Genomic DNA, 57,671 nt, shown 5'->3' on the forward strand with positions numbered 1-57,671 from the left:
TTGATAAATCAAATATACGTATTTAAAATTTCATTTAAAAAGCTGTGCTAAAAAAGTCAAAAAACAAAAAGCTTGCAAACATTAAATTTGCAAGCTTTTGTATGTTTTGATCTTCGATCTGGTAGCCCGTAGGGGAATCGAACCCCTGTTACAAGAATGAAAATCTTGCGTCCTAACCCCTAGACGAACGGGCCGTTTTGTTATTCGGTGTGCAAATATAGGATTATAAATATTAAATACAAAAAAAATAAAAAAAATATGGGACAAATTTTTCAATATTATTTTTACGTTGAAAAATTAAATCTTGATTCAGATGAACGAATTGAAAAAATAAGGAATATCAAGAGATTAAACTGAGCATAATTAGCATCATACACAAAAACAGCTTATCGCGTATGATGCTCTTTGTACTTTTAAAATTTTGAGAATTTTGACGTTTCCATGTCCGTGAAGGAGGCCACCTTTTGATAATGAATGCTGTCTTTGCTGCTTTTAAAGAGGGTAGGGAATACCAATCCATTACCGATATCTTTGTATTCATTAATCAAGTAGCTTGTGCCGTGCAGATCAATTTGTTTAATTAAACCTGATTCTTGATTAACATAAATATTTCCGGAGCTACCAAGAAAACTCCCAAACTCCATTTTCTGGAGTTTTTCGGCATTGATGATTTTACTTTCAGTTTCCGAACTCAATGAAGAGTTTACAATATTAACAGGAAGGGCAAGTAGTTTCAAGTCGATCGCATATTGTTTCGTTAAATCAGTTGCCAAGTGTTGGTATTGATCTATTGGAAGCTCAGAGCCGCTCTCATTGTAAACATGTTGGATCTGCTTGTTCTGCACGTTCATTAAAACAACAAGATTCTCCTGTTCTAAGGCACCCTCAAAGCGAATGTTTCCTGATTGTTTGTCTAATAAAAACTTTCTATCTCCTGTGATTGAAGGAAATTTGCTCTGCCCTGTTACGGTAAACATGATGTAACGGGTATCTTCCCATTTTGGTTTGCCTCCCGCGCTAGCCCATATTTTATCAACTATATCTTTTGATTGAGCCTGTAAGAGGTCTGTTGAAAAAATGGAGGCAGTAAAAATTATATAGAAATAGAAAACTATTTTCTTTTGATATTTCATTTTGCTGAAGTTTAATAGGGGATTAACCTTTTAGGATTAACATGTACCTAATCTATGCCCAAAGTTATGTACTCGGGCAGGAATATTTAATACCGTACGATTTAGTATCACACGATTAAAAGACAATTGTTTCATTGAATCAATCATCGGAAATATTAACAGGTAATGTTTCATAGTCCATGATTATCAAAAACAATACCATTAATGGTACCGTTTTTTAATGGTTCTTTTGGATCAAGGCCATTTGAATTGCTGTAATTGCGGCTTCTTCGCCTTTGTTTCCGTGAATTCCTCCAGATCTGTCTAAGGCCTGTTGTAAGTTATCTGTTGTTAGAACGCCGAAAATTACGGGTTTAGTATATTTTATACCAACTTGCGCCAGACCAGAAGCTACAGCTTGACAAATAAAATCAAAATGACGGGTTTCTCCTTGAATCACACAGCCCAAAGTAATTACTGCGTCTACCGAGTTATCTCGCAAGGCAAGGTCACTTCCGGAGATTAATTCATAGCTACCTGGGACTTCAATAAGTTTGATGTTTTCTTCCAAAGCACCATGATTTATTAAACCCTCGAATGCTCCTTTTAATAAGGAACCGGTCACTTGTGCATTCCATTGCGATACCACGATGGTAAATTTCAAGTTTTCAGCATTTCCTACTTGAATGTGTGAAAAGTCGGAAAGATTCTTTAAACTGCTAGACATACATTATAAAATAAAAATGGGCTATCGAAAAGATAGCCCACAAAGATAACTAATTTTTTCCTGACTAGTTTTTTGCTTGCACTCTAGCGATAAAACTGTCTATTGTTGTTGATTCTGAGCTCTCAGGGTATTCATCTCTGATTCTCTGATAAGCAGATTCAGCGTTTTTAAAGTCTTGAAGTTCTTCATATACCAATCCTAGTTTCTTCAAGAAAAGAGGAGTTGTGAATGCGTTTTTTGACTTGTCAGCGGCTTGTTTATAATAACTCGCTGCTTTATCATAAATTTTTTCTTCTGAATACGCATCACCCAGTAAACCGATGATTAATGGATCTAGGATTTCACTTCCGGTTTCAGTATATTTTTCTAAATATTTAATGGCATCTTTGAAGTTTTTCTCACGTAAATAAAGCCCTCCTAGGTATGCATTGGCAATATTTGCAGATTTGGTATTCGAATACTCATCTGCGATTTCTTTAAATCCAGGGAATGATCCGTCACCATCTATTGCTTTCTTTTGTAAAGAATCGATTGTTGCATAATATTCCGCTTGGAACATTTGTGCACCTGCTTTTTCTGCTCTTGGAGCAAGATATAATTTTTGGTACCCTATATACAGCAGAATCAAAACAATGATACCTGCGATAATAAAGATGATACTCTTTTCATTTTCTTGAAAAAAAGATTTCTTCGATCCGGATTTTACGGTGGAAGAAACGTTTTGTTTATTTTGTGACATTCTTAGTTTTAATAGATTACGGAACGCAAAAATACACTTTTAATGAATATTTGCAATATTTTATGGAAAATTAAGTGGTCTTTGTTTCTTTTGCCATTAGAATTTCTTTGTCCAACTGCTCATAAATTGAGTTTTGACTCAAAAATTCAGGTACCATTACCTTCATCTGCCTTACAATATCTAGGTGGTTAGAGGACTCTAGTCCTTTTGATAAATCTCTTAATTCGTTCTTAACCGATTGAAAATCATTGTTTCTCACTTTTGCGATCATGATTTTTTCATGGTGCGTTTGGATCGTATTTTCCAGGTCATTTAACAATTCTTCGTAAAGTTTTTCTCCAGGCCTTAGTCCAGTGAATTTAATTTCAATATCTTTAAAAGGGATATAACCGGAAAGACGAATCATTTTTTTGGCAAGATCCACGATCTTAACTGATTTTCCCATATCGAAAACAAAAATTTCTCCTCCTTGTCCCATGTTACCAGCCTCAATGACCAGCTCACAAGCCTCCGGTATGGTCATAAAATAGCGTGTTATATCGGGATGGGTGACCGTAACAGGTCCCCCTTTTTCAATCTGATCTCGAAATCGAGGGATAACCGAACCATTGGACCCTAATACATTACCGAAGCGAGTGGTTATGAATCGGGTAAATTTAGTGCCATTTTGTGTAGAAAGGTGATTGTTTAACGATTGTACATATTTTTCGGCGATCCTTTTGGTAGCGCCCATAATATTGGTTGGATTTACGGCTTTATCGGTAGAAACAAATACAAATTTCAGTACATCAAATTCTACGGAAAGATTGGCAAGCAGGTGAGTGCCAAAAACGTTGGTTTTTACGCCTTCACTTGGATGATTCTCCATCATTGGAACATGTTTGTAAGCCGCTGCATGATACACATAATGAGGCTTAAATGTTTCAAAGAGCTCGCGCATGCGTTTCTCGCTTCGAACGTCTGCGATAAATGTGTGGTAGATTTGATTCTTAAATTGATCCTGCAAATCCAGTTGCAGGTTATGTAACGGGGATTCTGCTTGATCACACAGGATGATCATTTGAGGCTCATATTTTCCTAATTGTTTGGAAATTTCACTTCCAATCGAGCCAGCCGCTCCTGTTACTAAAACACGTTTTCCTTGCAGTTGATCTAGGAGTTTTTCATTGGAAATTTGAATAGGGGCCCGCTCCAACAGGTCTTCAATTTTTACTTGTTTAATTTGAGCGGGAGATAAATCTCCATTCATGATTTTATTTACAGGAGGAAGAGTTAACACGGTCACACTATGCTCAAGGGCCATGTCTATAATGTTATTTTTGGTGTCAATGTCGATATTCGATGAGGCTATTATCAACTCATCTACTCCATACTTTTTGATGACTCGTGTGAAATCTTTTGATCCGTAAATCTTCAATCCATCAATGGACTTTCCAATTTTCTCCTCGTTGTCATCAATGTAGGCCACGATACTTTTTTCGGCCCGAAAATCGTGTTCAAATGTCCGTTTTACTGCGATTCCTAAATCGCCAGCACCATATACGATCGCATTTTTTCTCCCATTTTTTGTAGACTTGGTGTATTGAAAAAAGATTTTGATACAAGTTCTATAGGTCGTTAAACCAGTAAATGCAAACAAAGCATAGATAATGATTAGGTTGGTCGGAATGTTTAAGGGGATTGCCAGAGCTATACAAATCAACTTGGCAATAAACATAGTGATCGAGGTAAATACAATTACCGATAGGATTCGTATGGAATCCACTGCGCTGGTATAACGTACAATTCCACTATAGAGTTTAAATATTAAAAAGGATATTGCCGTCAGGGTCATACAGAAAAGGAACTCAATGGAAAAGTCCACTTTGGAGAATGAATCTATTTTAAAGTTGTTAAATAGCGTGTAGGCAAATAAAAACGCACAAGCAGAAATGGCTATGTCAAACATGAAAATAATCCATCTTGGAACAATCTTGATGTGATTCAAAGGCTTTAGTAGTTTCATTGCGACAGGTTAGTATGCAAACGTAACATAAATTAATTTTAATATTCGAATAATTACCAAATATAATCCATTATGACTATTTTGTAGAAATTATATTGCGAATTTTTATCTAGAATTATTTTTTAGTGAAATGATAAATGTTACAAAACTGGCCCAAACAGGAGTCTTGCAGCCTAAAGAATCGTTATTAAGCAAAGGAAATAAAATGGACAGATTAACCATTGGAATTCCAAAAGAATATACTTTTCAGGAAAACAGGATAGCCTTAACTCCCTTGTCGGTTGGCTTACTTGTAGAGCATGGCCATGAAGTTATTTTTGAGAGCGGTGCAGGTTTGGCTTCTAATTTTCTGGATCACCATTATAGTGAGCAAGGCGCACGGATTGTATACGATAAAAAAGAAGTCTATTCGGCTGATATTATTATAAAAATTTCAAGTCCTACCTTGAAAGAGGTTGATTTGATGAAAAACAGACAAGTCTTATTTAGTTCTCAACAACCCTCATTAATGAATTTTGATGTACTCAAAGCATTGATGAAAAAACAAGTTACGGCCTTGTCTTTTGAATATCTTCAAGATGAGGGTGGTCACCTATCCGTGGTCCGGGCGATGAGTGAGATCGTCGGCACCACTTCTGTACTCATTGCTGCAGAATACCTCTCGAATGTTTTTGAAGGGAAGGGATTGATGCTGGGTGGAGTGACGGGAGTTCCTCCGACTGAAATGGTCATCATAGGCGCGGGAACCGTCGGCGAGTTTGCGGCACGTACAGCGATAGCCTTGGGCGCTCAGGTTAAGGTGTTTGATAGCTCGGTATACAGGCTTCGTCGCTTGCAAAGTAATGTTGGTTCACGCGTTTTTACGTCGGTTATTCAACCGCTGGTGTTAAACAAAGCCGTCCGAACTTCGGATGTGGTAATAGGAGCGGTTCGTGCTAAAAATGGACGCACTCCTTGTCTGATTTCAGAAGCTACTGTTTCTAAAATGAAACCCAATTCTGTGTTAATTGATGTTTGCATAGATCAAGGGGGCTGTTTTGAAACCTCTCAGGTCACCAATCATGAACGGCCTGTTTTTAAAAAGTACGACGTGATTCACTACTGTGTTCCAAATATTGCCTCCCGAGTAGCAAGAACCGCTACCTATGCTTTAACCAATATTTTCACGCCCATCCTGTTGGAAATCGCTGAACTCGGAGGAATGAACAATATAATTTGGTCCAATCAGGGTATTCGAAGTGCCGTTTATCTTTACCATGGAAATTTAACCAACAAAGATATGAGCGAAAAGTTTAACCTCCCTTGCAAGGATTTAAACTTAATGGTCATGACAAATCTATAAACAATGAGAAACCTACTTATTTTAATTTTAAGCATGTTAGCAGTTCAAGTTCAGGCGCAAAACCAGGGGGTGAAGAGTTATTTATACGGAGCACAACAAATTCCAGGTTCCAGTAAAACCTTAGATGAACTTGATGAGAAACTAAAACCCAAACTTTATTCCTATGTATTGGAAAACCAGGATAAGAATTTGGTTTTTTTAGTCATTCCAGGGGGCGGTTATAGCGGAGTAGCCATTAACCATGAGGGACACGATGTAGCCAAAAGGCTAAATGAAAACGGTTATTCTGCCTATGTTCTGGATTACAGGCTTCCAAATGAACAAACGATGCTAGACAAGCGCTTTGGGCCTCTTCAGGATGCGCAATATGCGATGCGTACTATTCGTCAAGAAAATAAGGGCAAAAAAGTGGTTGTCATCGGTTTCTCGGCTGGTGGTCATTTAGCGGCTAGCTTATCGACCTTGTACAAGCATCCACAAACCAAAGCCTTAAAAAAGGTGAACCTTAGACCTGATTTTTCTGTATTGTGTTACCCTGTCATATCAATGAACGATTCCATCACGCATAGCGGTTCCAAGAAGAATTTAATTGGTCCGGATTTCGATCAAAAAGATGTGGAATTCTTCTCCACTGAAAAACAGGTTAGCAAAGAGTCTCAACCGACATTTTTGATGAGTGCAAAGGATGATAAATCAGTGCCTATCGAAAACAGTTACCGTTATCAAAGGAGCTTAAACCGTTACGGAATACCCAACACACTTTTCACTTATGAACAAGGGGGACATGGATTTGGTCTGGTTAACAAAACAGACACAAGAGATTGGTTTACCGCTATGCTCGATTGGCTACCTACTGTTAATTGATCAAAATTTTTAGGAATATTTTTCCGATTTGAAAGGATGGAAGTGAGAGATGGAAATCGCCACTCTCGCGTTTTTTTCGAACCTAAGGACAGGATATTGAATCATGTGAAGGGTGAGGAGTTCATGGCCCAGGACCAACTCGTTATAGAACCCTCTAAAACGAATTTCCTTTATCCAAAATTCTGAGTCTTTGTCTGGACTGATCTGGATGTGCTCTTGCTTTATACCAATTGGGCCCTTAATGACTTGGTGGTTAAGGTTAAGCATTTTTGCCTGATCGAGACTTAGGATATTACTTTTTGAGAGAAGTCGGGCGGTATAAGGGTGTTCGGGCGTATGATAAAGATCCTTTGGATTGCCTTGGTCCGTTATTTTTCCATTTTTCATGACAATCAGGTAATCTGACATCGCCAAAACCTCGGTCGGATCATGCGAAACTAAAATTATCGTAAGACCGGTCTGATTAACAATCTGCTGGATATCGTGCTGTAACTCATCACGAAAAGCTGCATCAACCTGGTTGAAAGGTTCGTCCATTAGCAACACTTCAGGCTCATTGATTAATGCCCTTGATATGGCTACCCGTTGTTTTTCTCCGCCACTCAGATCCGCCACTCTTTTTTGGGCCAAATGGTCAATTTTTAGCTTTTCAAGAACTTCTTGTGTCTTGCTCACTTTTAATTCCAGATTGGTATTGGATAGTTGCGAGGCTATATTGTCCCAAACTTTTGCATATAGGTTTAAATCATCAAATCCTTGAGATACCAATTTCATGGCATTATGTCCTGGTATAAGTTTGTCTTTGCGGGTTGGGACTAGCCAACCCTGATAACGTACTTCACCAGTACTGGGTTCTAATAAACCATAGATCAATTTTAATAGACTCGTTTTCCCGCTTCCCGATTCACCAATGATCGCCGTAATTTTTCCTTGTTCGATCGCAAAATTGACCTCATCGACCGCCTTAATAATTCCGGCACCTTCAAACGCACAACTCAGATCTTTTCCCTGAATCAAAGGTAGATTAGGTACTTGAACATCAGAAAAAATAGGTTGACAAGAATTTTGTTGCTGCGCCATAAAAAATGTCGGGCTTTTGGACCCGACACAAAAATACAGTTTTGATTTCGATTTTCTATTAAAAGCCAAGGGTTAGACCAAAGGCAATATTTCGCAAGCCCTTTTGATCTGGACTTTTTTCAAATAAGTCGTTCATGTAATATTTACCGAAAAAACCAAAATTATCGTAGCCTACACGGACAAAAGGCCCATATTGAAAGGTTTGAAAGTTATAGGTGTCCTTAAATTTCTGTTTTCCATTTTCATTAGATTTTAATCTCTGGGTACCTTTTAATAACACACCTGTCATTGCACCTATGGTGAATTTCACCCGGTTACCGTTATTGAGTTTTCCGGATCTGAATTCAAAAGCCAGGGGCAGTCTAAGGTAGGTGGAGGTTAAGACATTCTTTTTGTAATGGGCATCCGCATCCAGAGGCTCATAACTCAGTGGAGTTTTATTCTCTACTAACAGAATATCTTGTTCTAGTCTCCAGTAATTCCATTCAAAACCGGCTGAAAGATATACTTTAAATTTTTCAGAAAATCTTAATCCATATTGCGCAATATCAAATCCAAAATTGGAGGCCTTTTTATAGCTTAAAAACTTGTTTGGTTCTGAAAGAGTGAAACTTCCACCGTCGGATAGTCGCGAGAATCCCCAATCAATCCGCGTGAACGTAATTCCGCCAAAACTTCTGGGGTAAGTTATTTTCTTTTCCTTAGAATTCTCATCATCATCATCATCGTCTTTGCCTAGATTAATGTCAATGCTCATCGATTCTAAAACGGAATCTTTTTTTGTTTTTTCTTCCTGTTGCGCAAAGCTAACAGAACTGATCGTCAGGAGCGCAATCCCTGTTGTGAGTATTTTTTTTACTTTCATATTTCTTGCATTTTTTTCTTTGTTGTGGCTATTGGATTGGTTAAATCAATTGTTATAGTTCCTTCTTCGTCTTGATCAAATCGTATGTCTTTATCCACCAGGTTTATGTTTTCTGAGACTTTATTTAAAAGTTTAATCATTATATTCCGGCTGGTCTTCCCTTTCGATTCAACCCTGGAATAACTTCGGTTTTGCTCATCAAAGTCTGCTTGAATACGTTGGATGGTAAGTTCCCTGGTTGGAATCTCTTGCAAACTAAGGATTTCTGGTTCAGAGAGCTTCTGTGGACTGACCGTTTGGTTTTTAGCTAAGTGGTCGATGCGTAGGCTTCGCGGAAGCTTTTTTTGGCTTTCTGAGGAAGAGGCAAACTGATATTCGTTTTTTCGCACAGCCTTTTTGTCTACATTTTGAGCTTGATTTTCCTGTATTTCTTGCACGCTAGATGTAGGCTCGCTGGGATTCAATTCGATCTGATCAACTGTTCCTTGTGGGCGCGATGCGGTATTATCCGTTCTTTCTTTAATTGATTGCTGGAATTTATTTTTTTCGTTTTCTGTATTCCAAAAAATCTTAAGTGTAAACCCCAAACAAAGTAGCAGAGACGCAGCAAGTCCAATTCTTTTTAAAAGCACTATTTTTCTTATTCCTGCGTTCTCTTTGCGCTCCAATTCCTGCTGGATACCTTGCCATACCGAAGGTGGGGGAGGGAGCTCGTGCTCTCTAATCTTGGCCGCAATCTGTTTATCTAATTCGTTCTCTTTCATTTTGAAAATTCCTCCGTTCTTTTTATTCTTTCTCTCAGCCACGCTCTGGCCCTGAAAAGTTGTGACTTAGAACTACTCTCATTGATGTTTAACATGTCGGAAATTTCTTTGTGATTATAACCTTCAATAGCGTAGAGGTTAAAAACAGTCCGGTATCCGATGGGTAACTGTTGAATGATGTTCAGTAAATCTTTATAGTTTACATGATCCAAAGAATTGGCTTCTTGAATATCAATTTCTGGATGATCAATTATCTTCTCGATTGAAAAAAAGTTTATTTTGTTTTTTCTATAATGCTCAATTGCTGTGTTGATGATTATTCTTCGTATCCATCCCTCCAAGGATCCTGTCCCTTTATAGGAGTTAGTTTTAGTGAATACTTTGATAAACCCATTTTGTAAGATGTCTTGTGCTTCAGCCGCATCAGGAGCGTATCGTAGACACAGACTATACATTTTAGCTGCAAATAAGTTATAAATCTCATTTTGAGCTTGACGATCATTTGATTCGCATTTTTCCCATAAGCGTGTTATTTTCGAAGGTTCCAAATTAGTCTGGTTTATTACAAGACGTCGTATGTGAGGGAAGAGTTGCTTGGGGTTGAAATTATTTTGAAATAATTTCAATTTCCCGGCTAAATTCTGAGAGAATTTTGATCTGCACGATCATTGCATCATCTGGAATTAGACCAGCAATCTTTTCTGGCCATTCTACAAAGCAATAATTTCCTGAATAGAAATATTCCTCATACCCCAAGTCAAGAGCTTCATCTTCATGCTTAAGGCGGTAAAAATCAAAATGATACACGGGCCCTTCAGGAGACTCATATTCATTAACAATAGAAAATGTTGGACTTGAGGTATGCTCTTTGACACCCAAGTGTTCACAGATCGCTTTAATGAATGTGGTTTTACCAGCCCCCATTTCTCCTTTAAATAAAAATACTTTTTGATCGGTGGTATTTTTTAATAACCAGGTTGCGGCTTTGTTTAATTCTGTTCTGTTGGCAACGTGAATTTTCATTTTTGAGCAATTATTTTGGATTGTATGTAATAAAAGGAATGATCATTTCCTCCATTGAGATACCTCCATGTTGGAATGTTCCATTGAAGTAGTTGACAAATTGATTGTAATTGTTTGGGTAGACAAAATAGGTGTCCTCCTTGGCAAATACAAAGGTTGAACTCATGTGAATCCTTGGAAGCCCGGCCTCCAGTGGGTTTTTAATAACAAAAACATCTTTGCCGACATAATTTAGGTTCTTTCCTTGTTTGTATCTTAAATTTGAATTGGTGTTGCGGTCCCCAATGATTTTGCTGGGTTTTTTCACCCGGATTGTTCCATGATCAGTGGTGATAATTACCCGAACCTTTTTTTGGGCTAGCCATTTCAAAGCTTCCAATAGAGGCGAGTGTTCAAACCAAGATAAGGTAAGCGAACGATAAGCGGCCTCATCGTTGGCAAGTTCACGAATCATCGCCATATCCGTACGGGCGTGTGAGAGCATATCGACAAAATTGTAAACCAATACATTTAGGTCATTCTGCATCAGTTTATTGATGTTTTCCAGCACTTCCTTTCCCTGTTCCATGGTAATGATTTTCGTGTAGCTGTGTTTGATCTCTGGACGATAAACTCGTTTTATTTGATCCGCTAAAAACACATCCTCGTAGAGGTTTTTACCTCCTTCTTCTTCATCATTCTGCCATTGGTTTGGAAACCTTTTTTCCATTTCTAAGGGTGTTAGTCCGCTAAAAATAGCGTTTCTGGCGTATTGGGTCGCTGTGGGAAGAATGCTGTAGTAATGATCCTCTTCCTCCATCCGGTAATATTCGGAGATGACCTCATTGATGATTTTCCATTGATCGTATCTCAGGTTATCAATTAAAAAAAAGAAGGTTGGTTTGTCAGCTTCCAATTTTGGAAAAACTTTCTTCTTAAAAAGTTGATGCGAAAAGGTGGGGCCATTTTCTGGATTCTTCATCCATCCGATGTATTCTTTTTCGATAAACTTGGAAAACAAGAGATTGGCTTCAGACTTTTGCATGGTTAAAATCTCATGCATTCCGGCATCATCTAATTTTTCCAAGGCAATTTCCCAATAAAGTAGTTTTTTGTAGGCATCAACCCATTGGCGATCATTCAAATTGTCATTCATCCGCATACCCAGTTCCAGGAATTCTTGTTGGTAGGCCATGGAGGTTCTTTGAGAAACCAATCGCTTATTCTCAGTGAACTTTTTAATGGTCAGTAGAATCTGTTTCGGATTTACAGGTTTAATTAAGTAATCATCTATTTTTGCACCAATGGCCTCTTCCATTAAATGTTCCTCTTCATTTTTAGTTACTAAAACCATGGGAATAGAGGGATTAATTGCCTTTAGTTTGTTTAAGGTTTCCAGTCCAGTAAGCCCGGGCATGTTTTCATCTAAAAAAACCAAATCAAAGGGTTCTTCTCGGAATGCTTCCACTGCATCAGCACCGTTATTTACGGTTTTTACTTTGTAATCTCTTTTTTCTAATAACAAAATATGGGGTTTCAAAAACTCAATTTCGTCATCAGCCCAAAGGATATATATTTTCTGCATGTTTCTAGCTACTTTATGGAGCTAATTTACATTTTTTTATACGATTTTGTGTTAATTATTGCCTGTAAGTGGGGTTCAGATTAATAAGATTGTTTCCAATTTGTGTTTTTTTTATGAAGTAAATATGGTGAAACCGGATGTTTGCTAGTTGATTTTGAATCCTCATCTTCGAAGATTTTACCTGAACAAAACACGTTCTGGTGAATTGCGTTGCGGCTTGGTATCCTTTTTAACATAATACCGCCCACATGGGAAATAATTTGCTTCCGTTTTTAAGACTTTATCTTTTCCCTAAAAAGCCTGTTAGGTTGCGCCAATACCCTGTTTTATGCATTTTGGTTATATAAAACCAAATTTTCTGAGTTATTATTTCAAGTTTTTGTGATTTTTGAACTCATTTTTTTAGCTAGTCCACACTGTTTTCCAGGGTCAGGAAGAAAATTGATTGATTTTGAATTATTTTTAACATTAATTAAGTACCATGTATGTATCTTTGCGCGTAACTTAGTTTTAATCATATTTAAAATTAAATTTGTAAAGAGCTAAGTTTTAATCACTTTAATACATTTGAATAAGAAAAAGATAATAAATGATCCTGTATATGGTTTTGTAACGATTCCCTCAGGTTTTATTTATGACCTCATCCAACATCCTTACTTGCAAAGGCTTCGTTACATAAAGCAAGTTAGTATGACACATCTTGTATATCCGGGAGCTTTACATACTCGATTTCAACATGTTGTTGGCGCGATGTATTTAATGTCTCTGGCTATTGAGACCCTTCGGGGGAAAGATATTTTAATTTCAGCGCAAGAGGAAGAGGCTGCTTTGGTTGCTATTTTACTGCATGATATTGGTCATGGTCCATTTTCGCATTCTTTGGAACATACCTTAGTGGAGGGTGTTTCACATGAATTGATATCATCTTTGTTGATGGATAAATTGAATGCAGAATTTCATGGACGGTTGGATTTGGCTATTACGATATTCAATGACCGTTATCCACGTAAATTCTTACATCAATTAGTCTCGAGCCAATTGGATACGGATCGAATGGATTACTTGAATAGAGATAGTTTTTTTACTGGAGTTTCCGAAGGGGTTATCTCTTTTGATCGACTTATCAAAATGCTCAATGTTCAGCACGATCAACTCGTTGTGGAAATTAAAGGGATATATTCTGTTGAGAAGTTTTTGATTGCCAGAAGATTAATGTATTGGCAGGTATATCTGCATAAAACGGTTATCGCCGCCGAGCAAATGTTAATTAACGCACTTGCTAGAGCAAAAGAATTAAGTGCTCAGGGCGTGCATTTATTTGCCACACCTGCTCTTGCGCATTTTTTGAATAACACCATCAATCTGGATTGTTTTCTAGCTGATGAGTCGCATTTAAACTGGTTTACTCGTTTGGACGATACGGATATTCTCTCAGCGATTAAGATTTGGGCGGATCATGAGGATCAGATTTTAAGTATGTTGTGTTCAAAAATCATTCATCGGGAGTTATTTCGTACCGAGATGAGCAGTGTACCTTTTTCTGAAGATTATATTCTGGAATTAAAGCAAAAAGTGATCGAAAAATTTGGTATCAATGAGCAGGATTTGGGGTATTTTATTTATCAGGGGGTTGTTGGTAATCGTGCATACGATACATCGGTAAGTAAGATTTGTGTTTTGGATAAGGATGGTGATTTAAAGGATATTACGCAAGCTTCAGATTTGTCAAATATAGAAGCATTGGCTAAAAGGGTTGAAAAATATGCAATTTCCTATCCTAAGGAAATTGGATTTATACCAGCTCGCCATCAAACAATAATTAATACTTAAATTTAGTTTTATTTAATGCAATTTACTGCTGAACAAATAGCGACATTATTAAACGGGGAGCTCCAGGGAGACTCTGCGAAGGTGGTGGATCAACTTTCTAAATTGGAAGAGGCTACATCTTCGAGTTTGACATTTTTAGCCAACCCCAAGTATGAACATTATATTTATGAGGTACAAGCCGGCATTATTGTGATTAATGAAGATTTGGTTCTTCAAAGGCCTGTTAGCTCAACTTTAATTCGTGTTAAGAACGCTTATACCGCCTTTACCGAGTTATTAAAATTATACAATGAACTGCGTTTTGATAGGAAAGGGATCGATGAACAAGTATATATTCACGAATCAGCTACCCTAGGAAAGGACCCATATGTGGGTGCCTTCACCTATATAGGAAAAAATGTTAGAATAGGTAATCAGGTAAAAATATATCCCCAGGTTTATATCGGGGACAATGTGGTCATTCAGGATCAGGTCATTATCTTTCCTGGTGTGAAGATTTATGAGGAATGTAAAATTGGTCATCAGGTCATCATCCATGCTGGCTCTGTCATTGGAAGTGATGGATTTGGTTTTGCTCCCAAGGATGATGGATCGTATGAAAAAGTTCCACAAATCGGTAACGTAGTTATCGAGGATAAGGTAGAAATCGGAGCCAATACGGTTATCGACCGCGCTACGCTAGGGTCGACAGTTCTCAAACAAGGGTCTAAACTTGATAATCTTATTCAGATTGCTCATAATGTCGAGGTTGGTTATAATACAGTAATCGCGGCGCAAACCGGGGTTTCCGGGAGTACTAAGATTGGTAATCAAGTTGTTCTGGGAGGTCAGGTCGGGGTAGTGGGGCACATTAACATTGCAGATGGCAGTCAGATTCAAGCACAATCTGGTGTCAATAAAAGCATTAAAGAAGAAAACAAGAAATGGGGAGGAAGCCCTGCTTTTCCCTATCAAAATGAATTGCGATCTCAAGTTTTATACTCAAAGTTACCTGAGTTAGAAAGACGCTTGAGGGAGCTTGAAGAGCAATTAAAAGAGAGAAATAATAGCTAACTTTACCGGAAAATTTTTGCAAAAACACGAATGTTAGATATGAACGTAAAACAAAGAACCATTAAATCTGATGTCCATTTTTCTGGCGTTGGGCTTCATACGGGCAAACAAGTTAACGTCACCTTGAAACCAGCAGCTGAGAATCATTGGTATAAGTTCAAACGCGTAGATTTAGATGGTCAGCCAATTGTTTGTGTGGATGTAGACAATGTGTCTAATACCGCCAGAGGAACAACCATTACACAAAATGGAGCTTCTGTCAGTACAATCGAACATTTGATGGCGGCCTTGGTTGGTTTACAATTGGATAATGTACTGATAGAAATTGATGCACCCGAGGTCCCTATTTTGGATGGAAGTTCGGCTATCTTCATTGAGAAAATTCAAGAAGTTGGATTTTTTGAACAGGATGGCGATCGTGATTTTTTTGAAGTCATTGACAATATACATTATACCGATCCTGAAAACCAGGTTGAAATTGTTGCGATGCCTGTTGATGGTTACCGGATTACCTGTATGATCGATTTCAACTCTCCGGTACTTGGAAGTCAGCATGCATCTATCACAAACATTGAGGAATTTAGTAAGGAAATTGCTGCCTCAAGAACATTCTGCTTCCTGCATGAACTGGAAGCCTTAGTAAGCCAGAATTTAATAAAAGGGGGTGATCTATCGAACGCAATTGTGATTGTAGATCGGGAAGTAGAGGATGGTGAATTGGAAAAACTTCAAGGATTATTTCATAAAAAAGTAGAAGTAGCGCAAGAAGGTATTTTAAATAATATTTCTTTACGCTATCAGAATGAACCAGCCCGACATAAATTGTTGGATATGATTGGTGACTTGGCTTTGGTTGGTAAACCTATTAAAGGACATATCATGGCGGCGCGTCCTGGACATGCTGCAAATGTCGCTTTTGCCAAACGAATCAAAGCCCAGATGAAACGAGAGAAAAACAAAAAGAATGTAAAGGTGTATGATCCCAACACACCTCCGGTTTATGATACCGTGCAAATCATGGAAATTTTACCTCATCGTCAACCCTTTTTGATGATTGATAAAATATTGGAACTATCTGAAACCCATGTTGTAGGTTTGAAAAATGTGACCATGAATGAAAATTTATTCATGGGTCATTTCCCAGGAGCTCCTCTATTTCCAGGTGTTCTGCAGATTGAGGCCATGGCTCAGACAGGTGGAATCTTGGTGCTAAACACCGTGCCTGATCCTGAAAATTGGTTAACGTTGTTTTTGAAAATTGAAAATGCAAGATTCAAAAATCAGGTTGTACCTGGTGATACTGTTATCTTTAGCTGTGAATTATTAGAGCCCATCCGTCGTGGGATTGCACGGATGAAGGGTGTCGGCATGGTTGGAGATAAAGTCGTGAGCGAGGCGGAATTAATGGCTCAAATAGTTAAGGTCAAAGGATAAAAAATTAAGAATGATACAACCATTATCATATATACATCCTGATGCAAAAATTGCCCAGAATGTCGTAATTGAACCTTTTTCAACGATCCATAAAGATGTGGAGATTGGAGAGGGCACTTGGATTGGCTCCAATGTGACCATCATGAATGGTGCACGGATCGGTAAAAATTGCCGAATCTTCCCAGGCGCTGTCATTTCAGGTGAACCTCAGGATTTAAAGTTTGAAGGGGAAACCACAGTCGCAGAGATTGGGGATAATACTACCATACGAGAATGTGTGACTATAAATCGTGGTACCAAAGATCGTTACAAAACCTCGATTGGAAAAAATTGTCTAATTCAGGCCTATAGTCATATTGCGCATGACTGCATCATCGGCGATAATTGTATTTTTTCAAATTCCAGCACGCTCGCTGGACATATCACTGTAGGAAACTATGTCGTGCTTGCGGGAATGGTTGCTGTCCATCAGTTTTGTAATATTGGCTCGCACGCCTTTGTAACCGGGGGTACCTTGGTTCGTAAGGATGTCCCTCCATATATTAAGGCTGCTCGCGAACCGATTTCTTATGCAGGGATTAATTCAGTGGGCCTTAGAAGAAGGGGGTTTACCAATGAGCAAATTACAGAGATTCAAAATATATACCGTGTTTTATTTGTCCAACACAGTAATCTAGGTAAAGCGTTGGATATTGTGGAAACCGGGTTTGAGGCTACTGAACTCAGGGATGAGATTCTTGGATTCGTTCGGGCTTCTAATCGTGGAGTTGTTAAAGGGTTTGGACAAGGAAGATCAGGAATTTAACTATTAATGAATTGATTATTTGAAAATAACGCTACAAAATATTGGTAGGAGGTATAACCGAGAATGGATTTTTAGATCACTTGATTATACCTTTTCTTTTGGCAAAAGTTATGCAATTCTTGGACCTAATGGTTCTGGAAAATCAACCTTGATCAAAGTGCTTAGTGGCTCGTTGAGCCCAAGTGAAGGCGAGTTACTTTACGAGCATCAAGATAAAAAGGTAGATATAGAGCACATCTACCAAAGGATTAGCCTTGCCGCACCTTATGTCGAGCTCATCGAGGAATTTACGTTGGATGAACTGATCACCTTCCATTTTAAATTCAGACCTTTCTTACCTGGATTCGATAAGAACCTATTGAAGGAGCGTTTGGGATTCTCTGATTCTGTTTTTCATAAGGAAATCCGTTTTTTTTCCTCAGGAATGAAACAACGCGTAAAACTTGCCTTGGCCTGCCTGTCGGATAGTCAAATTTTATTGTTGGATGAACCGACCAGTAATTTGGATCGAAACGCAGAACAATGGTATTTAGAGCTGCTCGAGGATTGCAAATCGAATCGTATTTTAATTATAGGCTCCAACCAAGAAATTGAATACGACTTTTGCGAGGAATATCTGCAAATAATGGATTACAAATAAGCTTTTCATCGTGATTTTTGCTATTTTTGTGTATAGCAATAATAAATCATATGTCAAAAGCTTCAGAAGTTAAAAGTGGAAATATACTTCGTTTTAACGGAGAACTCGTTGCGGTAGAAGAATACATTCACCGTACCCCAGGTAATTTACGTGCGTTCTATCAAGCTAGAATGCGTAATATCAAAACTGGAAAATTAGTAGAATATAGATTTAGGACAGACGAAGAGGTAGAAATTGCTCGTGTTGAAACGAATGATTATCAATATCTTTATGATGAAGGTGATTTCTTTGTTGTCATGGATAATAATACCTATGAGCAATTCAACATCCCAAAAAACTTATTTGGCACAACAGCTCGTTTCTTAAAAGAGGGAATGAATGTTATTGTTGCCTTCGAGAGTGATGAGCCTATTATGGCACAAGCACCGGCCAATGTTGAGCTTGAAATAACCTATACGGAACCAGCGGTTAAAGGAGATACTTCAACCAGTGCACTTAAAAATGCTACGGTGGAAACGGGAGTTGAAATTAAAGTTCCTTTGTTCATTAATCAGGGGGACCGGGTGAAAGTGGATACGCGCACGGGGGATTATATTGAACGCGTGAAATAAATTAAAATGAATCCTATTTTTTAGCTAGTCTATACAGCCTTGTTGTCTTTCACGCTTCAAGGCTAATTTTTTTAAATGAAAAAATCAGCGCTCAGAACAGCCTATAAGTTAAAGCGAAATGCATTAAGCGACACCCTTATTGCAGCGATGGACCGGCTCATGTTTTTGAATTTACAAAGCTTGCCTTGGGATGCCATCACTTATTTGCATTGTTATCTGCCAATTGGAAAATTTAAGGAATACAACACACAGCCATTTATTGAGTGGATTTGGCAAAATTATCCACAAATTACAGTTTTGATTTCTAAATCTGATTTCCAGAACCATCAGCTTACTCACTACCGTTACGATGCCCAAACTGAATTACAAATCAATGCTTGGGGGATCGCTGAGCCTATAGGTGGACAACCCGTTGCGGCAACATGTATTGATGCGGTGCTTACGCCATTATTGGTCGTTGACGAGCAGGGCAACCGGGTAGGATATGGAAAGGGTTTTTATGATCGATTTTTTAGTACCTGCAGGGCGGATGTATTGAAGCTGGGACTGTCTTATTTTGAGCCTGTCAACACCATAGAGGATACTCAAATATGGGATATTCCTGTTTCTTTGGTTGTCACTCCAGAAAAAATCTATTATTTCTAAACCCAAGAATGAGGGTACTGTGCTTTTTACAATGGAAAGGCTGGTCTAAAAAGGCTTAGGAGCTCTTTCCACCCCTTTTAGACCTTACTTCCCCTTTTTTATTATTTGTAAAGAATTCTGAATTTTATCGTGTTATCCACTTGTTTTAATTGCTTTAGCATCTTTTTGTCATAAGCAGCATCTATATCGGTTACCGCATAACCGATTTCCGCTCGAGTTAACAAAAATTGAGAGAATATATTGATATTATTCTCTGCATAGATATTGTTTATTTGCGCCATAACACCTGGAACATTGTTGTGAATGTGTAATAACCGATGTGCACTGGCTAGTTTTGGTAAGGTTAAATTGGGAAAATTACGGCTCTGATCTGTATCTCCATTATTAATGAAGTCAGCCATCCGACGCGGGATGAACTCAGCGTTGCGTTTTTTTTCTTTTTTATCATCAAAAATTACAATTCCTTTCTCGTTGCAAATGGATTTTGAAATCTTTGTTTTACTATCGCCCAAATACCCTATGGTTTTAAGTTTATCTGCTCTACTTAGCACGTCCTCAGATAAACTTTCTCCGGGACCCAAAAGCAGCATGCCGACGTCTTTGATGTATTTTTCTTCTAGAGTCTCCTTAATCCGTATGGAGAATCCATCTCTTTTGAGGATATGGCCCGCTATTTCTGGAACCTTACCCACGATGAGACATAGGATGCGATTCTTAGGATAAGAAATGGCGCGGGGTAAATCATTTACATACAAAAATTCATCAAAACTTGGCGCTATATGGTCCGCTTTATCGGTTACCGATTGCCGTGATATGTTCTCGGTAAAGGCATAGAATTTTTCAATCAGACCGGATTCTTTTAATTGGAAATCAGAATAGCCGTCGCCTATTCCAAATATTCTGCCATTTATCTTTAATTCCTTTAGGAGTTTAACCTTCCCACCTTCATCAGAGAGAGGGTTATTTTCATCGTAACCAATGATGTTTCCATCGGTATCAAATATAAATGTATTTGCATAGATGTTTTCTTTCTTAATGTGATATGGGCTCACCACGGGAGTGATAAATTCTTTAAATCCACCTGATACAATCAAAGCGGTGTCTGAATTTTCTTTAAAGAAATTTTTGTTTCGACTAAAAGAGCTAGATACTTTCTTTTTCAAAAAAACGATCAGTTTCTTCAGATGCTCCCGGTTCGCCTGCAGAAGCTTAACTCTGCCTGCTAGACTTTCTCGAAAGGAAATCTTTCCTTCCATTGCCAGATTGGTGAAATTTTCAATCTCTTTGTAGATTTTTTCTTGATCTGGATGGTCTTTTAGGGAGATTCTTGCTAGTTCGTCTAAGGCTTCAACTTGGGTAAATGTACTGTCAAAGTCTATGATGTAATAGTTTTTCACGGTTGTTTGTTTAGGTATTTTTATTTGTAATAGGCTTGATATACTTCTTGAAGGGTTTCCTCTAAAGGTTTGAATTTGAACCCGATGGCTTGTTGGATCTTAGAATTATCGTACATCATTTGCTTGCTCGCGGCTCTGGCCGTGTCGGCTGTGATGGCTGGTTTCTTGCCGGTAAAGATGGATGCGACTTTGGATAGTCTCCACGCTACTGAGAGCAGCAATGGTGTTGCTTTGATGCTCGGTTTGGGTTTTCCCATAAGCTGACTGATCCGATTGAGTAGATCCTGATTGCTGATGTTTTGCGTGTTGAGGATAAACCGTTCCGCTGTAATATCACTATTCATGAGTTGAATCATTGCTTGGGCCACATCGCTCACATCCACAATTCCAATCGAACCTGTTGGGTATATTTTGTTCCCTTTTTTTACCATATTGAAGATTGCACGTGAACTGCCAGGAGCACTTCCAAGGCCGATAATAACCGACGGGTTTACAATGACGGCGTCTAAACCTTCCGCAATTCCTCGCCAGACTTCTATCTCACTTTCATATTTTGCTAAACTGTATTTAGAAATTTTTGAATTAGGTTCCCATTTGTCAGATTCTTTGACGGGCTGACCGAGTTTATTGGTGCCTAAGGCAGCAATGGAGCTCACATGAATTAAGCGGGCCTGATGTAAGGTGCAAAGGTCTACAATATGTCTTGTTCCTTGAATATTTGTCTGCAGCATTTCATCGGTCTCATGGCTTTGATAAGATATTTTTGCTGCACAGTGGTATACGTGTGTTATATTCTGAAACAGATCCTCTAACTGAAAATAATCAGTGATGTCGGCCTCAACCCATTGGATTAATGAGGAAGATTTTAGATGATCCGGTATCAAGGAGCTCGGGCGTTTTACAGCGGTAACGCTTTGACCATCATCAATGAGAAATTGTAAAATTCGGGATCCCAAGAACCCTGTGCCTCCTGTTAATAAAATCACTTCCTAACGTATTGTTGAAAAATTGTTTACATCAAAAGTAAGTTAATAAATGCATATTTGCTAAACACAAAAGCATATTCTCTCTGATATTTTCAGTAATTAGACAATCTATATGACATTAGCAGATTTTTTATCACCGATCTCCTTCAATTCAACAATAACACCTGAGTCTTACTACAATTCACAATTTGGACATACTATCCTAAAATATGTGGATGAATTTCCTACCTGGGACCAAACCAGTAGACCTGGACTGGCCATCATCGGTGTATTGGAGGGACGGTCCTCGGTGAATAACAATGGAACACAAAAGGGGCCGGATGTTGTTCGTAAGCATTTATACGATTTGTATCAGGGAGATTATCAGGTAAAGATTGTCGATTTAGGAAATATCAAAGCGGGTGCAACCGTGAATGACACATATGTTGCTTTAAAGACGGTTTGTGAGGAACTTATCAAAGAGAACATTGTGCCGATTTTAATTGGAGGGGGGCAAGACCTTACCTATGCACAATATAGTGCATATGAAAATTTAGAGCAAAAAGTGGAGGTGGCGATTATCGATGCTAAGTTTGATCTTGACCAGGATAATATCACGGACATGCCTTTGAATTCAAATACCTATTTAAACCACATTATACTTCGCCAACCAGATTATCTTTTTAATCTGAGCAATATTGGTTTTCAAACTTATCTGGTGAGTAAGGAATCCATCTATATGTATGAGAAACTGTTTTTTAATGCATTGCGTCTAGGTTCCTTTTCGGATAAATTGGATCAAGCTGAACCGATAATTCGGGCGGCTGATATGGTAAGTTTCGATATCGGGGCAGTACGCGCCTCTGAGGCCGGTGGGAATGCGAATGCTGGTCCAAATGGTCTTTATGGAGATCAGGCTTGTCAATTGGCTAGATACGCGGGTATGTCTGATAAATGTTCCTCTTTCGGAATTTATGAATTTAACCCCAGCTACGACCCCATGGGACAGACCGGGATGTTGATTGCGCAAATGATTTGGTGCTTTATTGATGGCTATTACAGCCGTAAGAAAGATGCCCCAATGTACCCTAAATCAAACTACATTATTTACCGAACGAGCTTAACTAGCGAAGATTTTGAGCTTGTTTTTGTAAAGAGTAAAAAATCAGATCGTTGGTGGATGCAGGTTCCCTATTTTGGGTCCAAATCCGTTAATGAACGTTTTTATTTGGTTCCTTGTCGTTATGAGGACTATCAACTAGCGGTAACGGGTGAAATGCCTGATTTATGGTGGAAAACGCATCAGAAGCTTCAATAATTCTTTTGAATCTCATGAAATGGAAATAATATATTTAGTTAGTATTCTGATTTTGGCAGGAATATGCGGGATATTGCTTTGGCGAAACGCACAGGCAATGAGTCGCCATGAGTTTGATAAAATTCAAAAGCAGTACAATGAATTGAACGTGGAATTCGGCAAAGTTCAGGAGCGTGAACGTCTTTTTTGTACTCAGAATGAGAAACTTACTGAGGCTTTAAAAATAGAAACTCAAGCAAAACAGGAAATTGAACGTATTTTGGAAGGAAATAGTGCTTATTTGGATGCCCAGCAAGAGAAGTTTGCTGAGCAAAAACTAGAAATAGAATCTATTAAAAGGCAGTTTAATATTGAATTTCAGGTTCTTGCGAGTAAGATATTGGAGGAAAAGTCTGAGAAATTTACCAAGCTTAATCAGGACAACCTTACACAGGTCTTGGACCCATTGAAGGAGAAAATAAAAAGTTTTGAGCAGCAAGTCGAAAAAACGTACCAAATAGAATCAGCTGAGCGTCACGTGCTCAAGGGGGTGGTAGAACAATTGATGATTCAAAGTACACAGATCAAAGACGAGGCAAATAACTTAGCAAAAGCGCTTAAAGGAGATAATAAAAAACAAGGCAACTGGGGGGAGGTTATTCTGGAGAAGGTATTGGAACGTTCTGGATTAATGAAAGACCAGGAATATAAATTACAGGTTAGCAGCATGGATGCTAGTGGGAGGAGATTTCAACCTGATGCAATTATTTATTTACCTGATGATAAACACCTGGTGGTGGATGCTAAACTCTCTTTGGTGGCTTATGAACGGACCGTTAATGCCGATACTCAGGAGGATCGAGCGCTGTTTATGAAACAACACATTCAGTCGCTGGAAAATCATGTGAAAGAACTCTCGGCAAAAGACTACCAATCGCTTTATGGGATACAATCTCCTGATTTTGTCTTGTTATTTATTCCAATAGAATCTTCTTTGAGTTTGGCGGTGAACGCAAAACCTGAACTCTTCAGCGAGGCTTGGGACCGAAAAGTTGTCATCGTAAGTCCTTCCACACTTTTGGCAACCTTACGCACCATTGCCGGCCTTTGGAAGCAAGAAAGGCAGAATAAGAATGTTCTTGAAATTGCCAAGGAAGCAGGCTTACTCTATGACAAGTTTGTTGGTTTTTTAAACGATATGGATCAGCTACAGGATATTTTGAATAAAGCTTCGGCTAAACAGGAGGATGCCATGAAAAAGCTAAGCTCAGGGCCGGGGAATGTTATTCGGAAGGTTGAACAGTTAAAAACCCTGGGTGCAAAAGCAGGTAAGCAAATTGATGCCAAGTTTTTGGATCGATAATGCCTAAATGAGGGGTCAAATCAGGTATAAGAAAGATAAAGGCACCGCAGATTAAATTCTCGGTGCCTTTATCGGATGCTGCATGGTCCTGTTAAAAACCACCAGCATGGTCATCTCCCCTTGGGTCAGCGCCGGTTTGACGTTTACCGTTGGGAAGTATTATAATGTTTTCTACCCGGCCAATAGCTCCTCTTGGATTTATTTTGTAACCATCCTTGGAAAGACTATTTCGGGTCGCCGCGTCAATTGCTTTGCTTTCCACATCGATGTGATCAGGTTGCCATTGGTGGTGGAACCTTGGAGCGCTTACTGATTCCTGAGCGTCCATGTCAAATTCAAGTACATTTAATATGGTTTGAAAGACAGAGGTAATAATGGTGGAACCACCTGGGGTTCCGACAACCATTTTCAAGGCCCCATCTTCTTCGACGATGGTAGGAGTCATTGCACTTAGCATGCGTTTTCCAGGTTGAATGGAATTGGCTTTACCACCTAATAATCCATACATGTTTGGTGAGCCTGGTTTTACAGAGAAATCATCCATTTCGTTGTTTAATAAGAAGCCAGCCCCTTTCACCCAAACATAGGATCCGTAAGATCCATTGATGGTTGTGGTTAGCGAAACGGCATTACCCATGGGGTCAACAATGCTGTAATGCGTGGTTTGCTCAGATTCATAACCGGGAAATATTGCCGCTTTTATTTCATCACTTGGCGTCGCTCTTTGAAGGCTAACTGTGCTCATGCGTTCCTGATTAAATTTTTTGTCCATTAAATTTTCAATAGGAACTTTATAAAAATCAGGGTCACCCAAATGAGTGGCGCGATCCGCATACACTCTTCTTTCTGCCTCAACCATTGCGCGAATGGTACTGTCATGCTGGAAACCCCATTTGGCCAATGGGTATTTTTCTACAGATTGTAATAAGGCCATCAAGGCTACTCCGCCACTCGAAGAAGGAGGCATGGAGATAATTTTGTAATTTTTATAATTTCCCACAATTGGTTCTCTCCAGAGGGCTTGATAATCTTCAAGGTCTTTTAAAGAGATGATTCCGTTACTTTTTTTCATCTCTGCAACAATGTATTCCGCTGTCTCACCTTTGTAAAATCCATCCCGACCTTGGCTAGCTATTCGCTTAATGGTTTGGGCAAGTTCTGCTTGTACAAAAAGATCTCCTGCTTTCCACTGCTCCTGACGAATGATGGCTGCACCGTCTGGGTTGTGTTTTTTGAAGCGTTCTTGATATCGGTTAAATTCACCCGCCTGGCGTTCGGTAATGTTAAATCCTTTGGATGCCAGTTCATAGGCTGGTTCCAATAGTTCATTCCAGGGTAGAGAACCATATTTTTTATAAGCCTGATCCATTCCTGCAACCGCTCCAGGAACGCCTGAGGCCAATTGACCATATAGGCTTAAGTCTTTAATTGGGTTGCCATCCTTATCCAAATACATATCGGTAAATGCTGCTGATGGGGCCTTTTCACGAAAATCTAAGGAGGAGACCTGTCCGTCGTTTCCCCGGTAGACCATGAACCCACCTCCACCAAGGTTTCCTGCATTGGGATATACGACCGCCAGGGCAAACTTAACTGCGATCGCTGCATCAACTGCATTTCCTCCTTTTTTAAGGATGTCCACACCGACTTGCGTGGCCAAGGGATGGGCAGTTACTACAGCTGCCTTCGCATATTCATTGCTTGTTTTTCCAGCTTGCTGATTGACTGAACAGGAGCCTAGGAAAAAAAGAATAAAAAATAAATGGTATAAAGTAGGTCTTTTCATGGCTTAAAGATATCAATTGTTTATTAATTTTCTACTTGTGGATAGACTTCAATCAGTTTAATTTTACTATCTTCAATAACTCATATACAAAATTTAATATTTTAAAACTATGCCTTACCTTTTGTTACTCTTTGCGCTTTTAGTTAGCACTGTTTCATCGGCTCAATCGATCCGTATATTGAGCTATAATATTCACCATGCTAATCCTCCTGGAAAGCCAGGTGTTATCGATATACAGGCAATTGCAGATGTAATTAATGAGGCAAAGGCCGATGTGGTGGGTGTTCAGGAGGTTGATATTCATGTCTCTAGATCCGAGATGGTTAATCAGGCAGAAAAGCTCGCTGAACTTACCGGTATGGAGTATTACTTTTCTAAAGGAATTGATTTAGAGAAAGGCTATTATGGTGTATTGATCCTAAGCAAACACAAGATTGTTGGTAAAAGAAGGTATGATTTACCGATGCCTATCCCAAGTGAAAATCGCTCTCTGGCCATCGTGGATGTGCAATTGCCGAATGGTAAAGTAATCTCGGTTGCAAACACACATCTGGATTTAAAAGAAGAAAATAGGATAGCCCAGGTTGGTTTTATCAACGAGCTTACTGAATTATACACTAGACCTTTAATTCTGCTTGGTGATTTGAATGCAAAACCAGGCTCTGAACCAATTAATATATTGGATAAGCACTTTGTTCGTAATCAAAAAACGAACCAGCCAACTTCCCCTAATCATAACCCCAAAAACGAAATAGATTTCATTATGCTATTGAATAATGTAACCTTTGAATGGAAAAGCTACAAAGTGATTCAAGCCGTTGAGGAATCTGATCATTTACCTGTATTGGCCGAGATACAAATCAACTAGTATTTCCTTAAGGTCTGAGTTTGGGATTGTTTATATGACGCTGGGCATCGCGTATGTTTTTCTTTGCAAGGTTTTTCATTAAAGCTTGCGTCAAATCGATTCCCGTTTGATTGGCCAGGCAAATCAAGACAAACAAGACATCCGCCATTTCATCGCCAAGGTCTACCTGCTTATCGGATTCTTTAAAGGATTGCTCGCCGTATTGTCTGGCCATGATACGGGCAACCTCACCGACTTCTTCCATGAGCATGGCAGTATTGGTGAGTTCGCTGAAATAGCGAACTCCAGTACTCTTTATCCATTCATCGATGGTTTGTTGTGCTTCTTGTATGGTCATGTTTTCGAAATTAGAAATTGTCTTTGTCTTTTGTGTTCATCACGATGGTTACCGGCCCCTGATTAACCAAGTCGATCTCCATCTGTGCCCCAAAGATCCCCATTTGAACAGGGCGATCTAATAAAGCGCTCAGTCGCCCTGCCATCTCCAGGTACATGTGTTTCGCCTTTTCTGCTTTGCTGGCACGAGTGAAAGATGGCCTATTTCCTTTTTTGGTTTGGGCAAATAACGTGAATTGAGAAATTAACAGGATATTGCCGCCAATATCCTGTATTGATTTATTCATTAACTCCTGTTCATCGGAGAAGATTCTCAGATTTGCTATTTTTTGAGCCAACCAAGCCAGGTCAACATCATCGTCCAGGTCCTCGATTCCTAAAAGAACCAATAGACCTTGTTGTATTTCTCCGGTAACTTTGCCCTCTACCGTGCATGTTGCCCTTGAGACTCGCTGAATTACTGCTCGCATGAGCTAAAAATAAAATTTAAAATTTGATATTCAAACCCAACATAGCATTCCTTTGTGCCTGAGGGTAATAGAAATTGTAATCTGACCTTTTTTCATCCGATTCAAACATCTGACTCCAGGTGTATCCAGAGGTTGCATAGGTGCTATTAAAGAGGTTGTTTACCATCAAATTCAGATCAATTCTTTCTATCCCAAATACGGAAAAAGTATATACAGCTTGAAAGTTATTGACAAATGAGGGGTCAATGCTTCTTGTTTTTTCAGAGGTGTTATCCAAATAAATTCTAGATATCGCTTTGCTTATTAGGCTCAAGCGAAGTGCCTTGTTTGGCTTATAGGTAAAGTTGCTGCTCAGAACGCTGCTCGGGGATTTTGCAATATTACTGCGGTCATGCTCGATTTTTACCGTTTTTAAAAATTCCCAATCTTGGTTATATAACGGAATCTCCTCGACAAAATTTTTGATTTTATTTTGGCTAAATGCAGCATTAGCAGACCATTGCAAGGTTTTGTTGATGAACCAGGTTGCATCCAGTTCAAGACCTATTCGGTAACTGTCTTTCACATTGATGCGAAGGGCTGATCCTACATCGTTAATGGCCCCGGTTGGAATGAGTTGGTTTTTGTAAAACATACCATACAGGTTCGAGTTCAAGATAAAATTTTCGTTCTTGAAGCGATAACCCGCCTCAATATTCTGCATGCTTTCTGGGTTTGGAAACTCGTTCTTTGGATTTTCTACATAATCATTCCGACTTGGTTCTTTACTAGCTAAAGCGTAGGATGCATATAGATTATGGTGTGTATTTAGTAAATACGTTATTCCGGCCTTGGGGTTGATAAAATGGAGTTGATCTTTGAAATCTAACCCCTTTATTTTATCATCATCTCCTTTGCCCTGGTAATGAATGTTACGGTATTGCAAATCGAGATTAAATAGCCATTTATTGCGTTTGAAGTCTGTTTTGGCAAAGAAATTAAAATCATTTTTTTTGGCCGTATTAAAGTAATACGGGTCATTTATTTCACTGTCAGATGCATATCTGGCCCAAATCACTTCGCCCATATGCTCTCCATCGTACTGATTGTAGGCTCCTCCAAAGGTGAAGTTTAGTGCTGCGCTGGGTTTGTAATTTAAGGAATAGGTCAGGCCATAGAAATGATTATCTAGCCACCTTCTACGGATTAAGTCCGTTTGGTCTATCAGGGTATCTCCGAGTACAAGCGGCGTAATTCCATAGTGACTCATGGAATTGTCTTCGCGGTATTCTTCATAGTAACCCGCGCCCCGGGTGTAATGTAACGCCGTATTGAAATTAATTTTTTCATTTACGTTGTAACTGTAATGAAACTGGGCGTGCGTCTGGGTGTAATTATCCGTTTGATTATCGTACGTGTAATAGTTATATTGTCTATCGGCATTCAAAAATCGTTCTCTTTGTTCACCGAATAAGCCCATGTTATCCGCATAATCTTCTATACGTTCTTTGTTGCCGGTAAATAACGGTTCGGCTAATCCATACCAGGCTTGATAGGTCTTTTCTTTTCCAGAAAAAATGATTGCTTTCAAGGTGTGTTTTTGTGTGTACATCCCTGCATCTACATAAAACGATTTTAAATCTGAGCTTGCTCTTTCTACGAATCCATCGGAGAGAATGTTGGATAGTCTTGCATTTAATGAAAATTTATCATTGATCAAACCTGTTCCTAGTTTTAGCGTATTCTTCCAGGAATTATAGGATCCAAAGGAGTTCGATAGCTCAGCATAGGAATGGGGTTGTTGGGCGTCGGTTTGGAAATTCAAAGAAGCCCCGAAAGCCCCTGGACCGTTTGTAGAAGTTCCAATTCCACGCTGGATTTGGATACTCTCAGTACTTGAGGCGAAATCCGGTAGGTTTACAAAAAAAGAACCCATGCTTTCTGAGTTGTTGAGTGGAATTCCATTTAAGGTTACATTGATCCGCTCTGAATCTGAGCCCCGGATGGTCAAGTTGGTGTATCCAATCCCGGCTCCCGCGTCCGAACCAACCACTACCCCGGGGGTCTGGTTAATTAGGTATGGAATATCTTGGCCAGTGTTAGAAAACCGGATATCCTCCTTTGTGATGTTTTTGTACGTGGTTGCCGAATTCTCTTTCGCTCTTGTGGCCAATACATACACTTCTTGCGCCACATAAACGAGCTCTTGTAGTTGAATAATTTGTTCTGATTGACTAACAGGGTTAATTAAAACATGCTCTGGCTTGTAGCCAATATAAGATACTTTCAATGCATATTGTTTATCCTGCAAGCCAGTGAATGTCGCAAGGCCATTTGAATCTGTTTTGACATGTTTGTCGTTTAGGCTCACATTTGCCGAGGCAATCGCCTGGTTTTTGTGATCTGTAACTTTTACCGAAAAACGGAGTTGAGCAATGCTCGAAAATGCAATCAACCACAGGGTTGTTGTCATCATTAGCTTATTAAGCATACTAAAAATAATGTATTTATTGAGTTAAACTTCCTTGATGCAAGGGGTCACAACAAGCCTTATTTAACCGCCCATTTCCCACGCTGGCATTATCCAGATCGGGTATGTAAGAAAAGCATTTGCCATTCTTACAGGGTATATTCTCAGCCTTAATTCGTGTTCTAGGAACAAGGCACCCCTAATCGAATTGCAAATATATTCAATTTTTAACGAGAAAGCAAGGGTTCCATTTTATGGCTGAATTTTCAATTAAACAGAAGTAGTATGTTAAAAAATCCTATTTTATTGAGATTATTGTTTTATAGTTAAAAATTATTTGTTTTTTTGTAAGTTGCATTCTGGCTTTTGAAGGTTTTTGTGTTGCGTTTAAATAAAATGAAACTAAAAATAGTATGAAATATTATTCTGCCGATATTGTTTACCCTGTTGTAGGGCCAGCAATGGTTAAAGGCGTCGTGGCGATGGACAACCTTGGTGTTGTCATTGGACTTTACAATCATGGTGAAATAGAGGAGTCTCTCATAGAGCGATTCACAGGAGCGCTGATTCCCGGTTTCATTAATGCGCATTGTCATCTGGAGTTATCACATATGATTGGAAAAATTCCTGCACATACTGGACTTCCAAAATTTTTATCCCAGGTGATGAAAAATAGAAAATTCCCGGAAAAAGAAGTTGAATCTGCCATTCTGAAGGCCGATAAGATGATGTATGAAAATGGGATACAGGCTGTCGGAGACCACGTAAATTCCAATATAACAGCAAAAGTAAAACAGAAAAGTCCAATTACATACCACACTTTTGTCGAAATGTTCTCGGGTAACCAAGAGGATGTCAGCAGCTGTTTTGATCAGGCCAGAGAGATCGAATTTCATTTTGATTTTAAACATGCCTCGATTACTCCACATGCGCCGTATTCCAGCAATAGACATTTATTTCGGAGCTTAAAAAAATCAGTTAATGAGGATAATATTTTCAGTATTCATAACCAGGAATCTGACGAGGAGAATAAACTCTTTAGATACAATACTGGAGAGTTTCTGGATTTTTTAACGGAGATTGGTCTTGATATCAGTAACTTTAAAGCCCAGGCAAAAAATTCGCTGCAAACTTACTTGAATTATGTTCCGCGAAAAAATACATTAATCCTTGTGCATAATACATATACCTCTATAAAAGATGTTGATTTCGCGGGACGGATAGGAGAGAATTTGTATTTCTGCTTTTGTCCCAAAGCAAACAAATATATTGAGAACAGGATACCGAAAATTCCTAATTTTTTGATGCATGATATCCCATTGGTTATTGGAACAGATTCTTTGGCCTCGAATGATACATTGGATGTATTGGAGGAACTGAAGGTTCTTCATCAGGAATTTCCGGAATTGGATTTCCAGCAAACCATTCAATGGGCTACAATTAATGGAGCTAATGCGCTAAATCTATCGGATGAGCTGGGCTCCCTGGAGGTTGGCAAAAAGCCAGGATTGGTCTTGCTTGAGGGAATGAATTCTGGGGTATTATCGAAAGATGTAAAAGTTAGAAGAATTAGATAGCGCTAATCTCTCATTCTTGTTCTACCTTTGAGAATATGAAACATTGGAATATTTCAATTAGGGGTAAAGTTCAGAAAGTTTTTTTTCGGGCCTCAAGTAAGGCGGTCGCTGATCAATTGGGTGTTAAAGGCTTTGTCCTGAACCAAGCTGATGGATCCGTTTACATCGAGGCAGAAGGAGATTTGTTTGCCCTGGAATCCTTTTTGGAATTCTGTGAGCAAGGTCCCCAGGATGCTGAAGTAGAATCCGTAGACTATATAGAATCCGCAACTCTCAAAGGATTTAATAACTTTGAGGTGGTCAAAAAAATTAAATCCATTTAAGTGTCAGGAGTTAAGAAATTTGTTAGCGATACAGTGATTTATGGTTTTACAACCATATTCTCTCGTCTGCTAAATTTTATTATGACTCCTTTCTTCGTACAGACCTTTCAGGTGTCTGTGTATGGAGTGATGACCAATATCTATGCGTATGTTTCCATGGTGAATGCTATGCTGGCCTTTGGAATGGAAACGACTTACTTTAGGTATTTGCAAAAAGTAGAAGGGGATAAGCAAAAGGTTTTTGACTCGAGTTTTTTCATTACCCTGATTACAATCACTGTTTTTTTACTATCGATTTTTACCTTTAGTGAACCCGTAGCCTACTGGATATCGGAAGGAGATCATGTTTCAGAATATTTAATTTATGTGAAACTCTTTGCTGTTATCTTAGCTGCTGATGCGCTTGTGGTAGTCCCTTTTGCAAAACTTAGAGCACAGGGTAGACCCATTCGATATGGCGTAATTAAAATGGTCAACATCCTTGTTTTTATTGGTTTAAACCTTTTTTTGCTGGCGCTATTGCCCGAATTAATTAAAGAGTATGATTTTATTAGCATGCTATGCAAAGGTTGGTATCGTGAGGGCTGGTTAGGGAACGTTTTTCTTGCTAATTTAATTGCAAGTGTGGTTACTATCGTCTTGCTGGCGCCACAAATCTCTACTTTTCGATTTCGTCTCGACCGGGCATTACTTCGTAGTATGATTGCATATTCTTTTCCAATTTTAATTGCTAATATTTCCTTTATTATTAACGAACACCTGGACAAAATGATGTTTCCTCGTTTATTGCCTGGAGAGCAGGGTGATCTGGATTTAGGAATTTATGGAGCGGTTACTAAATTGGCCGTTTTCCTCAATTTATTTGTAACGGCTTTTCGGTTAGGCGCTGAGCCATTCTTTTTTGCCTATGCAAAAAATGAGAATGCAAAGGAAACTTATGCCATGATTATGAAATATTTTGTCCTGGCGATGTTGCTGGTCATGGTCGGTATTTGTGCGAATATCGATTGGCTTAAATATTTTATTAAAGGCAAGGAAATGGAGCAAGAAATTTATTGGTCGGGTCTGCCATTGGTACCTATTTTGTTATTCAATTTTGTTCTGTTAGGAATCTACATGAATTTATCTGTTTGGTATAAATTATCTGATCAAACCAGGTATGGCTTGTATATTTCTGGACTTGGGGCGCTGATGACTATTGTGCTAAATTTTGCTTTAATCCCAATGTATTCTTATTATGGAGCTGCCTTGTCAACGACTGCGGCTTATTTCCTAATGGTGAGTTTATCGTTTTTCTGGGGACAAAAAAACTATAGAATCCCTTATCAAGTAAAAAACATGTTTCTGTATATCGTTCTTGGGGTCTCTATATCCTGGATTGCATTTAATCAAGGTTTTTGGATTGGGAATGTTATATTTCTATTTTTTATGGGAGTTGTCCTCTATTTTGAAAAATCTACTTTATTGCAATTTCTCAAAAGAAAATAAAGTTATTCAACTTTTATCTGAGGGTATCCTCTATAAAGATAAGTGTATTTGGCCCCTAAGCAAGTTCCTGCTCCGCAAAATTATGTCTAATCTCCTGCAATACTTCAATAATCAGATCGATCTGTTGTAACTCGACTAATTTCATTCTGTATTCCTTGAAATTAGGAATTCCTCTGAAATAGTTTGCATAATGTCTTCGCATTTCAAAGATTCCCGTCTTATCACCTTTCCATTCAATGGATTTGCGCAAATGCGTTAAGCAAACATCGACTCTTTCTGATATACTTGGTGGATCAAGTCTTTCTCCTGTATTAAAAAAATGTTTGATTTCCCGGAATATCCATGGATAACCAATGGATGCCCGCCCAATCATGATGCCGTCTACTTCATATTCTTGTCTCCAAGCCGCTGCTTTTTCAACTGAATCAACGTCTCCATTGCCAAAAATTGGAATTTGAATTCTGGGATTTCTTTTAATGTCTTTGATCATCGACCAATCGGCCTGCCCTTTATACATCTGTGCCCGTGTTCGCCCATGTATGGATAATGCTTTTATGCCAACATCTTGTAAACGCTCAGCAACCTGGTAAACATTTTTCGTGTCGTCATCCCAGCCCAATCTGGTTTTTACAGTCACTGGTAAGTCCGTTGCATCGACCACGGCCTTGGTCATAGCTACCATTTTATCGATGTCTTGTAGCAAACTTGCGCCTGCTCCACGGCAAGCCACATTTTTTACAGGACATCCGTAATTAATGTCAATTAAATTCGGGCCAGCCGCCGCGCAAATCTCCGCTGATTGCCGCATGTGTTCAATGTCGGAGCCAAAAATTTGAATACCAATTGGGCGTTCATATTCGAAAATATCTAATTTCTGCCTTGATTTTGCCGCATCACGGATTAAGCCTTCAGAGGAAATAAATTCGGTATACATCAAGTCTACACCATTTTCTTTACACACGTAACGAAATGGAGGATCACTCACGTCTTCCATAGGCGCTAACAATAGCGGAAACTCTCCTAAATCAATATGTTCACCAATTTTCACCGACATTCCTAGTTAATTTCCTACAAAGGTAAGGAAATTAATGTTTTGCTTCAACATGCTGTATTTATTGGTGGGCTTGAATCAACGTAATTTCATTGACGAATTCCTGTATAGCCAGAGCGGGGTTGGAGGACTTCATAAAGTTTTCTCCGATTAAAAAAGCGTTAAAGCCTGCTTTTTTTAACTCGCATATGGTTTTTGGATCTGAAATCCCACTCTCAGAAACTTTGATGTATTGATCCGGGATCTGATTTACTAAATCATAAGAATGGCTTAGTGATACCGTAAAATCTTTGAGGTTTCTATTGTTGACTCCTATAGCATCTATGCTCTCAAAGAGATTCTGCTGTAGCTCCTGTTCATTGTGTACTTCCAATAAGACATTCAATCCAATGGATTTGGCGTAGTCTGCAAACGATTTGAGTATCGGCGGCTCCAAACAGGCTGCAATCAACAGAACGATATCCGCCCCATAAGCTTTTGCCTGAGTAATCTGGTAGAGGTCGACAATGAATTCTTTTCGCAACAGGGGAATGCTTAAGGCTTGCCTGGCTTGTGTTAAATCCTCAAGAGTCCCTTGAAAAAAAGCGGAGTCAGTCAGCACGGAAACGGCTGAGGCACCAGCTTGTTGGTATCCGGATACGACATCTTTGACGCTGGAAATTCCATTAATTAATCCTTTGGAGGGTGATGCTCTTTTGTATTCTGCTATAATGCCTGTGCGATCTGGATGCAGAATGCTTTCTCTTAAGTTGTAGCATGATCTGTCAAACAGGGGATAGGATTGTAACTCTTGTATGCTAAGTTGCTGTTTGCTAATTGAAACCTCTTCTTTTTTTCTTTCTACGATTTTATCTAAAATAGTCATAGCGATTTTATTGTTTTAACCAGTTGGCTATTAATATTTTTCCGTTGTCTGTTAGTATGGATTCTGGGTGAAATTGCATGCCTTTTACATCGTGATCTTTGTGACTAAGGGCCATGATAACTCCATTGGGATCTAATGCAGTAACTCTCAGACATTCCGGAAGGTCCTGAGGATCTACCGCCCAAGAATGATATCTACCCACTTGAGAATCCTTAGGAAAATCTTTAAATAAGGGCTCATCCGCATCCGTTATTTGGATTGCTGTTGCCACACCATGGAGTGGTTTTGGCATGTTGTAAAGGGAACCCCCATACACCTGGGCAATGGCTTGTTGTCCCAGACATATTCCCAGTATACTTTTTGTTGATCCATAAGTTTGAATCACATCCATCAACAATCCAGCTTCTTCGGGTATGCCAGGTCCCGGAGAGAGTAAGATTTTATCAAATTGTTCAACAAAGTTCAGATCAAACTTGTCATTTCGAATCACCTGGTAGGCGTGGTTTAGTTCTTGCAGCAGGTGAACTAAGTTATACGTGAAGGAATCGTAATTATCGATTACTAAGATTGGCTTATTCATTTTTATATTTTCTGAGCTAATTCTAATGCTCTGCGTAAGGCAGAAATTTTATTGTTTACTTCTTGTAATTCTTTTTCAGGATCAGAGTCCAACACAATTCCTGCACCAGCTTGGTAATGCAATACATTTTGTTTGCTTAAAAAAGATCTGATCATGATGGCGTGATTAAAATCTCCATCAAAACCCATGAAACCCAAAGCGCCTGAATAAAAAGATCGTTGTTGAGTTTCATAACGGTCAATTAGGGTGAGTGCCATATGTTTAGGTGCTCCTGATAAGGTTCCGGCAGGAAATGTATCGGCTACTATATCAAATGGATTCACATTTGGATTTAAAATGCCACTAACTTTGGATCCCAGGTGAATAACATGAGAATAATATTGTGCTTGTTTATAGGACTTCACCTCCACATTTTTGCAATGCATACTCAAATCATTTCGAGCGAGATCCACTAGCATAACGTGTTCAGAGCTTTCTTTTGGATCGTTTTTAAGCTCTTGCGCAATTTTTTCATCTTGCTCTTGGTTGCCTGTTCTTTTAAAAGTCCCCGCAATTGGGTATATACTCGCTAGATCATTTTTAATGGTTAATTGTGCCTCTGGAGAGGAACCAAATAGTTTAAAATCACCGTAATCGAAATAAAACAAGTATGGTGAAGGATTTATGGACCTTAATGCTCTGTAGACATTGAATTCATCGCCAGCAAACGGTGTTTGAAATCCCCTTGAGGGTACAATTTGAAAAACATCACCGCGTTGAATATGTTCTTTCATTTTCAGCACCAGCTCTTTGAACTCTTGGTCTGTAAAATTCGAGGTTTCTTCTCCCTTGAGTTGAAAACTATATTCCGGGAAGTTTTTATTTTGGATTAGAAATTCGAGTCTTTGCAATTCACTTTGTTCATCGTGCAGTAAATGTTCAAAAATATGTAATTGATTTCTGAAATGATCAATCGCAATGACATATTTATAAACATGATACTGAAGCGTGGGTATATCGCGTTTTGGATCTTTCTGCGTACTTAGGGTGATGTCCTCGAAATGTTCCACTGCATCAAAAGTGAAATATCCAAAAAGGCCGTTACTGAGCAGGTTGTACTGATTTGGATGTTGATCCTGAAATAAATCCCTGAAACGGGCAACTTCCTCTCTTAGGTTTAATCCCTTGGCCGGTTTGTTTGTTTTTGCGTTGTTGGGTAAGCTAATGGTTAGTTCATTCTCATCCAAGATAATGCTGGCAATTGATTGACAGCAAATGTAACTAATGTTATTGTCCCGGCTCTGGTGTTCGGAGCTTTCCAGCAAGAGGCTATTGGGAAAGGTATCACGAAGCCGTAGATAAATACTGACTGGCGTGGTCGTATCGGCTAGGATCTTGCTATGATTGGTGTTAAATTTAAAGCTCATATCTTTTAATTTCATGTGTTGTTATTTAATAAAAAAAGCCCGACGTATGACGTCGGGCTACATTAGTGGTTTTGGTTGATTATGAAAAATCTTATCTATGAATATACCACCTTCCCGACTTAATTAGTCAGGTGCCACCAGCGATTAGTATATTTGATTTGTGTCTTCATTGCATGACAAAATTAACAGAAAAATTGAATAATCAAATTTTTTTTGTTAAAAAAGCAATAATAATGGATAATTTTTAGTCATTTAACAAATCCGGCCTGCGTTCCTTTGTTCTTTTGAGCTGCTGTTCATGGCGCCATTCTGTAATCTTTGCCTGATGCCCGCTGAGTAAGATTTCAGGAACTTTATGACCATTCCAATCGACCGGTCTGGAGTAGATTGGTGCATCCAGAAGCCCGTCCTGAAAGGAATCGGATAGGGCTGAGGTTTCGTCCGATAAAACCCCCGGAATGATACGCACGATAGCATCTACTAAGATAGCGGCAGGTAATTCTCCACCCGAGAGAACATAGTCACCAATGGATATGTCTTTGGTAACATAAAGATCTCTTATTCTTTGATCAATGCCTTTGTAATGACCACATAAAATCATGATGTTTTTTTTGGAGGTTAGTTCATTTGCCATCTCCTGATTGAGCGTTATGCCATCGGGACTCATGTAAATAATTTCATCATATTCCCTTTCCGCTTTTAACTTTTCTATGCATGCGGCAAAAGGAGCAATTTGTAAAACCATGCCAGATCCTCCTCCGTAGGGATAATCATCTACTGATTTTTGCTTATTTTCAGAATAATCCCGTAGGCTATGTACGTGTATGCTGGTTAAGCCTTTATTTTGGGCACGCTGTAAAATTGAGTGCGCGAATGGGCTCTCTAATAGTTGAGGTAAAACGGTTATGATATCAAAACGCATCTTGCAAAGGTAATGGATTGTTCTGAAAAGTAGAATGCAACGCAGTGAACATTATTTTTTAATCCGTTCAACAATATTAGTTGTGTGGCTTACTATTATTGTGTGTAAATGAGTTATACTTTGCGTATTAATAGTATTTGTTTTTCTTTGTGTAGAGTTTACTAATACTATTGCGATATAAAATATCTTTGTTTATCTTAAAATTTCTTATTAGGTAGTTTTTGGTTAAATTTCTGACCAGTAGGCGGTAATATATTGTTTAATAGTAAATTTAGTAAAAAATATGGGGATTTGTTTGTGTAAACAGTTGTCTGAGATTACATTTGGCATAAGCATAGCAGTTATTAACCACAATCCGTTACTATATGCTTAAAATGATTATTAACTAAACAAATCAAACATGAAACAAAAATTACTCAGTATTTTTTTGCTGTGTATCATGCTCATTGGTGTGGTGTATGCTCAAAATCGACAAATTCGTGGGCAAGTAACATCCGCTTCTGATGGTACACCAATCAGTGGTGTTTCCGTGTTAGCTCAAGGAACTAATACAGGAACTCAAACCGATGGTCAAGGGCAATACTTGCTTTCAGTTCCAAGTGGAACTGTCCTTGTGTTTAGCTCAATTGGTTTCGAAAAGATAACCATGACCGTAGGAGCACAATCTATTTACAACGTACAGATGACCTCCAACGAAAACACTTTGGATGAAATCGTTGTCACCGGTGCAGGTTTAACAGCAACCAAAAGATCTCTAGGAGCTGCCCAAACAACCATTAAGGCAGAGGATTTGCAAAGAGCTAAACCCTCGAACGTGGTTACTGGTTTAACGGGAAAAGTTGCAGGTTTAAATGTACAGGGTGTTGGTAGCGGTGTAAACCCAAATTATCGGGTTATGTTGCGGGGTATGCGTTCCTTAACGGGAAATAACCAGGCACTTATTGTTATTGATAATGTGATCTCACCTTCTTCCATGTTGGGTAACTTAAACCCCGATGATGTGGAGAATGTGACGGTATTAAACGGGTCATCAGCTGCAGCGCTTTATGGATCTCAAGCCTCCAACGGAGCTTTGATTATCAAAACCAAAAGAGGAGCAGTAGGGTCAGGATTTGAGGTTGTGGTTGAGAATACAACGACTTTCGAAGATGTTGTGTTTTTACCAGGGGTACAAAAAAGATTTGGATCCGGGTATGCCTCTCACTTTCCATCTTACGTTCCTTATGAAAACCAACAATATGGTCCTGGATTTGACGGATCGTTGGTTAATATTGGAGAACCCCTGGAAGATGGTACTCAGCAAACCGCGACCTATTCTTGGAATGGTGGAAAGGATGATTTTTGGGAAACTGGTGTGACCAATATGACCAATTTATCTGTGGCTTCTAAAACGGAAAAGAGTTCCTTTCGTTTTTCAGGTCAGTATCTTAATTCTACTGGAACAGTTCCCTTTGATAAATACAACAGAGCTTCTGCTCGTATCAATGGATTGACTAATTTAACAGATAAGTTTGACGTTGCTTATACGGCATATTTCGCGCAGAATCGTTACGATATCACCAGTGCGAATTCAACGATTTATGATAACGTGTTACAATCTCCGGGTCACGTCCCTCTTACTTCGTATAAAGATTGGAAAACCAATCCTTTTGCGGACCCAAGCGGGTATTACAATGCCTATTACAATAACCCGTATTTTGTAGCGGAAAATAATCGGGCATTTACACGTAATGATTATGTGATGGGGAATGTGGAGTTGAATTATAGACCAATGGAATGGTTGGACTTTATGGGCCGCGTGGGTATGACTACTCAGAATTACTCTTCTAAGGCAACTACCGGCGTTTACTTATTCAGCGATTATGCCAAGACTTTTGGGGCGTACAAAGGGTCTGATATTCTCGGATCTGTAGGAGATGGATCCGGTTATACGACCAATATTGTGACTGATATTGTGGGTCATGCTAAACAAGATTTGGGTGACTTCGTAATTGATTATACGGCATTATTTCAGTATGTTCAAAATCAGAACTCAGGTTTAGGGGCTAGCGTAAATGGTTTAGTTGTACCTGATATTTACAATTTAGGAAACTCTTTAAATAACCCTGAGGCGGGTCAAAGTTCTTATTTAGCCCGTACTTTTGGTCTTTCTGGAAAAGTTGACTTTGCTTACAAGAATTATTTATTCTTATCCTTAACCGGTAGAAATGACTGGGTTTCTATTTTGGATCCAGAAAATAGATCTTTCTTTTATCCAGGAGCTTCCTTATCGTTTGTTGCAACAGATGCCATTGAGGGTTTAAAAGATTTTACTGCTCTTAATTTCTTGAAATTACGCGCAAGCTGGTCTAGAGTTGGTCAGGTGAACGTGGGTAATTCCAGTAATTTTGGTGCCTATTCACTATTGCCTGTATTCTCTCAAGGAGCAGGTTATCCATACAATGGAATTGGTGGACACACGCTTGGAAATCAAGTGGTTCAGCTTGGTTTGAAACCGGAGATGACCCGCAGTGTTGAATTTGGGTTTGAATCGGCTTGGTTGAATAACAGAATCTTAGTGGATGCCACTTATTTCGATAATAGAACAACTGATAATACTGTTCCTACTGGAATTTCATGGGCTACAGGGTACAGCTCGTACCTAGTGAATGCAGGAACAACTACAGGTAAAGGTCTTGAATCAAGAGCTAGCGTGATTCCTTTTAGAAATGATGATTGGGAAATCAATGTAGGTGGAAACTTTACGTATATTGATAACCGCGTTGAATCTATTTCTGGAGATTTGGAGATCCTTACTTTAGGAGCGTATGGTTCTGGTGCGGGTTCTTACGCTGTTGCAGGAGAGAAATTTCCAGTAATCATGGGTAAGGCCTACAAGCGAGATGATCAAGGACGGATCATTGTAGATAAAATTACTGGTTATCCTTCGGCAACTGAAAATAACGTAATTTTTGGTTCTGCTATGCCTACTCATATGTTAGGGTTGAATTTCAGTATCAGTTACAAAGGATTAAGTTTTTACACCAGCGCGGAATACCGTACAGGTAATTACATTTACAATGCTGGTGGTGGTTCTTTTGACTTCTCAGGAGCGGGTATCAATACAGTTGCCTACGATAGAGAGCGTTTTGTGATTCCGAATTCTTCATATTGGGATCAAGCGACTGAGTCTTATGTTGCCAATACAAATATTAGTATTTATGATGGTGGACCTGATTATTGGACTCTTGGAAATCCGCGTACGGGTATCCATGAAACGTATGTAACCTCGGCTGCTTTTTGGAAAATTAGAGAAGCTTCTTTAAGTTATGATTTACCAAAATCAATATTAGCAGGTCAAAAGGCAATCAAAGGAGCCAGAGTAAGTGTTCAAGGAAGGAATTTATTTTTATGGACACCTTCTACAAATGTGTATACAGACCCTGAATATTCAGATGGAAATGGAAGCTCAAATGGTAATGCCTTGGGGTTAACTAACTTGAGTCAGACTCCTCCTTCGCGTTATATCGGATTTTCTGTTTCGTTAACTCTTTAAGAACTCTTGTCATGATTAGAAATAATATAAAATACATCACACTTTCACTATTGGGCTCACTGAGTTTATTCTCTTGTAATAAATCTTTGGACATCAATGTGAATCCAAATACCCCGACTGAGTCAACTCCTGAACTGGTTTTGCCTCAAGCTATTGTAGCAACTGCTAATTCAATGCCTACCTACCACAACTACGGAAGTGATTTAGTAGGTTACCGTGCGAATGCTGGCGGATACAGTGGTTGGGGAACATTAATTAGTTATGATTTTAACAATTCAAACTATCAAAACCTTTGGTCAACGACGTACAACATCTTAACGGATTTTGAGTATGTGATCAACAACACCAAAGAAGATCCGGAAAGTCAGGATTTTTATTTTGCTGCCTTGGTGATGAAAGCTTATAATTTTGCTTTACTGGTAGATACCTATAATGACATTCCGTATACGGAAGCTTTACAGGGAGCTGCGATGTTGTATCCAAAATACGATGCCGCAACTGATATTTACGCTGATTTAGTAAGTAAGCTCGACGAAGCAGTTAAATATTTTAAAACGTCAGAATCAAGCTCTGCATTTGATAAATCCGATGTGATTTTCTCTGGTGATGCGGAATCATGGGCCAAATTCGCCAATACCTTGAAATTGCGTTTGGTACTTAAGGGAACCGGTAAGGTGACTTTTGCCAATGCTGCAATTGATGCTGGAGTAGGGGTTCTTGAGGATGATGCGATTGTAAATCCCGGTTACGCGAAACAAGATGGTAAGCAAAATCCAATGTGGAACAGCTACGCTTTTTCTGCCGCTGGCGCAAACAGTGGGACTAACGCCTACGTACCTACGCCATTTGTCATGTCATATTACAGCGGTGTAAAAATCAGTGACGAGGCAAGAGCGAATTTAATTTACGTGGAAGGGATTGCAACACATACAAACCAATTGGGTAACGAAGATGATCCTGAAGAAGGGTATTTACCAAGTGCCTGGTTAATTTTAAGTAAAACCGGCGAACTAAGCGCTACGAAATACAGAGGCTACGGCGCTGTGAAAGGGCCTGCTGCTGGTCAACCCATTATGCTCGAGGCTGAGGCTAAGTTTTTAGCGGCCGAGGCTGTTGCCAGAGGATTGATGAGCGGAGATGACGCGGATTTTTTCAAGGAAGGAATTGTTTCCTCTTACGAATATCTGATGAAAGATGAGTCGGATAAAATATCGTCTGATTTGGATCCTAATTTTTACGATGATTATTTAGCATCGAATGTGGAGTCCAAGTTGGTTAATTATTCGCTTAATCAAAGTTTAGAATCTAAAGTTGAAGCGATTATTACCCAAAAATATCTAGCTTTTAATTTTTTATTTGGTCATGAGGCATGGAATGAGTTTAGAAGAACCGGGTATCCTTTGAGTACTGGTCTTAACAATCCAGCAAATAGAAATAACAGTTTTGCTTCGGTTAAATCTGTGGCAACGGCTCCAAATAAACTGCCAGCTCGTATTTTATACCCTTCTTCCGAATATACCTATAATGATGGTAATGTTCCGGTGGTAGATAAATTTACATCAAAAATATTCTGGGCTAAATAGATAAAAATTATGAAAAATTATAGCAAATATATCATAGGGTTAATCATCCCATTTATCTTTTCATCCTGTTTGAAAGATAAAGAACTGATTGGACCGGATTCGGAAGATGCGGTTAAAAATCTGATTGAATTTAAAAACATTGCGGCACCAGCGTCCTCGGTTTCCAGCACATACCGCTTGTACAACAGGACTTATGATTTGCTGCCAAAGGTGGATCTGAATATTCCGGTTCAAATTGCCGGGGTTTATGACCCTTCGGGTGACGTGCAAGTGGTGGTAGAAATTGATAATTCGATTCTAGAGGTTTATAATGAGCAGAACGAGACGGATTATAAGCCATTACAAGCTTCGAATTATTCAGTACCTAGTTTCGACGTTGTGATCCCTAAAGGAGAAAAAGCGGCTAACTTCCTGATTCAATTGTTTACTGAAAAGTTTGACTTTGATAATTCCTATGCTTTGGGTCTGCGAATTAAATCGGCATCAGAGGGTGTGATTTCTGGGAATTTTGGGGCCATTATCGTTGCAATTGGCGCTAAGAACGCTCTTGACGGAATTTATACAGTTACAGGTTCGGCTACAGATGCATTGAGTACAAATACTGGGCAGTATCCAAAACAAGCAATTGCCTTGGAAACTTCCGGACCAAATAGCAACATGTATTATGATGACTATTATGGAGTGTATGGAACCATTTTCTTGACAGCCTCAGGCGGTGCTACCTATTATGGTAATTTCTCTCCAATTTTTGATTACGATGATACAGGAAAAATCACGGCGGTACGAAATGCGTATGGAAGCGCAAGTCAGAATTCGCAAGGTCGTGATGGTAAACTTGATCCTACCGGGGTTAACAAAATAACTTTTGATGCCGCCGGGAAACCTCAGAAAATAGAAGTGAGTTATTTTATGACTCAACAAGGAACAGTAAGGCTAAGCTTTAAAGAAGTCTACACCTATAAAAGTGCTAGATAAAAGATCGTTTGTATAGTTAAGTTTAGTAATTTTTGGAAAATCCCATCGGAAACGGTGGGATTTTTTTTTGCGCGCTTAGAATAGGTATTCTTTCTATTTTTGGACAGATCATTCCCAACTTGTGGATACTTTGTTAAAAGTCTATAACGGTTAATTTCTTTGGCCCAGAAAAAATGAGCGCGAGGCATTCTGGTGCCGAATTATTTAAAAAAATAGACATTGCTGATTGTGTAGCGATATTGTTGCAACCTTTTTATGGGTTGGTTCTAACGTAATTTTGAGTTTTTATTGTAAAATTTCTTGCTTTATGGATTTTGGTTATTTTCAATATTTTATTTGGCAGAATAATATGTATTTATTTTAATATTTTGTTGAATTTAGAAAATGCCAACGAGCTTGCTTGTGAGTAAGTTTAATAAATGTTAAGTTAAAGTGAATTTTAGGGTATATTCCCGGTTTATGTTGTAAAATTTGCAATTTAATTTTCTCTATCGTTAAGTTGTTGGTAATCAGTGTATTTTATTTTATCACAATCGACTCTAATGATTTGCTAGTTATCAAATTTTGACAAAAACTTATTTAATTTTATTTTTTGGGTTAATAATTGCCTTTTCTGTTATCAATAAGTATACACAACAACCGTTTTATTGTATTTTTAGTAAAAATAAAAATTCAGACGAATTAATTTGTTGATTTTTTAATGAAAAATATATATTTGTCGTTTGTTTAACAAATTTTTAACAGTTTGTTGTAAGAAAATTTAACTTATATATAATTTATGAAACACAAATTACTCAGTCTAATTTTTGTGCTGACATGTCTCATTGGGATATCGTTTGCTCAAGAGAGCCAAGTGAGTGGTCAAGTGACATCCAGTTCTGATGGCACCCCACTAGCTGGAGTTTCCGTAAAAGTTGTTGGAACTTCTACTGCTTCACAAACGGATAATTCCGGTAAGTACAGCATTTCTGCAAAGGCAGATGCTATTTTAAGCTTTTCTTTTGTTGGTTATTCCTCGCAAAGGGTAAACATCAATAATCAATCTACGCTCAACGTGAGTTTGGTTGCTGATGAAATGTCTTTAGAAGAAGTTGTGGTTACAGCTAATGCGATTAAAAGAGAGAAAAGATCGTTGGGTTATTCTGCGCCAACTTTAAACGCAGATGAATTAACAGATGGAAAAAATACGAGTGCAATTAACGCTTTAGCCGGTAAGGTTGCAGGTGTAAATATCACTTCCACAGCAAACTCTCCGGGTAGTTCTTCCCGTGTTGTATTACGTGGTGGTTCTTCTATTTCTGGAAATAATCAGGCTTTAATTGTCGTTGATGGTACGCCTATCGATAATACAAGCCGTATTGGCGGAGAGTCTTCTCTTTCAAGTGTGGATTTTGGTAACCGCGGTAATGACATCAATCCTGATGATATTGCCTCTGTTACTGTCTTAAAAGGTCCCGCAGCTGCAGCTTTATACGGTTCGCGCGCATCAAATGGTGCTTTAATTATTACCACTAAAAGTGGAAGCAAGGGTGCCAAAAACGAAATTACTTTCAGCACCACAAACACCATGTCGTCTATTTTGAAATTACCTGAATTTCAAAATGAATATGGTCAAGGTTATTCTGATTATACCAAAGCAGGAGAATTGTTTTTTGTAAACGATCCGAAAGAAAACTGGTCTTGGGGTGCACCTTTTACAGGTGAGGTTCAGGAGTGGGGACAAGCGATTGATGGTGTTCGTCAAACAAAACCGTATTCTGCGGTAGAGAATAATGCTCGTGATTTCTTTAACTCAGGTTTCGCCTCAGATAATAACTTAAGTTTTTCAGGAGGTTCTGAAAAATCAACTTTCTATCTGGGTTTAAACTCTGTGAATTCAAACGGTGTTTATCCTGGTAAAAAGGACATCTTTAATAAGTATGGCGTACGCTTTAATGGTAGTACAGAATTTAGTAATAAATTCAGTGCAGGAATTTCATTGAACTACACCCGTACCGATAGAAATGATGTGGCTGGTGGTCAAGCAAATGGTTCAGTATATAATAATTTGCTTCAAACCCCTCGTGATATTGATGTTGTTGGATTAAAAGACCTTTCTAATCCATATAATTCTTATGGATATACTGATGCCAATGGTATAGTACACAATGATTTGTATGGATATTACGGAGCATATGGTATGAATCCTTACTGGTTATTAGAAAACTACAACAATTACAATGATGTTAACCGCATCATGGGTAATTTCAATGTTACTTATAAACCATTAGAATGGTTGACTATTGTAGAACGTGTTGGTTTAGACAATTATTCGGACCGCAGACGTTCTGAATCTCCAAAATTTGATTTTTTCCCTGCCGATAACACGACTGGAAATTACAGTACCGGAAATCGTCAATCAGATAACGGAAAATACCAGGTTGATCAATTTAACGTGAACGAGATCGTTCATGACTTAATGATCACTGCAACTCATGATTTTAATCAGGATTGGAGTGGATCAATCATGTTGGGTAACAACATTCGCCAAAGAAATACGACAAACAACAGCACAGCCACTAACTCAAGTGGAGGGATGATTGATCCGGATTGGTTTAACTTAGGCAACAGCAATGGACCTTTAGATTTAATTGAAGATTCATGGAGCCAAAGAAGATTAGTAGGTGTTTATGGTGACTTAAATATTTCTTACAAGAACTTTTTATATTTACAAGCAACCGCTCGTAATGACTGGTCATCAACTCTTCCTAAGGAAACGAATTCGTTTTTCTACCCAAGCATTAGTGGTTCATTTGTATTTTCTGAGCTCTTAGAAAATAAAAATACGTTAAGCTATGGTAAAATTCGTGCGAACTGGGCGCAAGTAGGTTCGGATACTGATCCTTACCAATTGTTAACCATCTTTAATCGCGGTGAGATTGCTGGAAGTTTTGGAAGCACAACATTCCCATTTGGTAACGTGGCAGCTTTAATGTCTGGAAGTACAATTGGCAATCAATTTTTGAAACCTGAGATTACAACATCTTTTGAGGTAGGAGCTGAATTGGGCTTTTTTAACAATAGATTGTATGCTGATTTAACTTATTACAATAACGAATCTAGAAACCAAATTTTGAGTATTCCTATCCCGAATTCTACTGGTTACGGATTCCGTTTGGTGAATGCTGGTAAAATCAATAATAAAGGTGTTGAGGTTACTTTGAGAGGTACGCCTGTTAAAACGCAAGATTTTACTTGGGAATTGTTTGGTACATATACTAAAAACAAAAACGAAGTTGTTGAATTGATGGAAGGTATTGATCAAGTATCTGTAGGTGGATTCACCGGAATGTCAATTGTTGCAGCTGTTGGTAGAACCTATGGTGAATTTTATGCTGTTACGAATGCAACTGATGATCAAGGTCGCACAATCGTGAGCAAAAGTACTGGTTTGCCTGTGGCGACTAAAGAAGCGCAATACTTAGGATCATATAATCCAGATTTTCAAGCCTCTTTAGGTACATCCCTAAAATATAAAAACTGGTCATTGAGTGCCTTACTGGATACCAAACAAGGTGGAGTATTTTTCTCACGTACCAAAGATATTATGGGTTTTGTTGGAACATCAGCTGAAACAGGCGGAGAGCGTTTTGGCCAGATTTTCCCTAATTCAGTTTATTTAGATGACAAAGGTAACTCTGTCGTGAATACAGATGCAACATATGATAAGGTTGATTATTACCCGAATATGCAAAGTGGTGTTAGTGTAATTGATGGTAGTTACGTGAAATTACGTAATCTGACTATTAGTTATAAATTATCAAAGGATGTTTTGGAAAAAACTCCATTTGGTTCTGCAACGGTTGGCTTGTTCGGAAATAACTTGTTTATCTGGACTCCTTCGGAAAATAAATTTGCTGACCCTGAGGTGAATTCAGCAGGTGCGGGAAATGCACAAGGATTTGACTTTACTGCTCAACCTTCTTTAAGAAATTATGGTATTAATGTAAAAGTATCATTCTAAATATTTGAAGACTCATGAACATATTAAAAATAAAATACATCAAAACGCTATTTAGTGTAGCTTTGATTAGTGCAGTCTGTTTGACTGGATGTAATAAATTCTTGGATATTAATGAAAATCCAAATAATCCTGACAAGGCAGATCCAAGTTTATTGTTGCCTACGGTGGAGGCTTCAATTAGTCAGATTGTTGGCAATTCATTTCAAGTTTTTGGCGGATTTTGGGCCCAATATTGGACACAAAACCCAACATCTTCTCAATATAGAACAATTGACCAGTACCAGGTGCTAAATACAGCTACCAATCGTGCTTGGACGACTGTATTCAGAAATGCGTTGAATAATGCAGAATTAATTATCAATTCTGATGTTGCCAATAGTGAATATTATCAAGGAATTGCATACATCTTGAAAGCCTATACATTTCAGGTTGCAACGGATGCTTTTGGAGATATTCCTCTTTCGGAGGCATTAAAAGGTGCAGACTTCATGAACCCGACTTATGAGGCTCAAGAATTAGTGTATGATTCTATTTTCAATTACATTGAAAAAGGACAAGCGCTTCTTAATACTTCGAATGAGAATGTGACTGAGGTAAGTTCTCAAGATATGTTTTTCGGAGGAGATTTGCGTAAATGGGAACAGTTTGCGAACACCCTTGCTTTACGTGCATATTTGCGCCTATCTGAGGTAGATGCTGCGAAAGCTTCGGCTGGTATTAAGGCTCTTTATGCCCGTGATCCTGAATTTTTAACCCAGAGTGTATCGATCGTCTATACAGCCACTGGTGGTAATGAGAACCCGCTTTACAATGAAATGCTAGGTCTTGGCCGTACGCAGAATATTGTTGCAAGTAGCACTGTCGTTTCTGCCTTGGTCGATAACAATGATCCACGTCGTTTTGCATTTTTTGATGTGGTTCCAGCTCAAGGAGCAGTTCCAGCACAAGATACAATTGCTCACATTTTACAAGGTAGTTACAGTACCAATACTAAAAAATTGGTAGCCTCTCCATCGTTTAATGTTGGTGCAAATGCTAGCAATCCTAAATCAGCTTTAGCACCTGCTAAATTGTTTTCGATTTCAGAGAGCTATTTCTTGCAAGCAGAAGCTGTAACTCGAGGATGGGGATCAGGGAATGCAGCTGAATTGTATGCTCAAGGAGTTTCTTCGAGTTTTACTGAACTTGGTTTGAGTACTGATCAATTTGTGCAGTACAGTAACCAAGCTGCTGTTAAATTTCCAACAGGGTCTCTTGAACAAAAAATCGAAGCGATTATTACGCAAAAGTACTATGCTATGTGCGGATTCCAAGGCTTTGAGGCATGGACAGAGTGGAGACGTACTGGATATCCAGATTTCTTTATTACCTCGAATGCAAGCAGATTAGGTGCAGGCAAAATGCCTTTACGTTTGCCTTATCCAGATTCGGAGATTACTTCAAATGGTAATTTCCCAGGCGCTATCACTATTGATAACCCAGTTTGGTGGGATGCTAATTAAGTAAGCATAATTTTTATACAAAAGCGCCTTAAGGATTACTTAAGGCGCTTTTTTTGCTAGCCCCACTACAAGAGAACAAGCTATTCGATAGGTAGTTGCCGGCTATTTAAGAGTGGAAATTTTCAATTTGGTTACTTAATGGATATCAGGCTAACAGCATATTCATATAAGAAATTAGCGCATAGCGTGCCGCTTTTGATCTATAGAAAAGCAGGCGATCCGATTGATTTTTTTGTCATCAATTAGGAACGCCTGTTTTCGTATTTTGTTGTTGTTAGTTCTGCGCCAGGATGCTCAGTTGCTGGGCTACCTTTCCAGCGAGTTCGCCGAATGCTAATGACACAGGTTCCTGCTCATCTAGTGCAATAGGAAATCCGTTATCTCCGGCATCAGCCACCGATTTTACCAAAGGAATCTCGCCCAGGAATGTAACCTGATTATCACTGGCTAATCGTTTGCCACCATCTTTTCCAAAAATATAATATTTATTCTCAGGTAACTCTGCTGGTGTAAAATAAGACATATTTTCAACTACCCCTATAATTGGAACTTTTACCCCTTCCATTTGGTACATCGCCATTCCTTTTATAGCATCTGCAAGGGCGACTTGTTGAGGTGTCGTTACAATCACTGCTCCTGAAATGGGATAATTTTGGGCAACTGTGATATGAATGTCACCTGTTCCTGGAGGCATGTCGACTATTAAGTAATCTAAATCACCCCAATCTGCATCGTTAAACAATTGTTTGATGGCCGATGTTGCCATTGGGCCTCTCCAAGGAATGGGTTGGTTTGGGTCTGTAAAGAAACCAATGGATAATAATTTTAGTCCAAATTTCTCGATTGGAACGATCTTCGTTTTTCCATCTTGTGTTTGTGTGGAAAGGGGCTTAGCATCCTGAACTCCAAACATCAATGGGATGGACGGTCCGTATATATCTGCATCTAAGAGTCCGGTTTTGGCCCCTGTATGTGCAAGAGATAATGCTAAATTTGCTGCAATGGTTGATTTACCTACCCCTCCTTTACCTGAGGATACTAAAACGATGTTTTTAATGTTTTTAAGTTGCGCGCTCTCGCTGGCTTTTACGCGTGCAGTCATATTGATTTCTACCTCAACCTCTTTGGAGATAAACAAGGCAATAGCGTTCCGACAAGCATGCTCTATATGTCCTTTTAAAGGACAAGCTGGCGTGGTTAAAACCACATCGAACTTAATTTTATTGGGAAGAATTTCTATGTTTTCAATCATGTTCAAGGTAACCAAATCTTTTTTTAAATCCGGTTCTTCAACATGACCTAAGGCTTCTAAAATTTGTTCTTTAGTAATCATGATTTTTTATTAATTATACAAATCTAATTAATGCGATGCAATAACGTGTCATGTAGATGTTTTTAATGTATTTTGTCTATTTTTAACCAAAATAACGAATTAGGTATTTTGTAAAATGATATCGATTAAAAAGTTTACGCTTCCGGATTTAGGTTTTGCCAAAAAGAAATGGTTTATCATTACCCTATCAAGTATACTTGTCTTGCTTGTAATCGCCTTAGTTTGGGGGTTATCGGTTCGTGGGGCTATGCTGGATCAGGCTGTCCTTCGGGTGAAAACTAAACTAAAAAAGGAGTATCAGCTTCGTTTGGAACTAGATAGGTATGAATTTGCTGGACTAACAACGGTTGATTTACATAAAATAAAACTTTTTCCAGATTCAGGAGAACAGCTGGCTACTGTGGATCAGTTTAAGGTCTCAGTGAAATTATTTCCTTTGATTTTGGGCCGAATTAGTCTTGGTGATATGGATATCGTTGAAGCCGATATTACGTTGGTCAAGGAAAATGATTCTACGGCTAACTATGATTTTCTTTTTGGAAAAAAGAGCACCATTGTTCAAAAAAATCCGGTTTCTGATTCCCGGACACTAAGTGAGCGTGTGGATCAGGTTTTGAAACAAGTATTCGAGAAGATCCCGGATAACTTAAGCATGAAGAATTTGAGCTTGAGCTATCAGGACAGTCTATCCAAACAAACTATTATTATTCCTGAAGGAAACATCGATGGCGGGAATTATGATATTAATGTATTTTTGAATCAGCAGGAAGGTAAGTGGAATTTCCAAGGCAAAATAAACTCCAAGAAACAGACGCTTAGTGTGAAAATATCTTCTGCCGATAAGGATACCTTTGTCCCCTTTGTTGATCACAAATATGGTCTCAAGGTGCGATTTGACGAGCTGAGTTTTCACCTGGATCAGGTGACTAAAAAAGGCAAAGAAGCTCTTGAAATTAAAGGAGGAATGTCCGCAAAAAATCTTCGTGTTTTTCATGACCGGTTATCTGAGGAAGAAATTGTGTTGCCTGAGGGATCAGCCGATGGAGGATTGTTGATTTCCGAGAATACATTGGAATTACTCAAAGAAACAAAGGCGCAAGTGAAGGATTTTGTTTTTCAGCCTCAGCTTAAATTTTCTAAAGTCAAAGGAAAAGTTTTGAATTTAGCTGTACACACAGGGAAATTTAAAGCCCAGGATTTTTTTAATGCTATTCCTGTTGGTTTGTTTGAGAATTTACAAGGGATACAAGTGGAAGGGGAAATTCAATATGATATGGATTTTCAAGTTGATTTTACTAAACCTGACTCCATGAAATTTATGTCAAAAATTAATGATCGGGAGTTGAAAGTTATCCGTTGGGGTAAAGCTGATGTTGGGGCACTTAACGGGTCTTATCTCTATCAGGCATATGAAGATACGCTAAAGATGCGCGATATTTTACTGACACAGGCCAATCCAAAATTTACCCCACTTGATAGGATTTCGCCGATTCTGAAAAAAACAGTATTAAATACCGAGGATCCTTTTTTCTATGAACATAACGGATTTGAATTGGAAGCTTTTCAACTTTCGATTATTACTAATTTAAAGGAAAAGAAATTTAAACGTGGCGCTAGCACGATTTCGATGCAACTTGTAAAGAATCTATTTTTGAATCGCAACAAAACCATGATGCGCAAACTTGAGGAAATTTTACTTGTTTGGCTCATGGAACAGTCTAAACAGGTTAGTAAGGACCGTTTACTGGAGATTTATTTAAATATCATCGAATGGGGTAAGGATGTTTATGGAATTTCCGAGGCTGCATCATACTATTTTGGAAAGGAACCACATGAATTAACAATTGGTGAGAGTTTATACCTCTCTAGTATTATTCCAAGACCAAAAACCGGGCTTTCTTCGTTTGACCATACGGGCCATTTAAAGGATTGGGTGTTGAGGCATTTTAACACCTATGGTTCAATCATGAGTAAACGTAATCAGTTGCAGACAGAGGATGTACCAAGCAGCTATGGCTTCTATCAGGTTCAGTTGCAAGCTGCACTAAGACCTGCTAGACCTAAGGGAGCGGTTGATTCAATGATGAATCATGAGGAGATTAAAAATAGAATGGATGAAATTGATCAACAAGAAAGTCTGCGTAAGGCTTTAATCGAGCGTTTGCTGGGTAGGTCAGGGGAGTCCGAAAATGAATAGAAATGAACGAAATAGAGATTGATAACTTGCGATTTGAATTGATGATCGATTACGAACAAATTCAAAAACGGATCCGGTTGATTGGTATTGATTTAAATTTAAAATTTGAGGATAAACACCCCGTATTTATTGGCGTATTAAATGGTTGTTTTATGTTTATGGCTGATTTAATGAAACAGATTCACATTCCCTGTGAGCTGTCTTTTGTTAAACTAGCCTCCTACCAAGGGGTTCAGCAAGGGGCTATTTATGAATTACTTGGTGTAGGAATGTCTTTGGAAAACAGACATGTGGTTATCGTTGAGGATATTGTAGATTCAGGAAAATCATTGCTGCACACCATTCAAGCGCTTGAGCGATTAGGGGTGGCGAGTATCTCGGTTGCTACTTTACTTATGAAGCCAGATTGTCTTGAATATTCCTTTGATAATATCTTGTATGTTGGTTTTGAAATTGAACCGGAATTTGTCGTAGGGTACGGTTTGGATTACAATGGCCAATGCAGGAACCTAATGAATATTTACCGGAATATTTAATTTCTTACCCTCTAAAGCTACACGTTATTAAATGGTCGTTCACCATACCAACGGCCTGCATATAAGCGTATAGCGTGGTTGAACCTAAAAAGCGCATACCCCTTTTCTTTAAGTCTTTTGAAATGCTATCCGAAATTTCGGTTGTAATTGCGATATCCTTGTTGCTATGGATGCGATTTTCAATGGGTTTTCCACTGGGTAAATAAGAGTAGAGATAGGTATAGAAACTGCCGAATTCTTTTTGAATCTCTAAGAAGATTTGCGCATTTTTGATACTGCTGTTTATTTTTAACTTGTTTCGAATGATGCCTGGATTTTGCAGTAAACGATCCACATCCTGTTGCGTATACTTGGCTATTTTTTTATAATCGAAACCTGAAAATGCTTTTCGGTAATTCTCCCTCTTTTTTAAGATCGTAATCCAGCTTAACCCCGCTTGGGCGGATTCCAATACAAGGAATTCAAATAATATTTGATCATCAATTACTTGTTTCCCCCATTCGGAATCATGGTATTTTTGGTATAAAGGATCAACTCCACACCAACTGCAACGGATTATTTCTGAACTACTCATTTTTTCGATATATAAATACAATTTTTTTGTCCTAACTTTACGTCTTCCATGAAACAAACTTTAGCATTAAAGATCCTTTTGTTGATCGTTTTATGTGTTTTTGCGACACATTCATCCAGGGCTCAGGTATTGCCTGTAGATTCTCTCGCAATACCCTCGATAGGAGTAACCCAGACGGTTTCAATGACGGCTGATTCTGCACGTTTTGATTCTTTGTCATCAGCTCTTAAATATAGTGAAATCATCCTATATCCTATTCAGCCAAATAGATTTTTAATTCAAAAATTGCATAATATTGTCAAATCGGGAAAACAAGATCTGCTTTTTTACGCTGATTCTTTGGCTCTTTCTGATTTATCTTCAGAACAGCTCAGAGGGGTTGAAAAGGTTTCAAGACCTATTTGGGTGTTGATCGTCGTGTTCTTCCTTTTTCTGGTTCTTGGAATTCTGCGGGTTATTTTCCCTGTGGAATTAAAAATTATAATGGAAGCTTATTACAAAGAAAGACTCCTGTTGCAGGTTAGTAAGGAAGACAATTTAGCGACCTCCTGGCCTTATATTTTTCTCTATATTTTATTTAGCCTGTCCTTTGGTCTTTTTGTGGTGGTGTTGATTTCTGGTTTTCGAAATGAAAATTATCTCACATTTGAGAATTTTTTGAAAAACTCAGGCTTTGTAGCGCTAATTTTCATTGTAAAAATATTATTTATACGATTTGTTTCATTTATTTTTTTGCTTGATAAAATAGTCAGAGAATACATTGCAATTTTATATTTGGTGTATTTCAATAGTATGTTTTTTCTCATGCCATTTCTTTTAGCCGTAGTTTTTGTCCCCGCATCCTACTTTGATGTGATCTCCATAATTTACATCATTATGGTGATACTTTTGTTCGCATATCGATTTATTAGGACAGCAATTCACCTGTTTGGTCAATTCAAATTTTCTATTTTTTATTTAATTCTCTATCTTTGCAGTCTCGAAGTCGCACCTGTTTTAATTTTAGTGAGGGCACTCAACAATTAAGAAAGAATTTATGCAGATTGATGTAGAAAGAACAAAGAAGGTAAAGAGCATATTGGTTACTTTACCAAAACCTGAAAATGATAAATCTCCCTACTTCGCACTAGCCGAGAAATATAATCTGAGACTAGATTTTAGGGGCTTTATTCATGTGGAAGGTGTTTCCGCCAAGGATATCAGGAAAGAGAAAATGAATTTTTCGGACTATTCTGCCGTAATTTTTACGAGTAAAAATGCTGTAGACCATTTTTTTAGAGTATGTGAAGAAATGCGCTATGAGGTTTCCTCGGAGTTAAAGTACTTTTGTATTTCAGAAACCATCGCCCTTTATTTACAGAAATATATTCAATACCGAAAACGCAAAATTTTCTTTGGAAAGCAAACGGCTCAGGATTTAGAAGAGGTTTTGAAGAAACACAACAAAGAAAAATTTTTATTTCCTTGTTCAGATGTTGCCAATGAGGATACACAAAGGTGGTTGCAAGAAAACGGCTATAATTTTACCCCCGCTGTATTGTTTCGAACGGTAATCTCAAATATTCAAGATTTGCAAGATGTGTTTTATGATATTGTGGTTTTCTTTAGCCCATCATCGGTTCAGTCTTTATACGAGAATTTTCCTGACTTTGTTCAAAATAATACCCGTATTGCAGCCTTCGGTTCAACGACCCAGCAGGCTTTGTTAGACCATGGATTAATTTTGGATATTCCAGCTCCTACACCTGTTGCTCCAAGCATGACGATGGCTATTGAACAATATATTAAATTGGTTAATAAGTAAATTTATTTTTATTTTTATAGATGCAAAGAGGTTGTTTTATCCAATGAAACAACCTCTTTGCAATTGACAATATGCTAAAGGACTACCTGTAAAAACGGATCGTTTTGTGGAGTTTTGTTTTCACTAAAAAGAGTTCATTAAAGGCTGCAAAATCTAAGCAAAATAGAGTTCTCGACGAACTTTTTTTTGGATAGAATTTTGCTTAGAATAGGATAAACTTACTCGAAATATTTTTCTGAAAAATATTTCTGTATATTTTGACCATATTTCTAGATAAATATATCCGGATGTTCACCGAGTATATTTATTGTAGGAATATTTTAATTATGTTTGTATATAGACAAAATGGTAATCTTGTGAAATTAAAACCTGTTAATAGTATTTCTGGAATTACTCCAAAAGATTTTATTAAGGATTATCTTAATAAAGGGCAGCCTGTTATTATAAAAGACTTTATCAGCCCTCAAAGTGCATGCTGGACCAAATGGAGCTATGACTATTTTAAAGAGATAGCTGGGGAGGAACAAATCGACATTTATGGCCGGGAAGAGGAATCTCAAAATCATGCTGCAAGTCCTCCTGTTGGACGGATGACCCTAGGGGAATACTTGGATTTAATCAGAAAAGAACCTACTGAACTGCGCTTGTTTTTGTTTAATCTATTGAAGATTAGACCAGAGTTGAAAAAGGACCTGATTTATAATGATGTCACCGGTGGAAAGGTAATTCAATGGCTTCCTTATATGTTTTTTGGGGGAGAAGGATCAGCTACTCGAAATCATTTTGATATTGATATGTCTCATGTCTTTATCTCTCAATTCCAAGGGGTAAAGCGGATTTGGTTATTTCCGAACAATCAATCTGACTTAATGTATAAGCTTCCCTATAATTTCCACAGCATTGCAAATTTGAAAAAAAGCAATGTTTCGGATTATCCCGGTTTGAGCTTACTTCAAGGGTATGAGGCCGTCATTCATCCAGGGGATACCTGCTATATGCCTGCCGGATGGTGGCATTACATTCAATACGATACCGAAGGGTATTCAATTTCTGTAAGAGCGCTGGCAAATTCAATGAGTGAGAAATTAAAGGGTGCTAGGAATTTGTTTATTACCCGCCATTTTGATGATACAATGCGTAAATTATTCAAAGATAAATGGTTGAATTATAAGATTGTAATGGCTAAAAAAAGGGCAGAGAATGCTATTAGAAAATATAAATAAACTCTTTTAAGCTAATCCAAACAGGGGTATCATTCGAAAAAAAGGATGATACCCCTATTCATTTGAGTTATTCCTGTATATCCTGATCGGATTCTTTTAGACTATATTGGTAAAACAGCGTGTATGGGTCTGATGGATAGAGCTTAGCATTTGGATCGTG

49 protein-coding genes and 1 tRNA gene (1 of these 50 running past the window's edge) are annotated in these 57,671 nt (G+C 38.4%); 25 read left to right on the top strand and 25 right to left on the bottom strand.

Annotated elements, in window-relative coordinates:
* Positions 1-119: 119 nt before the first annotated feature.
* The 5 genes from AC6CHH_RS12090 to AC6CHH_RS12110 form a co-directional block, all read right to left on the bottom strand.
* Positions 120-194 (bottom strand) — tRNA-Glu (locus AC6CHH_RS12090).
* A 219-nt stretch (positions 195-413) separates the two neighbouring features.
* Positions 414-1,133, bottom strand: coding sequence for a hypothetical protein (locus tag AC6CHH_RS12095; RefSeq protein ID WP_498283179.1), 720 nt, complete (start codon positions 1,131-1,133; stop codon positions 414-416).
* 217 nt (positions 1,134-1,350) lie between these two features.
* Positions 1,351-1,839 (bottom strand): 6,7-dimethyl-8-ribityllumazine synthase, encoded by a 489-nt coding sequence (gene ribH, locus AC6CHH_RS12100; RefSeq protein ID WP_498283181.1) that lies wholly within the window; start codon positions 1,837-1,839, stop codon positions 1,351-1,353.
* Positions 1,840-1,903: 64 nt separating this feature from the next.
* A complete protein-coding gene (locus AC6CHH_RS12105) occupies positions 1,904-2,578 on the bottom strand; it encodes a tetratricopeptide repeat protein (RefSeq protein ID WP_498283183.1) in 675 nt (224 codons plus the stop codon).
* A gap of 70 nt (positions 2,579-2,648) precedes the next feature.
* A complete protein-coding gene (locus AC6CHH_RS12110; protein ID WP_498283185.1) occupies positions 2,649-4,583 on the bottom strand; it encodes a polysaccharide biosynthesis protein in 1,935 nt (644 codons plus the stop codon).
* Positions 4,584-4,713: 130 nt separating this feature from the next.
* Between AC6CHH_RS12110 and AC6CHH_RS12115 the strand changes: the two genes are divergently transcribed.
* Together AC6CHH_RS12115 and AC6CHH_RS12120 are read left to right on the top strand one after the other, a co-directional pair.
* On the top strand, positions 4,714-5,925 hold the full coding sequence (locus AC6CHH_RS12115) for an alanine dehydrogenase (RefSeq protein WP_498283187.1): 1,212 nt from the start codon (positions 4,714-4,716) through the stop codon (positions 5,923-5,925).
* Positions 5,926-5,928: 3 nt separating this feature from the next.
* On the top strand, positions 5,929-6,789 hold the full coding sequence (locus tag AC6CHH_RS12120) for an alpha/beta hydrolase (RefSeq protein ID WP_498283189.1): 861 nt from the start codon (positions 5,929-5,931) through the stop codon (positions 6,787-6,789).
* 9 nt (positions 6,790-6,798) lie between these two features.
* On the opposite strand, the gene AC6CHH_RS12125 is transcribed toward AC6CHH_RS12120, so the two are convergent.
* The 6 genes from AC6CHH_RS12125 to porX are packed head-to-tail and all read right to left on the bottom strand — an operon-like array spanning position 6,799 to position 12,085.
* Complete coding sequence (locus AC6CHH_RS12125; protein WP_498283191.1) at positions 6,799-7,869, bottom strand: ABC transporter ATP-binding protein; 1,071 nt, start codon at positions 7,867-7,869, stop codon at positions 6,799-6,801.
* Between the two features lie 58 nt (positions 7,870-7,927).
* Positions 7,928-8,734 carry an outer membrane beta-barrel protein gene (locus tag AC6CHH_RS12130; RefSeq protein ID WP_498283193.1) on the bottom strand — a complete coding sequence of 269 codons (807 nt, stop codon included), beginning with the start codon at positions 8,732-8,734 and terminating at the stop codon, positions 7,928-7,930.
* Positions 8,731-9,498 carry a hypothetical protein gene (locus tag AC6CHH_RS12135; RefSeq protein WP_498283195.1) on the bottom strand — a complete coding sequence of 256 codons (768 nt, stop codon included), beginning with the start codon at positions 9,496-9,498 and terminating at the stop codon, positions 8,731-8,733. Before AC6CHH_RS12135 ends, AC6CHH_RS12130 begins: the two co-directional genes overlap by 4 nt.
* Positions 9,495-10,046, bottom strand: a complete 552-nt coding sequence (locus AC6CHH_RS12140) for an RNA polymerase sigma factor (RefSeq protein ID WP_498283197.1) — start codon at positions 10,044-10,046, stop codon at positions 9,495-9,497. The genes AC6CHH_RS12135 and AC6CHH_RS12140 overlap by 4 nt, the downstream gene beginning before the upstream one ends.
* Before the next feature lie 58 nt (positions 10,047-10,104).
* Complete coding sequence (gene tsaE, locus AC6CHH_RS12145) at positions 10,105-10,521, bottom strand: tRNA (adenosine(37)-N6)-threonylcarbamoyltransferase complex ATPase subunit type 1 TsaE (RefSeq protein ID WP_498283199.1); 417 nt, start codon at positions 10,519-10,521, stop codon at positions 10,105-10,107.
* Positions 10,522-10,531: 10 nt separating this feature from the next.
* Positions 10,532-12,085, bottom strand: coding sequence for a T9SS response regulator signal transducer PorX (gene porX, locus AC6CHH_RS12150; RefSeq protein WP_498283201.1), 1,554 nt, complete (start codon positions 12,083-12,085; stop codon positions 10,532-10,534).
* A gap of 567 nt (positions 12,086-12,652) precedes the next feature.
* On the opposite strand from porX, the gene AC6CHH_RS12155 reads away from it, so the two are divergent.
* The 7 genes from AC6CHH_RS12155 (at position 12,653) to AC6CHH_RS12185 (ending at position 19,103) form a co-directional block, all read left to right on the top strand.
* On the top strand, positions 12,653-13,915 hold the full coding sequence (locus tag AC6CHH_RS12155; protein WP_498283203.1) for an HD domain-containing protein: 1,263 nt from the start codon (positions 12,653-12,655) through the stop codon (positions 13,913-13,915).
* A 15-nt stretch (positions 13,916-13,930) separates the two neighbouring features.
* Complete coding sequence (gene lpxD / locus AC6CHH_RS12160; RefSeq protein ID WP_498283205.1) at positions 13,931-14,968, top strand: UDP-3-O-(3-hydroxymyristoyl)glucosamine N-acyltransferase; 1,038 nt, start codon at positions 13,931-13,933, stop codon at positions 14,966-14,968.
* 39 nt (positions 14,969-15,007) lie between these two features.
* Entirely contained in the window at positions 15,008-16,402 is a 1,395-nt protein-coding gene (locus AC6CHH_RS12165; protein WP_498283207.1) for a bifunctional UDP-3-O-[3-hydroxymyristoyl] N-acetylglucosamine deacetylase/3-hydroxyacyl-ACP dehydratase, read from the top strand.
* Positions 16,403-16,412: 10 nt separating this feature from the next.
* Positions 16,413-17,207, top strand: a complete 795-nt coding sequence (gene lpxA, locus AC6CHH_RS12170) for an acyl-ACP--UDP-N-acetylglucosamine O-acyltransferase (RefSeq protein ID WP_498283209.1) — start codon at positions 16,413-16,415, stop codon at positions 17,205-17,207.
* A gap of 19 nt (positions 17,208-17,226) precedes the next feature.
* Positions 17,227-17,847, top strand: a complete 621-nt coding sequence (locus tag AC6CHH_RS12175) for an ABC transporter ATP-binding protein (protein WP_498283211.1) — start codon at positions 17,227-17,229, stop codon at positions 17,845-17,847.
* Between the two features lie 50 nt (positions 17,848-17,897).
* Positions 17,898-18,458, top strand: a complete 561-nt coding sequence (gene efp, locus AC6CHH_RS12180) for an elongation factor P (RefSeq protein ID WP_498283213.1) — start codon at positions 17,898-17,900, stop codon at positions 18,456-18,458.
* A gap of 75 nt (positions 18,459-18,533) precedes the next feature.
* A complete protein-coding gene (locus tag AC6CHH_RS12185) occupies positions 18,534-19,103 on the top strand; it encodes a 5-formyltetrahydrofolate cyclo-ligase (protein ID WP_498283215.1) in 570 nt (189 codons plus the stop codon).
* Positions 19,104-19,204: 101 nt separating this feature from the next.
* Here the strand turns inward: AC6CHH_RS12185 and AC6CHH_RS12190 are convergent, their stop codons facing one another.
* Together AC6CHH_RS12190 and AC6CHH_RS12195 are read right to left on the bottom strand one after the other, a co-directional pair.
* Positions 19,205-20,500: an HAD-IB family phosphatase gene (locus tag AC6CHH_RS12190; protein WP_498283217.1), complete on the bottom strand. Its 1,296-nt coding sequence runs from the start codon at positions 20,498-20,500 to the stop codon at positions 19,205-19,207.
* A 20-nt stretch (positions 20,501-20,520) separates the two neighbouring features.
* A complete protein-coding gene (locus AC6CHH_RS12195; protein ID WP_498283219.1) occupies positions 20,521-21,486 on the bottom strand; it encodes an NAD-dependent epimerase/dehydratase family protein in 966 nt (321 codons plus the stop codon).
* A 112-nt stretch (positions 21,487-21,598) separates the two neighbouring features.
* On the opposite strand from AC6CHH_RS12195, the gene AC6CHH_RS12200 reads away from it, so the two are divergent.
* Both AC6CHH_RS12200 and AC6CHH_RS12205 read left to right on the top strand, forming a co-directional pair.
* Positions 21,599-22,783 (top strand): formimidoylglutamase, encoded by a 1,185-nt coding sequence (locus AC6CHH_RS12200; RefSeq protein ID WP_498283221.1) that lies wholly within the window; start codon positions 21,599-21,601, stop codon positions 22,781-22,783.
* Between the two features lie 19 nt (positions 22,784-22,802).
* Positions 22,803-24,125 (top strand): DNA recombination protein RmuC, encoded by a 1,323-nt coding sequence (locus tag AC6CHH_RS12205; protein ID WP_498283223.1) that lies wholly within the window; start codon positions 22,803-22,805, stop codon positions 24,123-24,125.
* A 91-nt stretch (positions 24,126-24,216) separates the two neighbouring features.
* On the opposite strand, the gene ggt is transcribed toward AC6CHH_RS12205, so the two are convergent.
* Positions 24,217-25,911, bottom strand: coding sequence for a gamma-glutamyltransferase (gene ggt, locus AC6CHH_RS12210; RefSeq protein WP_498283225.1), 1,695 nt, complete (start codon positions 25,909-25,911; stop codon positions 24,217-24,219).
* 109 nt (positions 25,912-26,020) lie between these two features.
* On the opposite strand from ggt, the gene AC6CHH_RS12215 reads away from it, so the two are divergent.
* Positions 26,021-26,779: an endonuclease/exonuclease/phosphatase family protein gene (locus tag AC6CHH_RS12215; RefSeq protein WP_498283227.1), complete on the top strand. Its 759-nt coding sequence runs from the start codon at positions 26,021-26,023 to the stop codon at positions 26,777-26,779.
* A 7-nt stretch (positions 26,780-26,786) separates the two neighbouring features.
* Here the strand turns inward: AC6CHH_RS12215 and AC6CHH_RS12220 are convergent, their stop codons facing one another.
* The 3 genes from AC6CHH_RS12220 to AC6CHH_RS12230 are packed head-to-tail and all read right to left on the bottom strand — an operon-like array spanning position 26,787 to position 30,055.
* Positions 26,787-27,116 (bottom strand): nucleotide pyrophosphohydrolase, encoded by a 330-nt coding sequence (locus tag AC6CHH_RS12220; protein WP_498283229.1) that lies wholly within the window; start codon positions 27,114-27,116, stop codon positions 26,787-26,789.
* Between the two features lie 10 nt (positions 27,117-27,126).
* On the bottom strand, positions 27,127-27,585 hold the full coding sequence (gene dtd, locus AC6CHH_RS12225; RefSeq protein WP_498283231.1) for a D-aminoacyl-tRNA deacylase: 459 nt from the start codon (positions 27,583-27,585) through the stop codon (positions 27,127-27,129).
* Positions 27,586-27,601: 16 nt separating this feature from the next.
* Entirely contained in the window at positions 27,602-30,055 is a 2,454-nt protein-coding gene (locus AC6CHH_RS12230; protein WP_498283233.1) for a TonB-dependent receptor, read from the bottom strand.
* 392 nt (positions 30,056-30,447) lie between these two features.
* Between AC6CHH_RS12230 and AC6CHH_RS12235 the strand changes: the two genes are divergently transcribed.
* Genes AC6CHH_RS12235 through AC6CHH_RS12245 form a run of 3 tightly spaced genes read left to right on the top strand, consistent with a single transcriptional unit; the run spans position 30,448 to position 33,422 of the window.
* On the top strand, positions 30,448-31,611 hold the full coding sequence (locus AC6CHH_RS12235) for an amidohydrolase family protein (protein WP_498283235.1): 1,164 nt from the start codon (positions 30,448-30,450) through the stop codon (positions 31,609-31,611).
* Between the two features lie 35 nt (positions 31,612-31,646).
* Complete coding sequence (locus tag AC6CHH_RS12240) at positions 31,647-31,934, top strand: acylphosphatase (protein ID WP_498283237.1); 288 nt, start codon at positions 31,647-31,649, stop codon at positions 31,932-31,934.
* The gene (locus AC6CHH_RS12245; protein WP_498283239.1) at positions 31,935-33,422 is read left to right on the top strand and encodes a lipopolysaccharide biosynthesis protein; all 1,488 of its coding nucleotides are present in this window, start codon (positions 31,935-31,937) and stop codon (positions 33,420-33,422) included.
* Positions 33,423-33,477: 55 nt separating this feature from the next.
* On the opposite strand, the gene dusB is transcribed toward AC6CHH_RS12245, so the two are convergent.
* The 5 genes from dusB to trmD all read right to left on the bottom strand — a co-directional run bounded on the left by dusB (position 33,478) and on the right by trmD (position 38,246).
* Positions 33,478-34,476, bottom strand: coding sequence for a tRNA dihydrouridine synthase DusB (gene dusB, locus AC6CHH_RS12250; RefSeq protein ID WP_498283240.1), 999 nt, complete (start codon positions 34,474-34,476; stop codon positions 33,478-33,480).
* A 58-nt stretch (positions 34,477-34,534) separates the two neighbouring features.
* Positions 34,535-35,338, bottom strand: a complete 804-nt coding sequence (gene trpC / locus AC6CHH_RS12255) for an indole-3-glycerol phosphate synthase TrpC (RefSeq protein ID WP_498283242.1) — start codon at positions 35,336-35,338, stop codon at positions 34,535-34,537.
* A gap of 7 nt (positions 35,339-35,345) precedes the next feature.
* Positions 35,346-35,918 (bottom strand): anthranilate synthase component II, encoded by a 573-nt coding sequence (locus AC6CHH_RS12260; RefSeq protein ID WP_498283244.1) that lies wholly within the window; start codon positions 35,916-35,918, stop codon positions 35,346-35,348.
* 2 nt (positions 35,919-35,920) lie between these two features.
* On the bottom strand, positions 35,921-37,324 hold the full coding sequence (locus AC6CHH_RS12265) for an anthranilate synthase component I family protein (RefSeq protein WP_498283372.1): 1,404 nt from the start codon (positions 37,322-37,324) through the stop codon (positions 35,921-35,923).
* Positions 37,325-37,568: 244 nt separating this feature from the next.
* Positions 37,569-38,246: a tRNA (guanosine(37)-N1)-methyltransferase TrmD gene (gene trmD / locus AC6CHH_RS12270; RefSeq protein WP_498283246.1), complete on the bottom strand. Its 678-nt coding sequence runs from the start codon at positions 38,244-38,246 to the stop codon at positions 37,569-37,571.
* 400 nt (positions 38,247-38,646) lie between these two features.
* On the opposite strand from trmD, the gene AC6CHH_RS12275 reads away from it, so the two are divergent.
* From AC6CHH_RS12275 to AC6CHH_RS12295, 5 genes are all read left to right on the top strand, one after another.
* Positions 38,647-41,781: a SusC/RagA family TonB-linked outer membrane protein gene (locus AC6CHH_RS12275; RefSeq protein WP_498283248.1), complete on the top strand. Its 3,135-nt coding sequence runs from the start codon at positions 38,647-38,649 to the stop codon at positions 41,779-41,781.
* 11 nt (positions 41,782-41,792) lie between these two features.
* Positions 41,793-43,364, top strand: coding sequence for a SusD/RagB family nutrient-binding outer membrane lipoprotein (locus AC6CHH_RS12280; RefSeq protein WP_498283250.1), 1,572 nt, complete (start codon positions 41,793-41,795; stop codon positions 43,362-43,364).
* Between the two features lie 9 nt (positions 43,365-43,373).
* A complete protein-coding gene (locus AC6CHH_RS12285; protein WP_498283252.1) occupies positions 43,374-44,339 on the top strand; it encodes a DUF1735 domain-containing protein in 966 nt (321 codons plus the stop codon).
* Positions 44,340-45,117: 778 nt separating this feature from the next.
* Entirely contained in the window at positions 45,118-48,342 is a 3,225-nt protein-coding gene (locus tag AC6CHH_RS12290; RefSeq protein ID WP_498283254.1) for a SusC/RagA family TonB-linked outer membrane protein, read from the top strand.
* A gap of 14 nt (positions 48,343-48,356) precedes the next feature.
* Complete coding sequence (locus AC6CHH_RS12295; protein WP_498283256.1) at positions 48,357-49,844, top strand: SusD/RagB family nutrient-binding outer membrane lipoprotein; 1,488 nt, start codon at positions 48,357-48,359, stop codon at positions 49,842-49,844.
* Between the two features lie 274 nt (positions 49,845-50,118).
* On the opposite strand, the gene AC6CHH_RS12300 is transcribed toward AC6CHH_RS12295, so the two are convergent.
* Positions 50,119-51,177 (bottom strand): Mrp/NBP35 family ATP-binding protein, encoded by a 1,059-nt coding sequence (locus AC6CHH_RS12300; protein ID WP_498283258.1) that lies wholly within the window; start codon positions 51,175-51,177, stop codon positions 50,119-50,121.
* Between the two features lie 115 nt (positions 51,178-51,292).
* Between AC6CHH_RS12300 and AC6CHH_RS12305 the strand changes: the two genes are divergently transcribed.
* Positions 51,293-53,374 carry a transglycosylase domain-containing protein gene (locus tag AC6CHH_RS12305; RefSeq protein ID WP_498283260.1) on the top strand — a complete coding sequence of 694 codons (2,082 nt, stop codon included), beginning with the start codon at positions 51,293-51,295 and terminating at the stop codon, positions 53,372-53,374.
* A 2-nt stretch (positions 53,375-53,376) separates the two neighbouring features.
* Positions 53,377-53,910, top strand: coding sequence for a phosphoribosyltransferase (locus AC6CHH_RS12310; protein ID WP_498283262.1), 534 nt, complete (start codon positions 53,377-53,379; stop codon positions 53,908-53,910).
* 4 nt (positions 53,911-53,914) lie between these two features.
* Here AC6CHH_RS12310 and AC6CHH_RS12315 read toward each other — a convergent pair whose 3' ends face one another.
* Positions 53,915-54,484, bottom strand: coding sequence for a DNA-3-methyladenine glycosylase I (locus tag AC6CHH_RS12315; protein ID WP_498283264.1), 570 nt, complete (start codon positions 54,482-54,484; stop codon positions 53,915-53,917).
* A 48-nt stretch (positions 54,485-54,532) separates the two neighbouring features.
* On the opposite strand from AC6CHH_RS12315, the gene AC6CHH_RS12320 reads away from it, so the two are divergent.
* The 3 genes from AC6CHH_RS12320 (at position 54,533) to AC6CHH_RS12330 (ending at position 57,511) form a co-directional block, all read left to right on the top strand.
* Positions 54,533-55,510: a DUF4271 domain-containing protein gene (locus tag AC6CHH_RS12320; protein WP_498283266.1), complete on the top strand. Its 978-nt coding sequence runs from the start codon at positions 54,533-54,535 to the stop codon at positions 55,508-55,510.
* Between the two features lie 10 nt (positions 55,511-55,520).
* The gene (locus AC6CHH_RS12325; RefSeq protein ID WP_498283268.1) at positions 55,521-56,288 is read left to right on the top strand and encodes a uroporphyrinogen-III synthase; all 768 of its coding nucleotides are present in this window, start codon (positions 55,521-55,523) and stop codon (positions 56,286-56,288) included.
* A 326-nt stretch (positions 56,289-56,614) separates the two neighbouring features.
* On the top strand, positions 56,615-57,511 hold the full coding sequence (locus AC6CHH_RS12330; protein WP_498283270.1) for a cupin-like domain-containing protein: 897 nt from the start codon (positions 56,615-56,617) through the stop codon (positions 57,509-57,511).
* Positions 57,512-57,578: 67 nt separating this feature from the next.
* Here AC6CHH_RS12330 and AC6CHH_RS12335 read toward each other — a convergent pair whose 3' ends face one another.
* A protein-coding gene (locus AC6CHH_RS12335; RefSeq protein WP_498283272.1) for a PD-(D/E)XK nuclease family protein crosses the window boundary here: on the bottom strand, positions 57,579-57,671 show its 3' portion. The gene runs 2,793 nt beyond the window's last position; 93 of the gene's 2,886 nt are visible here — the last part of the coding sequence; the start codon falls outside the window, past its right edge — the gene reads right to left on this strand; the stop codon is at positions 57,579-57,581.

It is taken from the genome of Sphingobacterium sp. GQ94 (assembly GCF_059758715.1).

Excerpts from the sequence above, each read along its gene's own strand:
- AC6CHH_RS12295 (WP_498283256.1), top strand. The coding sequence starts at position 48,357 with ATGAACATATTAAAAATAAAATACATCAAAACGCTATTTAGTGTAGCT.
- AC6CHH_RS12320 (WP_498283266.1), top strand. The coding sequence starts at position 54,533 with ATGAAACAAACTTTAGCATTAAAGATCCTTTTGTTGATCGTTTTATGT.
- AC6CHH_RS12240 (WP_498283237.1), top strand. The coding sequence starts at position 31,647 with ATGAAACATTGGAATATTTCAATTAGGGGTAAAGTTCAGAAAGTTTTT.
- AC6CHH_RS12235 (WP_498283235.1), top strand. The coding sequence starts at position 30,448 with ATGAAATATTATTCTGCCGATATTGTTTACCCTGTTGTAGGGCCAGCA.
- dusB (WP_498283240.1), bottom strand. The coding sequence starts at position 34,476 with ATGTCGGTGAAAATTGGTGAACATATTGATTTAGGAGAGTTTCCGCTA.
- ggt (WP_498283225.1), bottom strand. The coding sequence starts at position 25,911 with ATGAAAAGACCTACTTTATACCATTTATTTTTTATTCTTTTTTTCCTA.
- AC6CHH_RS12265 (WP_498283372.1), bottom strand. The coding sequence starts at position 37,324 with ATGAGCTTTAAATTTAACACCAATCATAGCAAGATCCTAGCCGATACG.
- AC6CHH_RS12110 (WP_498283185.1), bottom strand. The coding sequence starts at position 4,583 with ATGAAACTACTAAAGCCTTTGAATCACATCAAGATTGTTCCAAGATGG.
- AC6CHH_RS12105 (WP_498283183.1), bottom strand. The coding sequence starts at position 2,578 with ATGTCACAAAATAAACAAAACGTTTCTTCCACCGTAAAATCCGGATCG.
- AC6CHH_RS12135 (WP_498283195.1), bottom strand. The coding sequence starts at position 9,498 with ATGAAAGAGAACGAATTAGATAAACAGATTGCGGCCAAGATTAGAGAG.
- AC6CHH_RS12305 (WP_498283260.1), top strand. The coding sequence starts at position 51,293 with ATGATATCGATTAAAAAGTTTACGCTTCCGGATTTAGGTTTTGCCAAA.
- trmD (WP_498283246.1), bottom strand. The coding sequence starts at position 38,246 with ATGCGTTTTGATATCATAACCGTTTTACCTCAACTATTAGAGAGCCCA.
- ribH (WP_498283181.1), bottom strand. The coding sequence starts at position 1,839 with ATGTCTAGCAGTTTAAAGAATCTTTCCGACTTTTCACACATTCAAGTA.
- AC6CHH_RS12260 (WP_498283244.1), bottom strand. The coding sequence starts at position 35,918 with ATGAATAAGCCAATCTTAGTAATCGATAATTACGATTCCTTCACGTAT.
- efp (WP_498283213.1), top strand. The coding sequence starts at position 17,898 with ATGTCAAAAGCTTCAGAAGTTAAAAGTGGAAATATACTTCGTTTTAAC.
- porX (WP_498283201.1), bottom strand. The coding sequence starts at position 12,085 with ATGCAGAAAATATATATCCTTTGGGCTGATGACGAAATTGAGTTTTTG.
- AC6CHH_RS12330 (WP_498283270.1), top strand. The coding sequence starts at position 56,615 with ATGTTTGTATATAGACAAAATGGTAATCTTGTGAAATTAAAACCTGTT.
- AC6CHH_RS12230 (WP_498283233.1), bottom strand. The coding sequence starts at position 30,055 with ATGCTTAATAAGCTAATGATGACAACAACCCTGTGGTTGATTGCATTT.
- AC6CHH_RS12280 (WP_498283250.1), top strand. The coding sequence starts at position 41,793 with ATGATTAGAAATAATATAAAATACATCACACTTTCACTATTGGGCTCA.
- dtd (WP_498283231.1), bottom strand. The coding sequence starts at position 27,585 with ATGCGAGCAGTAATTCAGCGAGTCTCAAGGGCAACATGCACGGTAGAG.
- AC6CHH_RS12220 (WP_498283229.1), bottom strand. The coding sequence starts at position 27,116 with ATGACCATACAAGAAGCACAACAAACCATCGATGAATGGATAAAGAGT.
- AC6CHH_RS12130 (WP_498283193.1), bottom strand. The coding sequence starts at position 8,734 with ATGAAAGTAAAAAAAATACTCACAACAGGGATTGCGCTCCTGACGATC.
- AC6CHH_RS12165 (WP_498283207.1), top strand. The coding sequence starts at position 15,008 with ATGAACGTAAAACAAAGAACCATTAAATCTGATGTCCATTTTTCTGGC.
- lpxA (WP_498283209.1), top strand. The coding sequence starts at position 16,413 with ATGATACAACCATTATCATATATACATCCTGATGCAAAAATTGCCCAG.
- AC6CHH_RS12325 (WP_498283268.1), top strand. The coding sequence starts at position 55,521 with ATGCAGATTGATGTAGAAAGAACAAAGAAGGTAAAGAGCATATTGGTT.
- AC6CHH_RS12215 (WP_498283227.1), top strand. The coding sequence starts at position 26,021 with ATGCCTTACCTTTTGTTACTCTTTGCGCTTTTAGTTAGCACTGTTTCA.
- AC6CHH_RS12300 (WP_498283258.1), bottom strand. The coding sequence starts at position 51,177 with ATGATTACTAAAGAACAAATTTTAGAAGCCTTAGGTCATGTTGAAGAA.
- AC6CHH_RS12185 (WP_498283215.1), top strand. The coding sequence starts at position 18,534 with ATGAAAAAATCAGCGCTCAGAACAGCCTATAAGTTAAAGCGAAATGCA.
- AC6CHH_RS12115 (WP_498283187.1), top strand. The coding sequence starts at position 4,714 with ATGATAAATGTTACAAAACTGGCCCAAACAGGAGTCTTGCAGCCTAAA.
- AC6CHH_RS12315 (WP_498283264.1), bottom strand. The coding sequence starts at position 54,484 with ATGAGTAGTTCAGAAATAATCCGTTGCAGTTGGTGTGGAGTTGATCCT.
- AC6CHH_RS12275 (WP_498283248.1), top strand. The coding sequence starts at position 38,647 with ATGAAACAAAAATTACTCAGTATTTTTTTGCTGTGTATCATGCTCATT.
- AC6CHH_RS12120 (WP_498283189.1), top strand. The coding sequence starts at position 5,929 with ATGAGAAACCTACTTATTTTAATTTTAAGCATGTTAGCAGTTCAAGTT.
- tsaE (WP_498283199.1), bottom strand. The coding sequence starts at position 10,521 with ATGAAAATTCACGTTGCCAACAGAACAGAATTAAACAAAGCCGCAACC.
- AC6CHH_RS12290 (WP_498283254.1), top strand. The coding sequence starts at position 45,118 with ATGAAACACAAATTACTCAGTCTAATTTTTGTGCTGACATGTCTCATT.
- lpxD (WP_498283205.1), top strand. The coding sequence starts at position 13,931 with ATGCAATTTACTGCTGAACAAATAGCGACATTATTAAACGGGGAGCTC.
- AC6CHH_RS12200 (WP_498283221.1), top strand. The coding sequence starts at position 21,599 with ATGACATTAGCAGATTTTTTATCACCGATCTCCTTCAATTCAACAATA.
- AC6CHH_RS12125 (WP_498283191.1), bottom strand. The coding sequence starts at position 7,869 with ATGGCGCAGCAACAAAATTCTTGTCAACCTATTTTTTCTGATGTTCAA.
- AC6CHH_RS12095 (WP_498283179.1), bottom strand. The coding sequence starts at position 1,133 with ATGAAATATCAAAAGAAAATAGTTTTCTATTTCTATATAATTTTTACT.
- AC6CHH_RS12285 (WP_498283252.1), top strand. The coding sequence starts at position 43,374 with ATGAAAAATTATAGCAAATATATCATAGGGTTAATCATCCCATTTATC.
- AC6CHH_RS12310 (WP_498283262.1), top strand. The coding sequence starts at position 53,377 with ATGAACGAAATAGAGATTGATAACTTGCGATTTGAATTGATGATCGAT.
- trpC (WP_498283242.1), bottom strand. The coding sequence starts at position 35,338 with ATGACTATTTTAGATAAAATCGTAGAAAGAAAAAAAGAAGAGGTTTCA.
- AC6CHH_RS12205 (WP_498283223.1), top strand. The coding sequence starts at position 22,803 with ATGGAAATAATATATTTAGTTAGTATTCTGATTTTGGCAGGAATATGC.